Source organism: Mycobacterium sp. 852002-51057_SCH5723018, from assembly GCF_001667035.1.
GTDB lineage: Bacteria > Actinomycetota > Actinomycetes > Mycobacteriales > Mycobacteriaceae > Mycobacterium.
In genome coordinates this window covers 1-48,024 of the sequence record NZ_LZIR01000073.1, presented here as the reverse complement: position 1 = coordinate 48,024, position 48,024 = coordinate 1, and the positions used below count along the sequence as shown (strand labels likewise).

Below are 48,024 nucleotides of genomic sequence, written 5' to 3'. Positions count from 1 at the left end.
GCCAACTCCGCCAACTCCTCGAACAACACCTCAACACGCTCAGCAGGACTCAACACCGCGGCAGACGATGCGATCGAGGACATAACGTCATCATCGCAGCCACCTACGACAAGTTTCGGCCGTCGATCCGTACCGGGCTGGGCCGGCGTGCTAAACGCCCGGAAGCCGCACCACCTGAACGAAGAACTCGTCGATCTGGCGGACCGCGCTCATGAACTGGTCGAGGTCGACCGGCTTGGTGACGTACGCATTGGCGTGCAGTTCGTAGCTGCGCAGGATGTCCTCCTCCGCCGAGGAGGTGGTGAGCACGACGACGGGGATGCGAGCCAGGTCCGAGTCGGACTTGATCTTTTCGAGCAATTGGCGGCCATCGTATTTCGGCAGATTCAGGTCGAGCAGGATGAGATCGGGCCTGGGCGCGCCCTGGTAGGCGCCGCGCTGGTAGAGGAAGTCCAAGCCCTCCTCCCCGTCGTGCGCGACGTGCAGGTTGTTCTTGAGCTTGTTGTGCTCGAACGCTTCCCGGGTGATCAGCTCGTCACCGGGATCGTCTTCGACGAGCAGGATCTCGATCGCTCTACCGGCCGATGTCATTCGTGGCTCCTTCCGAAGTGGCTGGGGTTGCTACCGCAACGGGGATCGGCAACGTGAACTGAAACCGGGTGCCGTCGGTGTAGGTCGTGTCGAGCCAGATGGTGCCGCCGTGCTGCTCGACGATCTTTTTGCACACGGCAAGGCCCATGCCCGTTCCGGAGTACACCTCGCGGCCGTGCAGCCGCTGGAAGATGACGAAGACCTTGTCGGCGAACTCCGCGGCGATGCCAATGCCGTTGTCCGACACACTGAACAGCCATTCGCTGTCCGGGTCGCCCTCGCGCCGTTCGCAGTCGATGACGATGCGGGGCGGGCGATCCTTGTGCCGGAACTTCACCGCGTTGCCGACCAGGTTCTGCCACAGCATCGTCAGCAGCGTGGGATCACCGATGATTTCCGGGAGCGGCCGCTCCGGGCGCACGATCTCGGCGTCCGCTTCCTCGATGGCGGTGGCGAGGTTGGCCAGACCGTCGTCCAGCGCCTTGCCGAGATCGACCTCGGTCTGCAGGGTGCCTAGCCGGCCGACGCGGGAGAAGGTGAGCAGGTCGTTGATCAGCACCTGCATGCGCTTGGCCCCGTCGACCGCGTATCCGATGTATTCGATGCCGCGCCCATCGAGCTTGTCGCCGTATCGCTTCTCCAGCAGCTGGCAGAACGAGGCGACCTTGCGCAGGGGTTCCTGCAGATCGTGCGATGCGACGTAGGCGAACTGCTCGAGTTCGGCGTTCGACCGTCGCAACTCCAGCGCCTGCTCATCCAAAAGCGTTCTGGCCGAATGTGATACGTCGAGCTCTTCGACGAGCCGTTCCCGCATGTTCTCCACGTCGATTGCCATCTTGCGAATGTCTTTGGGCCGCTTGGGCGGCGAGATCCTTTCGCCGAAATTGCCGTTGGTGATCCGCCGGCACGACGCGGCCAACGCGGCCAGCGGGCGGGTGACCGCGTCGCGCATCAAGAGACCCATCGACGCGGCCGTGCAGAAGAACAGCACCACCATCGCGCCCAGCACTCGGTCCCGCCACGCATCGGTGTGTTTGAGATCGTTGGTCCCGTGCGTCCAGGCCGCGTCCAGGTTCGCGTTTTGTGTGTCGAAAAGCGCACGCAGGTGGTCGAATTCGGCTTTGCCGTGTTCCGTGGCGGGCCGGTTGGTGACGTTGCGGCCGGCCGGCGCCACGCTGTCGATCGCGGGCTCGGCATAGTTCGACCGCCACCGGGCGGCGGCGTTCTCGATCGCGTCGAGGTCGGCGATCAGGTCTGCGCGCTGGCCCAGCCGCCTGCGGATGTCATCGGCCGCCGTCCGCTCCTCGTGCTGCCCGTCGTAGTACGGGGTCAGGAACTGCCGATCGGCGGTGATCAGGTAGCCGCGCACTCCCGTTTCCTGGTCCCGCACCGCCGACTGCAGCTGGAAGGCCGCCACGCGCGCCGGCTGGATGTTGTCGGTCAGCCCGCGCGACATTTCGTCGGTGCGGTTCAGCAGCAGGGCCCCGACCACGGCACCGGCGAGCACCATCACGCCCATGGTGGACAGCAGCAGGGCTTGCCATCCGCGCACGGTGAGCTCCGACAGGCGCGGCGGGCGCAACGCCGGCGTCATGCCGTCGTCCGCTCGACGCGCAGCACCGCGATGTCGTCGGTGAGCCCCCCGCGCGGCTCCGCGAGTCGCTGGGCGCCGTCGATCAGCGCGTCGACGAACGCCGGACCCGGCAGGTGCGCGTGCGACCGGGCCAGCGCGAGCAGCCCGTCCTCGCCCAGGCGTCGGGTGCCCTCCCCCGAATATCCCTCGAATAGCCCGTCGGTCAGCAGCAGCAGCCCCTGACCCGCGGACAATTCCAGCTCGTGGCGCGGCCAGTCGTCGGCTCGCAGCCCCAGCGCCGGCCCGGCCGGCGGCTCGACCCACTCCACGCCGCCGCCGTTTTGCAGCAACATCCCGGGATGGCCGGCACGCACGGCGGTGATGCGCGGGCTGTCGGGTTGGATCTCGAGGCTGAGCACCGTCGCGAAGATGCCCGCGCCGGTCCATTCGGAGTGCAGCACCTGTTCAAGCTGCCGCATCAGTTCGACGCCGTGCACGCCGGCGAAAGTGAGGGCGCGAAACGCGATCCGCAGCGCCGCGCCCAGGGCCGCCTCGTGCGGCCCGTGCCCGGCGACGTCGCCGATCAGGACATGGACCACCCGGTCGGGTGTCTGGATGACGTCATAGAAGTCACCGCACAGCAGTGCGTCCTCGCGGCTGGGCCGGTAACGGGCGACGATGTCGACGCCGGGATCGTCGAGCAGCAGCGGCGAGGGCAATAGGCCGCGTTCCAGCAGCGCGTTCTCGCGGGCCCGAAGCCGGCTGGCGTGCAGGTCGGCGGAGATGAGCTCGGCCCGCTTGCGCTCGATCGCATAAAACACTGCGCGCCGCAGCATTTCGGGTTCGACGCGGCCCTTGACCAGATAGTCCTGCGCGCCGGCCGCCACCGCGGACGCCCCAAAGTATTCGTCGTTGAGCCCGGTCAGCACGACGATCGGGACGGCGGCGTCGCGTTTGGCGATGCGGGCCAAGGCGTCCATCCCGTTGGCGTCGGGCAGGTTGAGGTCCAGCAGGACGCAGTCGGGCCGGGCCGAGGCGAGCTCGCGCTCGGCGTGCGCCATCGACTGCGCCCAGATCACCCGGATGTCGGCGACCGCATCGGAGATCAGGTCTTCGACCAGCACCGCGTCGGCGCGGTCGTCCTCGACCAGCAGCAACGACAGCGACCGCCACTGCGCCGCCGGGGTAACTGGAGGACGCACGGGCATCAATTCCCGGTCAGCCGCGGACGCACCCGGGAAGCCATGTTCCTCACAACAGACCCCCTGGCCGCGGTAAGACGCTGTGCACTGCACCGATGGTCGGACCAGATAGCCGGTGCCTTTTTACCGACTTTACGTGTGGCTCTAACCCTGAGGGTTGCCGTCGGAGATCCTATGCGGTGCCACCGAGCTTTCCCAATGGGCCCCGCCGCTGCACGGCACAAACGATCAGCGCAACAGCGCCCGCGACATCACCACGCGCTGAATCTGATTGGTGCCCTCATAAATCTGGGTGATCTTGGCGTCGCGCATCATCCGCTCGACGGGGAAGTCGGTGGTGTAGCCGGCGCCGCCGAACAGCTGCACGGCGTCGGTGGTGACCTCCATCGCCACGTCGGAGGCGAAGCACTTCGACGCCGCCGAGATGAAGCCGAGGTTGGATTCGCCACGCTCGGCGCGCGCGGCCGCCTGGTACACCATCATCCGCGCGGCCTCGACCTTCATCGCCATGTCGGCCAGCATGAACTGCACGGCCTGGAAGCTGCTGATCGACTCGCCGAACTGCTTGCGGTCCTTGGTGTAGGCGATGGCCGCGTCCACCGCGCCCTGGGCGATGCCCACGGCCTGCGCGCCGATGGTGGGGCGAGTGTGGTCCAGCGTCGCCAGCGCGGTCTTGAAGCCGGTGCCCGGCTCGCCGATGATCCGGTCCCCGGGGATGCGGCAGTTCTCGAAGTACAGCTCGGTGGTCGGCGAGCCCTTGATCCCCAGCTTCTTTTCCTTCGGTCCGACGGCGAACCCCTCGTCGTCCTTGTGCACCATGAACGACGAGATGCCGTTGGCGCCCTTGTCCGGGTCGGTCACCGCCATCACCGTGTACCAGCTCGACTTGCCGCCGTTGGTGATCCAGCACTTGGCGCCGTTGAGTATCCAGTCGTCCCCGTCGGCCTTGGCCCGGGTCCGCATGGACGCCGCGTCACTGCCGGCCTCGCGCTCGCTCAGCGCGTAGGACGCCATCGCCGACCCGTCGGCGAGCGACGGCAGCACCTGCTTCTTGAGTTCCTCCGAACCGCGCAGGATCAGGCCCATGGTGCCCAGCTTGTTGACGGCGGGGATCAACGAGGCGGAAGCATCGACGCGTGCCACTTCTTCGATGACGATGCACGCCGCGACCGAGTCCGCGCCCTGCCCGCCGTACTCCTCGGGCACGTGCACGGCGTTGAAGCCCGAGGCGTTCAGCGCCTCGAGCGCCTCCTGCGGGAACCGCGCGTTCTCGTCCACGTCGGCCGCGTACGGGGCGATCTCCTTCTCCGCCAGCGCGCGGATCGCGGCCCGCAGCTCCCGGTGTTCCTCGGGCAGTTGGAACAAATCAAACGACGGGTTTCCGGCCCATCCAGCCATCTTGAGCCTCCTACTGTGCTCTGCCGGTTCACCCGGCTACTGGCCGGTAACTTTACCCCGGCGCTCTTGCAGCGCCGCATCCTTGACCCGCACGCTGTCGGCCAGCTGCTCCTGGAACGCCACGATCCGCGCCCGCAGCGCCGCGTCGGACGAGGCCAGCATGCGCACGGCCAGCAGGCCCGCGTTGCGGGCGCCGCCGATGGAGACCGTAGCCACCGGGACGCCGGCCGGCATCTGCACGATCGACAGCAGGGAATCCAGGCCGTCCAGGCGTCCCAGCGGGACCGGCACCCCGATCACCGGCAGCGGCGTCGCGGAGGCGACCATTCCGGGCAGGTGCGCGGCGCCGCCGGCACCGGCGATGATCACCTCGAGGCCGCGGCCGGCCGCGCCGCGCGCGTAGTCGAACATGATCTGCGGCGTACGGTGCGCCGAAACCACCCGGACCTCGGTCGGTATGTCGAACTCGGCCAGCGCCTCGGCGGCGTCGGCCATCACCGACCAGTCGCTGTCGCTGCCCATGATCACCCCGACGCGAGGGTTGCTATTCATCTGCGCCGCTCCTCATTGCTTCGCCCTGCATCGTCGCCGGCGCGTCATGCGGGTCCCATCCGTCCGTCCACTGCCCGTGCGACAACCAGTGTGCCGCCAGCTCGGCGCGTTCACGCAGTGCCGCCAGCTCGGCCATGTCGGAGCCGACGAAGTTGATGTGGCCGATCTTTCGGCCGGGTCGTTCGGCCTTGCCGTACAGGTGGACGAGCGCGTCCGGCATTCGCCCGAACAGGTGGTGCAGCCTCTCGTCGACGCTCATCGCCGGCTCGTGCCGGGCGCCCAGCACGTTGGCCATCACCGTCACCGGCGCGATGGCGTCGGTGTCGCCGAGCGGATAGTCCAGCACCGCGCGCAGGTGCTGTTCGAACTGGCTGGTGCGCGCCCCGTCCACGGTCCAGTGCCCGGAGTTGTGGGGCCGCATCGCCAGCTCGTTGACGAGGAGGTCGCCGTCGGTCGTCTCGAACAGCTCGACCGCGAGCACGCCGACGACGCCGAGTTCGGCGGCCAACCGCAACGCCAGCCGCTGGGCGGCGGCGGCGACCTTGGCGGACAGCCCGGGCGCGGGCGCGACCACCTGCACGCAGATCCCGTCTTTCTGCACTGTCTCGACCACCGGCCAGGCCGCGCCCTGGCCGAAGGGCGAGCGTGCCACCAGCGCCGATAGCTCGCGGCGCAGGCTCACCTGTTCCTCGGCCATCACCGGCACCCCATCGGCCAGGAAGCTGGCCGCAATCTCGCGGGCGTGCGAAGGGTCACGGGCCATCCGCACCCCGCGACCGTCGTAGCCGCCGCGCACCGCTTTGACGACCACCGGGCCGGCTATGCGCTGCGCGAAGTCGTCGAGCTCGTCGAGGGTTCGGATAGCCGTGTAGCGGGGCACCGGGGCGCCCAGGGCCTCGAGCCGACGGCGCATCACGAGCTTGTCCTGGGCGTGCACCAGCGCCTCCGGAGGGGGCGCCACGTTGACGCCTTCGGCGACCAGCTTCTCCAGCAGCTCGGTCGGGACGTGCTCGTGGTCGAAGGTCAGGACGGTGGCTCCGGCCGCAACCCGGCGTAGGTCTTCGAGATCGGTGTGCGAGCCGATCACCACGTCGGGGCTGACCTGCGCCGCGGATTCGTCGGGGGCGGTGGCCAGCACCCGCAGCGTCTGCCCCAACGCGATCGCGGCCTGATGGGTCATGCGCGCCAGCTGACCGCCGCCAACCATGGCGACTACGGGGGTTCGGGTCTTCGGCACGGCCATCATGGTGTCACGGCGCCAGGCCGCGTGTTGACCGGCCAAGACGCCCAATCGTTATGTACCATTTTGCGCCGTTTTCGCGTGCGTCCGTACACTGACGTGTTGTGTCCTTCGCCGATGCCATGATTGTGCGCCTGCCCCAGGTCATTCAGCCCTATTTGCTGCGCCACCATGAGCTGATCAAATTCGCGATCGTCGGCGGCACCACATTCATCATCGACTCGGCAATTTTCTACACGCTCAAGCTGACGATTCTCGAGCCCAAGCCGGTGACGGCAAAGGTGATCGCGGGCATCGTCGCGGTCATCGCGTCCTACGTCTTGAACCGCGAGTGGAGCTTCCGCGATCGCGGCGGCCGCGAGCGCCATCACGAGGCGCTGCTGTTTTTCGCGTTCAGCGGCGTGGGCGTGCTCCTCTCCATGGCGCCGCTGTGGGTCTCCAGCTACGTCCTGCAGCTGCGCGAGCCGATGGTGTCGCTGACCATGGAAAACATCGCCGACTTCATCTCGGCCTACATCATCGGCAACCTGCTGCAGATGGCATTCCGCTTCTGGGCGTTCCGGCGCTGGGTGTTTCCCGACGAGTTCGCCCGCAACCCCGACAAGGCGCTGGAATCCGCGCTTACCGCCGGCGGCATTGCCGAGGTCTTCGAGGACGCCTACGAGGGCGGCTTGGAAGACGGCAACGTCACGCTGTTGCGCGCCTGGCGCAATCGGGCGAGCAAGGGTGCTCAGCTCGGCAACGCGTCGGGCCCAGCGGAACCGAGGGTGTCGAAAACCTCGTGATACAGCAGCGAGTGCACCTCGCGCAGTCGCGGAATGTTGTAGAACTCCAACGGATCTTGTGACGCCGACTCGATAATCAGCGTCCCGGTGCGAAACATCCGCTCGGACAGCTTGTCCCGGAATTCCACGCTGTTAATCCGCGCCAGCGGGATGTCGATGCCGCTGCGGGTCAGCACCCCATGCCGAAACATCACCCGCCGGCTGGTGACGACGAAATGCGTGGTGAGCCAGTTCAAAAACGGCCACAGCGTTAGCCAGCCGACGATCACCAGCCAGATGCCCCAGATGACGCCGTAGATGATGTTTTTGGCGACCTGCTCCCAGTGCGTGGAATTGAGGTAGCCGGACCCGAAGGCGGCTAGCGCGGTTGCCAGGATGAGCACCACGACGGGCCAGATCAGCCGCTTCCAGTGCGGATGGCGGTGCAGCACCACGTGTTCGCCCGCGGCCAGGGCGTTATCGGGATAGCTCACCTCGCGACCATAGCTCGCGGCGGCCCCGGGCTAGCGCAAATGCACCACGTCACCGGCCGAAATCACGGCGGTTTGTCCCCCGGTCTCCACATAAAGCCGGCCGTGGTCGTCGATGCCACCCGCGGTGCCTACGAGTTCCTTGCCGCCGGGCAGGTAGGCGTGCACCTGCGACCCGATCGTCAGACTGCGTGCCCGGTAGTCGGCGGCCAGCGCCCAGTCGGCCCCCCGCGCGGCCCGCCAGGCCACGATCCGCCTGCCGAGTTCGCGCAGCAGCGCGCGGACCAGCTGGGCGCGGTCAGGCGCGGGCACCCCAAGGTCGAGCAGCGAGGTCGCCCCGGGACCGTCGACCTCCTCAGGGGCCTGAGTCACGTTGAGCCCCAAGCCAATTACCACCACCGGCTTGGCGACCTCGGCGAGGATGCCCGCCAGCTTGCCGCCGCCGGCCAGCACGTCGTTGGGCCACTTGAGGCCCGCCCGAACCCCGGCCCCGTCGAGCAACGGGGCCACCGCGTCGAGCACCGCCACCCCGGTGGCCAGCGGCAGCCAGCCCCACCCGGCCACCGGGACATCGACCACGCTGACACCCACCGACATGGTGATCTGGGCGCGCGGGCTCGCCGACCATCCGCGGCCGTGCCGCCCCCGACCGGCGGTCTGGTGCTCGGCGATCAGTACCGCCCCGGCGACGTCGGTGCCCGATGCGGCCCGCGCCAAGAGGTCGGCGTTGGTGGAGCCGGTTTGCTCGACGACGTCGAGCTGGCGCCAGCCCAGCCCGGTCCCGATCAGGTCGGCGCGCAGCGCGGCCTGATCCAACGGTTGCCGAAGCGACTCGCGGTCCGTCACTCCACCCAGCCTAAACAGCGGGGGCAGGGCTGCCGATACCATCGAGACCCATGACGAGCGTTACCGACCACACCGCCGAGCCCGCCGCCGAGCACACCATCGACATCCACACCACCGCGGGCAAGCTGGCCGAACTGCACAAGCGGCGAGAACAGTCCCTGCATCCGGTCGGCGAGGCCGCCATCGACAAGGTGCACGCCAAGGGCAAGCTGACCGCCCGCGAGCGCATCTACGCCCTGCTCGACGAGGATTCGTTCGTCGAACTCGACGCGCTGGCCAGGCACCGCAGCACCAACTTCGGGCTGGAGAAGAACCGGCCCCTCGGCGACGGCGTGGTCACCGGCTACGGCACCATCGACGGCCGCGACGTGTGCATCTTCAGCCAGGACGTCACCGTGTTCGGAGGCAGCCTCGGCGAGGTCTACGGCGAGAAGATCGTCAAGGTCCAGGAACTGGCGATCAAGACCGGCCGCCCGCTGATCGGCATCAACGACGGCGCGGGTGCGCGCATCCAAGAGGGCGTCGTCTCGCTGGGCCTCTACAGCCGCATCTTCCGCAACAACATCCTGGCCTCCGGCGTGATCCCGCAGATCTCGCTGATCATGGGCGCCGCCGCCGGCGGGCACGTCTACTCCCCCGCCCTGACCGACTTCGTGATCATGGTCGACCAGACCAGCCAGATGTTCATCACCGGGCCCGACGTCATCAAGACCGTCACCGGCGAGGACGTCACCATGGAGGAGCTCGGCGGCGCCCACACCCACATGGCCAAGTCGGGCACGGCGCACTACGTCGCGTCGGGCGAGCAGGACGCCTTCGACTACGTGCGCGAGCTGCTCAGCTACCTGCCGCCCAACAACTTCACCGACGCGCCCCGCTACGCCGAGCCGGTGCCCGAGGGTGCCATCGAGGAAAACCTCACCGCCGAGGACCTCGAGCTGGACACCCTGATCCCCGATTCGCCCAACCAGCCCTACGACATGCACGAGGTGATCACCCGCATCCTCGACGAGGACGAGTTCCTCGAGATCCAGGCCGGGTACGCGCAGAACATCGTCGTCGGGTTCGGTCGCATCGAGGGCCGGCCGGTCGGCATCGTGGCAAACCAGCCGACCCATTTCGCCGGCTGCCTGGACATCGACGCCTCGGAGAAGGCGGCCCGCTTCGTGCGCACCTGCGACTGCTTCAACATCCCGATCGTCATGCTGGTGGACGTCCCGGGTTTCCTGCCGGGCACCGGGCAGGAATACAACGGCATCATCCGGCGCGGGGCCAAGCTGCTGTTCGCCTATGGCGAGGCAACCGTCCCCAAGATCACGGTCATCACCCGCAAGGCCTACGGCGGCGCCTACTGCGTCATGGGTTCCAAGGACATGGGCTGCGACGTCAACCTGGCCTGGCCGACCGCCCAGATCGCGGTGATGGGCGCCTCCGGCGCGGTCGGCTTCGTGTATCGCCAACAGCTGGCCGAGGCAGCCAAGAACGGCGAGGACGTGGACACGCTGCGCCTGCAGCTGCAGCAGGAGTACGAGGACACCCTGGTCAACCCCTACGTAGCGGCCGAGCGTGGCTACGTCGACGCGGTGATCCCGCCCTCGTACACCCGCGGGTACATTGGCACGGCGCTGCGGTTGCTGGAACGCAAGATCTCCCACCTGCCGCCCAAGAAACACGGGAACATTCCGCTGTGAGTCGAACGAGCGGAGCGAACGCAGTGAGCGACGGGAGTGAGACGAACAATTGAGCGCTGTGAGCGACGGGGGTGAGATGACCGAAGAAAAGCCACGGCCGCACGAGCCGCACATTCAGATCCTAAAGGGGCAGCCGACCGACGAGGAGCTGGCCGCGCTGATCGCGGTGCTGGGCAGCGTCGGCGGCGGCGCCGCCGAGCCCGCCCAGCCCGAGCGCACCCGCTGGGGCCTGCCCGTCGACAGGCTGCGCTACGCGATGTCGAACTACCAGCGGATCACCCTGCAGCAAAAGGTGCACATGCAGCAGTGACACGCCTCGTCCTGGGTTCGGCCTCGCCCGGTCGCCTCAAGGTGCTGCGTCAGGCCGGCGTCGATCCGCTGGTCGTGGTGTCCGGCGTCGACGAGGATCTGCTCACCGCGGGCTTGGGGTCTGACGCTTCGCCGGCCGAGGTGGTCTGCGCGCTGGCTGCAGCCAAGGCCGACGAGGTTGCCAGCCGGCTGGATGACGGCGTCGCGGCGGATTGCGTTGTCGTTGGCTGTGATTCGATGCTCTACGTCGACGGCCGGCTCTGCGGCAAGCCCGGATCGCCCGACGCCACCGTGAGCCAGTGGCGCCTGATGGGCGGCCGCTCCGGCCGGCTCTACACCGGCCATTGCCTGCTGCGGCTCAGCGATGGCGATATCAGCCATCGCGAAGTCCAATCGGCTTGTACCACAGTGCATTTCGCCGCACCGGCGGAGGCGGACCTGCGCGCCTACGTCGGCAACGGCGAACCGCTACAGGTGGCGGGCGGGTTCACGCTCGACGGCCTGGGCGGATGGTTCAACGACGGCATCGACGGCGACCCGTCGAACGTGATCGGCGTGAGCCTCCCGCTGCTGCGGTCGCTGCTGGCGCGGGCCGGGCTGTCGGTGGCAGCGTTGTGGGCGGCAAACGCCGGCGGTTGATGCCGCCAGGACCCGCCAGACATAATCCGCTGCGACCCGTCCCGGCGTGTCGTCGCAGACGTTTCTGTGTCGCGGCATAGCAACGGCTTGCCCACTCCGAAGGCCCCGCTTGCGGCCCTGGCGGTAGGCTCGATGGCGTGTCATTACCCCCCGATCCAAGCCCCACCCTGGCGGAATATGCCCACCCCGAACGACTGGTCACCGCCGACTGGCTGTCGGCCAACATGGGCGCTCCCGGCCTGGTGATCGTCGAATCCGACGAGGACGTGTTGCTCTACGACGTCGGCCACATCCCCGGCGCGGTCAAGATCGACTGGCACACCGACCTCAACGACCCGCGCGTCCGCGACTACATCAACGGCGAGCAGTTCGCGGAGTTGATGGACAGCAAGGGAATTGCCCGCGACGACACGGTGGTGATCTACGGCGACAAGAGCAACTGGTGGGCGGCCTACGCGTTGTGGGTCTTCACCTTGTTCGGCCACCCCGATGTGCGCCTGCTCAACGGCGGGCGCGACCTGTGGCTGGCCGAGCGCCGGGAGACCACCCTGGACGTCCCGACCAGGTCGTCGACCGGCTACCCCGTCGTGCAGCGCAACGACGAGCCCATCCGGGCGTTCAAAGACGACGTGCTGGGGATCCTCGGCAGCCAGCCGCTGATCGACGTCCGCTCGCCCGACGAGTACACGGGCAAGCGCACCCACATGCCCGACTACCCCGAGGAAGGGGCGCTGCGGGCCGGCCACATCCCCACCGCCCAGTCGATCCCGTGGGGCAAGGCGGCCGACGAAAGCGGTCGGTTCCGCAGCCGCCAGGAACTCGAAGAGCTCTACGGCTTCCTGCAGCCCGACGACAAGACCGTCGTCTATTGCCGCATCGGCGAGCGGTCCAGCCACACCTGGTTCGTGCTCACGCATTTGCTGGGCAAGCCCGGTGTGCGCAATTACGACGGCTCATGGACCGAGTGGGGAAACACCGTCCGGGTGCCGATCGTCGCGGGCTCGGAACCAGGGCAGGCGCCGGGAGCCGTGCCGGTCTGATGGTCACTCCCGTGGGCCTCCCGGCCCCGTTAGCCGAGGTGTTGTCGGAGTTCGCCGAAGTGCAGGGCCAGGACAAGCTGAAGCTGCTGCTGGAGTTCGCCGACGACCTTCCGGCTCTTCCGCCCGATTTGGAAGAGGCGGCGATGGAGCCGGTGCCCGAGTGCCAGTCGCCGCTGTTCCTACACGTCGACGCCCACGACCCGGACCGGGTCCGGCTGCACTTCAGCGCTCCCGCCGAAGCGCCGACCACCCGGGGTTTCGCGTCGATCCTGGCCGCCGGGCTCGACGAACAGCCCGCCGCCGACATCCTGGCGGTGCCCGAGGATTTCTACACCGATCTGGGTCTGGCCGCTCTGATCAGCCCGCTTCGGTTACGCGGCATGTCGGCGATGCTGGCCCGCATCAAGCGGCGGCTACGCGAGGCGGCGTGATCAGAAACGGATTGGAGACCGGGTATCAGCGCTCACGGCGCGGCGCATAAACTTCCCCGGACAAGACTTGTAAGAAATTCTCTTAGACAAGAGACGTCCAGCCAACAGGAGGCGAAGTGGCTAGTCACGCCAGCTCGAGGATCTCCAAGGTGCTCGTCGCCAATCGCGGTGAGATCGCAGTCCGGGTGATCCGCGCGGCCCGCGATGCGGGCCTGCCCAGCGTGGCGGTGTATGCCGAGCCCGACGCCGACGCGCCCCACGTGCGCCTGGCCGACGAGGCGTTCGCGCTGGGCGGTCAAACGTCCGGGGAGTCCTACCTGGACTTCGGCAAGCTCCTCGACGCAGCGGCGAAGTCCGGCGCCAACGCCATCCACCCCGGCTACGGCTTCCTGTCGGAGAACGCGGACTTCGCTCAGGCAGTCCTCGACGCCGGCCTGATCTGGATCGGGCCCAGCCCGCAGTCGATCCGCGACCTGGGCGACAAGGTCACCGCCCGCCACATCGCCGCCCGCGCCCAGGCCCCGCTGGTACCCGGCACCCCTGACCCGGTCAAGGACGCCGACGAGGTGGTGGCCTTCGCCAAGGAGTACGGCGTGCCGATCGCGATCAAGGCCGCCTTCGGCGGCGGCGGCAAGGGCATGAAGGTGGCCCGCACCATCGAGGAGATCCCCGAGCTGTACGAGTCGGCCGTCCGCGAGGCGGTGTCCGCGTTCGGCCGCGGTGAGTGCTTTGTGGAGCGCTACCTCGACAAGCCCCGCCACGTCGAGGCGCAGGTGATCGCTGACCAGCACGGCAACGTCGTCGTCGCCGGCACCCGGGACTGCTCGCTGCAGCGCCGGTTCCAGAAGCTGGTCGAGGAGGCGCCGGCGCCGTTCCTGACGGACGCGCAGCGCAAGGAGATCCACGAGTCGGCCAAGCGGATTTGCAAGGAGGCCCACTACTACGGCGCCGGAACCGTCGAGTACCTGGTGGGTCAGGACGGCCTGATCTCCTTCCTCGAGGTCAACACCCGCCTGCAGGTCGAGCACCCGGTCACCGAGGAGACCGCCGGCATCGACCTGGTTTTGCAGCAGTTCAAGATCGCCAACGGCGAGCGGCTCGAGCTGACCGAGGACCCGACGCCGCGCGGGCACGCCATCGAATTCCGCATCAACGGCGAGGACGCCGGCCGTAACTTCCTGCCCGCCCCCGGGCCGGTGAGCAAATTCCACCCGCCGGCCGGTCCCGGGGTTCGGTTGGATTCGGGCGTGGAGACCGGTTCGGTGATCGGCGGCCAGTTCGACTCGATGCTGGCCAAGCTGATCGTGTACGGCGCCGACCGCAACGAGGCGCTGGCCCGGGCGCGGCGGGCCCTGGACGAGTTCGAGGTCGAGGGCCTGGCCACGGTGATCCCGTTCCACCGCGCGGTGGTGTCCGACCCGGCGTTCATCGGCGACGAGAACGGCTTCTCGGTACACACCCGCTGGATCGAGACCGAGTGGAACAACACCGTCGAGCCGTTCACCGCCGGCGAGCCCCTCGATGAGGAGGACAACCGGCCCCGTCAGAAGGTGGTCGTCGAGGTCGGTGGCCGCCGCCTGGAGGTGTCGCTGCCGGGCGACCTGGCGCTGGTAGATGGTTCAGCCGGCTACGCCGGCCAAGCCGGGGTGATCCGGAAGAAGCCCAAGCCGCGCAAGCGCGGATCGCACGCGGGAGCGGCGGCCTCCGGTGACGCGGTAACCGCGCCGATGCAGGGCACGGTCGTCAAGGTCGCGGTCGAGGAAGGACAGGAGGTCGCCGCCGGCGACCTGGTGGTGGTCCTCGAGGCGATGAAGATGGAAAACCCGGTCACCGCCCACAAGGACGGCGTCATCACCGGGCTTGCCGTCGAGGCCGGCGCCGCGATCACGCAGGGCACGGTGCTCGCCGAGATCAAGTGACGCGAGGCGGCCGGCCTGACCAGCGTTCCTGGGAATTACTCAAGAGAACGTTGTAGGCCCGGCTGACCGCGGGTAGGGTTCATCACAAGGTTGAGTTCACAGCCGCCCGGATAGCGTCAAGGACGCGGGGGTCGGTGTATTCCCTGCCGTTAGCGGCACTACTGCTGGCGCCATCCACAGCACGATCCTCCTATTGAGGGAGTCACGCATGTCTGTGGCCCAATCTTGGCAACAAAGCCGCACCGCCCAGTTCAGCGCGCGGTGGAGTTCGTTGGGGGCGCTGATCACGGTAAACGGTGAGCTCGACGCCGCCAACGCCGACCAGCTCTCGGCCTACGTGCAACGCAGCCTGATGAACTCCCGGCGCGTGGTCGTCGACCTGCGCGACCTGGACTTCATTGGCACGGCCGGTTTTTCGGCGCTGCTCCGAATCAACGTGATGTGCTCGGGAGCCCAGGTGCAGTGGGCGATGGTGCCCAGCCCGGCGGTGTCGCGGTTGTTGCGCATCTGCGACCCAGACCGCACCCTGCCGGTGACGACGCCGCGCGCGGAGCCGATGCTGAAGCCGACCAGGGCACGAGGCGCCCAGCGACGGCTATTGCAACTGGTCCCGCAGCCGCGCTAGCGACTTGGCCAACAGCCGGGACACGTGCATCTGCGAGATGCCCACCCGCTCGGCGATCTGCGTTTGTGTCATCGATTCAAAAAACCTGAGCACCAACACCATTCGTTCCCGCTCGGGAAGCGCCTCGAGCAAGGGACGCAGCGCCTCGCGGTCCTCGATGCGGTCGAGGCCGGCGTCCACGTCGCCCAGGGTGTCGGCAATGGCGCGCGCGTCGTCGTCGTCGCTGCCGCCCCCGGTGTCGATGGACAACGTGTTGTAGGAGCTGCCCGCCACGAGGCCCTCGACGACCTCGTCGCGTTCCATGCCGAGTTCCGAGGCGAGTTCGGTTGCGGTCGGTGCCCGGCCGAGGCGTTGGGACAGGTCGGCGGTCGCGGTGCCGAGCCGCAAATGCAGCTCCTTGAGGCGCCGCGGCACCTTGACCGACCAGCTGTTGTCGCGGAAGTGGCGGCGGACCTCCCCCATGATCGTGGGCACCGCGAACGAGACGAAGTCCGAGCCGGTCTCGACGTCGAAGCGGACGACCGCATTGACCAAGCCGACCCGCGCTACCTGAACCAGGTCATCGCGCGGTTCGCCCCGGCCCTCGAACCGGCGGGCGATGTGATCGGCCAGCGGCAGGCACCGCTCCACGATCTTGTCCCGCTGGCGCTGGAACTCCGTCGAGTCGGCCGCGACACCGGCCAACTCGCGGAACATGTCCGGAACGTCGGCATACTCGTTCGGCCGCGAGACCGAACTACCGGGGGCTCGCGAGGTCACCGGCTAGCGGCCGCCCGTCGCGCGGTCAGCGTGATGCCGAAAACGCTGCCGGTTTCATTGGGTTCGCGACCGTCGTGGAAGGTCTGAACGTCGTCGGCCAGCGACGTCAGCACATGCCAGCTGAAGCTGCCCGGCGCCACCACATCGTGGGTGTCGCACGCCGCGGAAGCCTCCACCACCAATTCGTCGTCGTGCGGGTCGACCACGACGACGAGCGTCGCGTCCGGCGTAGCCGACCGGATCAACCGGGTGCACACTTCGTCCACCGCGAGCCGCAGGTCCGCGACGGCGTCGAAATCGAGGTCCTCGAAGGTGCCGATGGCGCCGACCAGGGTGCGCAGCATCGCCAGGTTCTCCAGGCGTGCCGCGACATGCAACTCGACGGCGCGGTGGCCGCGTTGACGCTTGTTCGCGCGGAATCCGGCATCGGTCATCTGGTCTCCCGGCAATGTCTGGTTGACAGTACTACTGCGCTGTAGCCCGCCGTCGACCGTCGGTCCCAACGGGTTAGTCATGACCGCCGCCGGGTATGCCGCCCGATATGGACGGCCCTGAGATGACAGACCTGCGCACGCGCCGGCTTCGGCGCATCGCGGTGATCGCCGGGATCACGCTGGCCGTGTTGATCGTTCTCGCAGTAGGCATCTATGTGGGTGTCTTCGTGATCTTGTCCCCCATGATGGGGTAACCACGCTAACGCAACCCTTCCCGCACTCATCATGGTCTAGAGCTGATACCCACTTGACGCGGCGGATAACCCAGCGGAAAAAGTGGTGCGCGGTCAAAGCTGACGATTCTTAACCGTCGCCGGTCAACAGACCTACACTTATCGCCATGAAGCAGGCTCTGCTGCGGGCGGTTGTGCTTCTCGCCTCCTGGGCGGTCGGGCTGCTGGTGGCCGCCTGGGCGGTTCCCGGCGTTTCGGTGACGGCGTTGGGATTCGTCGTCGCCGTGCTGTTGTTCTCGGTCGCGCAGGAGACGGTGTCGATGCCGATCTCGAGGCTGCCTCGCGCGTATGCATCGCCGCTCCTCGGCGGCACCGGCCTGGTGTTGACCCTCGTCGCGTTGAGCCTGGCGTCGGCATTGACTCATGGGCTCACCATCCGCGGCTTCGCGTCCTGGCTCGCCGCGACAATCGTGGTGTGGCTGGTGACCACGGTCGGGGCGATCTCGGTGCCCGAGGCGCTCGTTCGGGACACGGCCCGCTCGGCCTGACCCGCTGGTCAGCGGCAAAGTTCCGCAGTTCCGCGAGCGCCGCCGACTGAGTAGCATTTTGTTATCCCGTCCTCCGGCGGAGGGATGAGGGAGGAACAGGTCATGGGCGACAGGCATCGCGATCCGACGGACCATTTCCGGACCACGCAACCGCACGCCGGTTTCACGATGAAGGACAACCTCTACTGGCCGGGGTTCATCCTGCTGGCCGTCGCGGTGGCCGGGATGATCAGCACCACGGCCGCCGCCGCCTACCGGCACTACGAGTGGCTCACGACGACGGTGCTCGTCGCGGTGCTCGGGACGGTCGCCGGGGCGCTGTGGTTCGTCGTGGAGCATCGCCGAGTGAACCGCATCGACGAGCAGTGGCAGGTCGTGGCGGACGCGGACAGCCCGTCGCGCGCCGGGGCCGTCAGCAAACAGCCGACCCCCTCTTAAACGGTTCGCGTAAACGGTTCGCGGCGGTAGCGCTGCCCGGTCAGAGGGCCAGTACCGGGCCGGCGATCGGGGAAACGCCCAGGCCGAGCGTCACCACCATCAGCGTCAGCAAAAACCACCCCGCGCCGTGCCATCCCCACCAGGTGCCGCGGGCCTTCCAGACGCGGTAGGTGCGAAGGAACGCCCAGATCCCCCCGGCCAGCAAGATCAGGGGACCGCCCAGCGCCAGCATCGTCCGCTGGGGTGCCCCACAGGCCACGGTGTCGACGCCCGTGCCCGGGCAGGTGCTGACCCACAGCGCCGCCAGTATCAGGAAGCCAACCCCCGCCAGGGCGGCTAGGACGGCAAACCGGATGGCGGCGTGCACCTCGCCGTCTTCCTCTCCCAGGCGATCGCCCGGGAACCGCTCACCTGCTTTTTGCATCCTCGTACCTCGTGTCCCGCATCTGGCTGCTTGGTTCATCGTTCGCTGCGTCGCATTAGTTACCGCGCAACGACGGATTTTTTCGACCACCTCGGGTGCTGGCCCAATTGAGAGATCGCATGGGCAGAAATACCCGTGGGCAAACCGCGGTAAACCGCCTTTGACCGGTGGTAACGGCAGTCGGGGCATCCCACTGTAAAAGACGGCATCGTCAATTTCGCCGGGAAAACGGTCCGCGCCGGTCGACTGTGCGCAATGTGGCAGTGGGCTCATTTCACATGAGTACTATTTGTCTCATGCCGACAGCCAGGAGGCGGTTATCCCCGGAGGATCGACGCGCCGAGCTGCTCGCGTTGGGGGCAGAAGTCTTTGGGAAGCGCCCCTACGACGAGGTCCGCATCGACGAAATCGCCGAGCGCGCGGGGGTCTCGCGCGCCCTGATGTACCACTACTTCCCCGACAAGCGGGCGTTTTTCGCCGCGGTGGTCAAGGACGAGGCCGACCGGCTGTACGAGGCCACCAATAACCCCGTGCCGGCCGGCATGACGATGTTCGAGGAGATCCGGGCCGGCGTGCTCGCCTACATGGCCTACCACCAGCAAAACCCCGAGGCCGCGTGGGCCGCCTACGTGGGCCTAGGCCGGTCCGACCCGGTTCTGCTCGGCATCGACGATGAGGCCAAGAACCGTCAGATGGAACACATCATGTCTCGCATCGCCGAGGTCGTGAGTGGGATGCCGGACACCGACGCGCTGGAACCCCGCGTCGAGCGGGACTTGCGGGTGATCATCCACGGCTGGCTGGCCCTGACGTTTGAGATTTGCCGTCAGCGGATCATGGATCCCACCACCGACGCCGACCGGCTCGCGGACGCCTGCGCGCACGCGCTGTTGGACGCCATTTCCCGGGTGCCGGAAATTCCGCCGGAGCTGAACAACGCGATGGCCACCGCGAGGCTGTGAGAACCCGCCGGTTTTTGTCGGTGGGCGTTGGCACGATGGTGCGGTGAGCACTCGCGCCTCTGCCGACCCGTCCCCTGACCCCTTGGGCCGGTTCAGCGCGATCACTCGCGAGTGGTTCGACAGCACGTTCGCCGCGCCGACCACCGCGCAGGCCGACGCCTGGAACGCCATCGCCGAGGGCGCCAACACCCTGGTGATCGCGCCGACCGGATCCGGGAAGACGCTCGCGGCGTTCCTGTGGGCGATCGACCAGCTGGCCACGAGGCCCGCCGCGGCGGAACGACCGGCCGGCACGCGGGTGCTCTACGTGTCACCGCTAAAGGCGCTGGCCGTCGACGTCGAGCGCAACCTGCGCACCCCGCTGGCGGGCCTGGCCAGGGTCGCGCAGCGCCATGGTCTGCCGCCACCGGACATCAGTGTCGGGGTGCGCTCCGGGGACACCCCGCCCGCGGCGCGCCGCCAGCTCATCGCGCGCCCTCCCGACGTGCTGATCACCACCCCCGAGTCGCTGTTCCTGATGCTGACCTCGGCCGCGCGCGAGACCCTGGCCGGGATCCAGACGGTGATCGTCGACGAGATCCACGCCATCGCGGGCGGCAAGCGCGGCGCCCATTTGGCCCTGTCGCTCGAGCGGCTGGATGCGCTGCGTGAGGGGCGGCCCGCGCAGCGCATCGGGTTGTCGGCGACCGTGCGCCCGCCCGAGGAGCTGGCCCGGTTCCTGTCCGGCCAATCCCCCACCGCCATCGTGGCTCCGCCGTCGGCCAAGACCCTCGAGCTGACGGTGCAGGTTCCGGTACCCGACATGGCCAACCTGGCGGCCAACAGCATCTGGCCCGATGTGGAAGCGCGCCTGGTCGACCTGATTGAGTCGCACAGCTCGACCATCGTGTTCGCCAACTCGCGGCGACTGGCCGAACGGCTGACCGCCCGGCTCAACGAAATCCACGCCGAACGGTCGGGCATCGACCTGCCGTCTGAGGGAAACCCGGGGGTGCCCGGCGGGGCGCCGGCCCACCTGCTGGGCAGCGGCCAGACATTCGGCGCGCCGACGGTGCTGGCGCGCGCCCACCACGGGTCGGTCAGCAAGGAGCAGCGCGCGGTCGTCGAAGAGGACCTCAAACGTGGCCTGCTCAAGGCGGTGGTGGCGACGTCGAGCCTGGAGTTGGGCATCGACATGGGCGCGGTCGACCTGGTGATCCAGGTCGAGGCGCCGCCGTCGGTGGCCAGCGGGCTGCAACGCATCGGGCGGGCCGGCCATCAGGTCGGCGAGGTATCGCAGGGCGTGCTGTTCCCCAAGCACCGCACCGACCTGATCGGCTGCGCGGTCACCGTGCAGCGCATGCTCGCCGGCCAGATCGAGACGATGCGGGTGCCGGCCAACCCGCTCGACATTCTGGCGCAGCAGACCGTGGCGGCCGCCGCCCTCGAGCCCCTGGACGCCGACCGGTGGTTCGACACGGTGCGCCGCAGCGCCCCGTTCGCGACGCTGCCGCGCAGCGTGTACGAGGCCACCCTGGACTTTTTGAGCGGCAAGTACCCTTCCACCGAATTCGCCGAGCTGAGACCGCGACTGGTCTACGACCGCGACACGGGCACGCTCACCGCGCGGCCCGGCGCCCAGCGGCTGGCGGTCACCTCCGGCGGCGCCATCCCCGATCGCGGCCTGTTCACCGTCTACCTCGCTTCTTCCGTTGAAGACTCCGAAAAGCCTTCGCGGGTGGGCGAACTCGACGAGGAGATGGTCTACGAGTCGCGACCCGGTGACGTCATCTCGCTGGGCGCCACCAGCTGGCGGATCACCGAGATCACCCACGACCGGGTGCTGGTGATCCCCGCGCCGGGCCAGCCGGCCCGGCTGCCGTTCTGGCGCGGCGACGACGCCGGCCGCCCGGCCGCGCTCGGCGCCGCGCTCGGCGCGTTCACCGGCGAGCTCGCCGGGCTGAACCGCGAGGCATTCGACAAGCGTTGCGCCGGTTTGGGTTTTGACGCCTACGCGACCGACAACCTGTGGGGGCTGCTGGACGAGCAGCGCGTAGCCGCCGGGGTGGTGCCCACCGACGCCACGCTGCTGGTCGAGCGGTTCCGCGACGAACTCGGCGACTGGCGGGTGATCCTGCACTCGCCGTACGGGCTGCGGGTACACGGGCCGCTCGCGCTGGCCGTGGGGCGGCGGCTGCGCGAACGCTACGGCATCGACGAAAAGCCGACCGCCTCCGATGACGGCATCGTGGTGCGCCTGCCCGACACCGTTTCCGAGAGCGGCACAGACGCGCCTCCCGGCGCGGAATTGTTCGTGTTCGACGCCGACGAGATCGAGCCCATCGTCACCGCAGAAGTGGGCGGTTCGGCGCTGTTCGCGTCGCGGTTCCGCGAATGCGCGGCCCGCGCGCTGCTGCTGCCCCGCCGTCACCCGGGGCGCCGTTCGCCGCTGTGGCACCAGCGGCAGCGCGCCGCCCAGCTGCTGGACGTCGCCCGCAAGTACCCCGACTTCCCGGTGGTGCTGGAGACCATCCGCGAATGCCTGCAGGACGTCTACGACGTCCCCGCCCTGGTGGGGCTGATGGCCGGCATCGCCCAGCGCAAGGTGCGGGTGCTCGAGACGGAGACGGCGCGGCCGTCGCCCTTCGCGGCCTCCCTGCTGTTCGGCTACGTCGGCGCGTTCATGTACGAGGGCGACACCCCGCTGGCCGAGCGCCGGGCCGCGGCGCTGTCGCTGGACAGCACCCTGCTGGCCGAGCTGCTGGGCCGGGTCGAGCTGCGCGAGCTGCTCGACCCGGACGTCGTCGCCGCGACGGGCCGCCAGCTGCAGCACCTGTCTGCGGACCGGGCCGCCCGCGACGCCGAGGCCGTCGCCGACCTGCTGCGGCTGCTCGGCCCGTTGACCGAAGAGGAGGTCGCCGCGCGGGCCGGCGGGGCGGAGGTGGGCGGGTGGCTGGAGGGCCTGCGCGCCGCCCGGCGCGCGCTGACGGTGTCGTTCACCGGCCGCAGCTGGTGGGTGGCGGTCGAAGACATCGGCCGGCTGCGCGACGGCGTGGGGGCCGCGGTTCCGCTGGGCGTTCCGGCCGCCTTCACCGAGGCCGTCGCCGACCCCCTCGGCGAGCTGCTGGGCCGCTACGCGCGCACCCACACCGCCTTCACCACCACCGAGGCCGCCGCCCGGTTCGGGCTGGGGCTGCGGGTGACGGCCGACGTGCTGGGCCGGCTGGCGGCCGACGGCAGGCTGGTGCGGGGCGACTTCGTCGCCGCTCCCCCGGTGTCCGGGGCCGGAGGCGAGCAGTGGTGCGACGCCGACGTGCTGCGCATCCTGCGGCGCCGCTCGCTGGCGGCGCTGCGCGCCCAGGTGGAACCGGTGAGCACCGCCGCGTACGGGCGGTTCCTGCCGGCCTGGCACCGGGTGGGCTCACCCGGTTCCCCGGGCCAGTCGGGGCTGGACGGCCTGATGTCCGTGATCGATCAGCTGGCCGGAGCGCGGATGCCGGCCTCGGCCATCGAACCGCTGGTGCTGAGCCCGCGGGTGCGCGACTACGCCCCCGCCATGCTCGACGAGCTGCTCGCGACCGGCGAGGTCACCTGGTCGGGCGGCGGGGCGATCTCGAGCAGCGACGGCTGGATCGCGCTGCACCCCAGCGATTCGGCGCCGCTGACGCTCACCGGTCGCGCCGAGATCGACTTCACCGACGCCCACCGCGCGATCCTGAACACGCTTTCGGGGGGCGGCGCGTACTTCTTCCGCCAGCTCGCCCACGACGCGATCGGCGAGGCCGCCCTGAAAGCCGCGCTGTGGGAACTGGTCTGGGCCGGCTGGGTCACCGGCGATACCTTCGCGCCGATCCGCGCCATGCTCGGCGGCGCGGGCGCGCGCAAGCGTTCCGCCCCCGCGCACCGCTCGCACCGCCCGCCGCGGCTGAGCCGCTACAACCTGGCCCACCCCACCGCGCGCGGCACCGACCCGACGGTGGCCGGGCGATGGTCGGCGCTGCCGGCTCCCGAGCCGGATTCCACCCTGCGCGCCACCTACCAGGCCGAGCTGCTGTTGAACCGCCACGGCGTGCTGACCCGGGGCGCGGTGACGGCCGAGGGCGTGCCGGGCGGGTTCGCCATGCTCTACAAGGTGCTCAGCACCTTCGAGGAGTCCGGCAGATGCCAGCGCGGCTACTTCGTGGAGTCGTTGGGGGGCGCCCAATTCGCCGTCGCGTCCACCGTCGACCGGCTGCGCGGGTTCACCGATGGAATCGACCCGGAACGGCCCCACTACCGGGCGGTCGTCCTGGCCGCCACCGACCCGGCCAACCCCTACGGCGCCGCCCTGCCCTGGCCCGCCCCGAGCGACGACGAGCAAGGCAACGGGGCCCGGCCCGGCCGCAAGGCGGGTGCGCTCGTCGCGCTGGTGGACGGCGAGCTCGCCTGGTTCCTCGAGCGCGGCGGCCGGTCGCTGCTGACATTCACCGACGACCCGGCGGCCGACCACGCCGCGGCCCTGGCGCTGGCCGAGCTGGTCACCGCACGGCGCGTCGAGTCGATCCTGGTGGAACGCATCGACGGCACGCCGACCTTGCAGCCGCGCGCCGGCGGCCCGGGTCCCGTGATCGAGGCGCTATCGGAAGCCGGATTCGCCCGCACGCCACGGGGAATGCGGCTGCGGTGAGCGATGCCCGAGGGTGACACCGTCTGGCACACGGCGGCGACGCTGCGCCAGCACCTGGCCGGGCGCACGCTGACGCGCTGCGATATCCGGGTGCCCCGGTTCGCCACCGTCGACCTCACCGGCCAAAAGGTGGACGAAGTGCTTAGCCGGGGCAAGCACCTGTTCATCCGGGTGGGGCGGGCCAGCATTCACTCGCACCTGAAGATGGACGGCAGCTGGAGGGTCGGCAACCGGCCGGCCCGGGTCGATCACCGCGCGCGAATCATCTTGGAGGCCAACGAGGTCCGCGCGGTCGGGGTGGACCTCGGCGTGCTCGAGGTGCTGGACCGCGACCGCGACTGCGAGGCGGTCGCCCACCTGGGACCCGATCTGCTCGGCCCGGACTGGGACCCCGCGCGCGCCGCGGCCAACCTGACCGCCCGGCCGGACCGGCCGATCGCCGAGGCACTGCTGGATCAGCGGGTGCTGGCCGGCATCGGCAACGTCTATTGCAACGAACTGTGTTTCGTCAGCGGACACCTGCCCACCGCGCCGGTCAGCGCGGTGGGTGACCCGCGTCGGCTGGTCTCTCGGGCCCGGGACATGCTGTGGTCCAATCGATTTCGCTGGAGCCGCTGCACCACCGGCGACACCCGCGCGGGCCGGCAGTTGTGGGTCTACGGGCGAGCCGGGCAGCCTTGCCGGCGCTGCGGCACCCAGATCGCCTACGACGACACCGGTGAGCGCGTGGCGTACTGGTGCCCGTCCTGCCAGCGTTGACCGGTGCTGGCGGGCAATGAAGCACCCCGATGTCGAGATTTGACCGTCCCGCGTTCTCCTGCACACCCGAGGGCCAACGACCCGGCTTGCTTGTAACGCCGGTGAAACTCGACGTCTCTACCTTCGGTTCGACTTGGTCGGCCGAAGGGATTGATGATGACTCAGACCGGCATCTGTGCATCGGCGATTTTAGTGCTCTTAGCGCCGGGCACCGCGGCGGCGCTCGGCTCGGGCGGGGCCGTTGCACGTGCAGACGGCGGGTCTGGCGCGGCCGCGCCGCCGTGTGTTGCTGGACAGGTCGCGGTGGGTGCGAGGGCACAGTCACCGGCGTCAACTCATCGCGCCGTCCGGCTGACCTTCACTCTTGCCGACGGTCGCCCGCCGCGTTCGCTGAGCGGTTATCCGGGTGTCGACTCCGGCGCGGGCGGACCGCTAATCCACGCCGAGCGCACGCTGCGCGGCGCTATGGGCGGGCTGCCGGCCGGGGTCGACGAGCCGCCGACGGTGGTCTTGACACACGACGCCGGGGTGGGTGCGATCGTCGAGGGCCGGGCGGTCGACTCCAACGGCAACCAGTGCCCTACCTATACCGACCTGCGCGTGACCCCTCCGAACATGACCACCACCGCCACGGTAGCCGCCATGATCGACACCTGTTCACTGCAAGTGCATCCGCTCGCCCATTACTGAAATCGAGGGAGTGCACCATGTTTCGGGTCGCGTTACCGGTTGCCGTCGTACTAGTATCGAATTTCGCGATAACCGGCTGCTCCGACGGCTGGTCGGAGCCGGCCGCGCAGCAGAGTTCGGCGGTACCCATCGCGATGCGAGATCCGATGCCCGACAACCCATGCGGTGGAGTGCGGTTCGTGATCGACACCATGCACGCACTGCAGGTCGCATGGCTTCCCGTCGACCGACGCGGAGCTATGCAGCGCATCGCGGACTTCGCAAAGTCGGCGCCACCGGAGATCCGACGTGCGGCCGAGGATGTGAGCGGCGTGTCAGCCAGAGCGATGGAAAAACCTGATGCACGTGCCGAAGTCAGCACCGGCGCGGTCGCCGGTGACTTCGCAGTCCTGGACAACTGGTGCAGCTGGCACTGCCAGCAGTTGCCGAAGTAGGGGCCGGGGCACATGCGGATTACGGAGTGCGGCCGCCTGGCGGTTACGTTGATGGCGTTGCTAATCGGCGCTCTCCTCGCCGCGCCCCCGGTGCACGCCGGCATCGTCGGGTGCTCGCCGGATTGGTCGGAGCCGCAAGCCGAGCTCTACGCGACCGACAACACCGCCATTATCGGCGACGCGGCCGATCCGCGGCTGCAAGACCGATTGCAGCTATTCGAACTCCAAGTCGACGCAACGGTTCTGGGCAATGCCGGCCTACCGGCGGGATCGACGTTGCTCGACGGCGTCTTCTGGTCCTCCGAGCCGCAGCAGGCTACCTATGAGCGGTCTCGGGACTTTCACCTGCAGTGTGTCGGCGAGCTGGAATTGCACGCCATCGCCACCCAAGTCCGTGAGCAGTTCCACCAGGAGTCGGTGTTGGTTTTCGCATATCGACGGCAGGGTGCGCCGGACGCTGATGCAGTCACCGTCGAGGTTCCCGATGTTGACCCGAACCGGTTTCATGACGCGTTGGCCGGTGATCCTCTTGCGAGAGCCCGTCTCGGGGGCGGGTCAGTGACCGAGCAGCACACCCTGATCCTGGTGGCCGACATCGCCGATCTCGGTGTCGCTCGCTCGCTGGCGATCAAGGCTGGGGGCCAGGCTGGGGCCGCCGCCGTGCGCTATGGCCACCGCGAGTTCGTCGACTAGATAAAGGATTTCGATCTCGTTGCATGTTCACCGCTGGGGCACGGGCCCGCGGGTCGTGTTGGTGCACGGCACTTTTGGTGGCCGACCAGTTGCTGGCAATACCCGCCCATCTCGTGGGTTTCTCCTATGGCGGAATCGTCGCCATGCACGCCGCGGCGCGCCAACCCGGGAATGTCATGTCGCTGACGGTGATCGAGCCGCCGGCGACGACCGTCGGCCGCGGGCTACCCGAGGTCGATACCCATGGCGCGCAGCTTCGTGCGCTGCTGAGCGCGGCATCAGCCTGCACATGCATCCGTCGTCTACGGCACGGGGCAGCAGCCACACGTTTCGTCATGTCGGCGCGTCCCGACGTGTCGTCGTGCTGCCCGACTAAGGCATCAATGGATGCGGCGGGCCCGAGCGGCGGAAGATGGGCATTGGGGTATCGCGGTCAGCTTCGAATTGACGTTGTCGCTTGTAGCCAGATACTTTGCGCGATGATCGCAGCACCAGCGGCTCGGCTTGGCGTCAGCACGCTCAGCAAGGAGGTCCCCAGCGATGACGACCGGCCAAGCGCGGATTCGCAATCCCCAGCGAGCACCATTGCGCCGCCTTGTCCTTACGGCCGCGCTGCTTGGCCTGGCCGGCGTGGCCACCCCGACCGCGCGCGCCGACGCGGTCGACAACGCGTTCCTGAGCGCGGTGAAGGCCAAGGGCATCGACTTCGCATCACCGCAGGCCGCGATCGTTGCGGGGCATGAGGTCTGCGACGAGCTTGATCTGGGACGGCAGAAATCCGACATCGCGTCCGAGGTGATGAACAACAGCAAGCTGGACGGCTACCGCGCGGGCTATTTTGTCGGCGCGAGCGTGTCCGCGTACTGCCCGAGGTATCACGCGTCGACCTAGCGTTCAGGTCATGAGATCGCGCCCACCGCCGTCGACAACCGCGGCGTGAACCCGGGCGGAATGGGGACATACCCGTTGTCGGCCAGACCATTCTGGCCGGCGCCGATCGCGCTTTGCAGGAACGCCTTCACGGCCGTACCGACCTGCGGATCGGGGTACTTGGAGCACACGATCTCGTAGGTCGCCAGCACGATCGGGTAGGCGTCGGGCTGGTTGGGCCGGTAGAACGAAATCGTGTCGAGGGCGAGGTCGTTGCCCTGTCTGATGAACCAGGCAGCCGAAATTGTCTTGCCCACGGACTCCGCGCTGATCGCTACCGGGTCCGGGCCGGCCGACGTGATGACCTTGGCCGTGCCCAGGTGTTGCGCCTGGGCGAACGACCACTCGATGTAGGTGATCGACCCTTCGGCGGCCTTGACGGCCGCGGCGGCGCCGTCGTTGCCCTTGGCGCCCTCGCCGACACCGCCGTTGAAGTTCTTTCCGGCGCCCTTCCCCCAGACGCCATTGGACGCGGTGTCGAGGTATCGCTGAAAGTTGTCGGTGGTGCCGGAGTCGTCGCTGCGGAAGATCACGCGAATCGGCTCGGCGGGCAAGGCAGCACCCGGGTTCAGCGCCTGGATCGCGGGATCGTTCCAGGTGGTGATGCCGCCGTTGAAGATCTTGGCCGCGGTGGGACCGTCGAGGCTCAGCGACGTCACACCGTTGACGTTGTAGGCGATGGCGACGGGGCCGAAGACCACCGGCAGGTTCCACACCGGCGAGCCGCACCGCTGCTCGGACCTGGCGTACTCGTCCTTGCTCAGCGGCGAGTCGGAGCCCGCGAAATCGGTTTGGTTGCCGATGAATTCGCTGATACCGGCCCCGGAACCATTCGGCGTGTAATTCACCGACTGCCCCGGGCAGGCTTGTTCGAAGGCGTTGACAAACCGGGTCATCGCGTTTTGCTGGGCCGTGGAGCCACTGGCCTTCAGGGTCGCCTTGCCGCCGCAGCTCACCTTCGGTGACGACGTGCCCGTCGTCGCGCTGGTGCCGGTGGCGTTGTGGTCACCGCCACACGCCGACAACAGCATCGCGGCCGCGGCCAAAAGTCCCAGCGCGGCGCCAAATCGATTAAATTCCAATCGAATTGCTGGACTAGCCGCGGTTCGCCGAACTGCTGTGCTCCACGCGGCCATGAGGCATGGTAACAAGATCGCCCGTCGGTCGCGCGCCGTCGCCAACCGGTGACCCATCGCGCCCGGAAACCGTTGGGGGCCAAGGCGCTAATTGCGGGCGTGCGCCAGGAAAAACTGCGCTATGACCTCCGAGGCGTCCAGCGCCCGGGAGGTGCGCCCGATGATCGCCTGGGGCAGATACTGTTTGCCGCCCGGCCAGGTGTGGCCACCGTCGTCGATCTGGTAGAGCACCACCTCGGTGGACGCCGCGCACACGGCGGAATCGAAGCGTCGAACGACGGTGCCGTCCCCGACGGTGGGCAGCACCTGCGCCGACGGATCGCCTTGGCAGCCATCGGCCGAGCGCCACTTGTCCACCATGGTGGTGACGGAGACGGAGTGGCTGACCCCGCCGCGACCGTGCACGTCGCCGCCCTTGAACGGCACCAGCGGGTCGGCGGTGCCGTGCGTCTCCAGGACGGACACCGGCCGCGACGGGTTGCAGGCCACGCCGGCGCCCAGCGTGCCCGCCACGGGCGCGATCGCGGCGAAGACGTCGGCGCGGTCGCAGGCCAGCCGGTTGGACATGAAGCCGCCGTTGGACATGCCGGTGGCGAAAACATGCCCGGGCGCGATGTTGTAGTCGCTCTGCATTTTTGCCACCAGGGCAACCAGGAATCCGACGTCATCGACGTGGTGGCGGTCCGCGGGCGACGCCCCCCGCCCGTCGGCCCAGCTCTTCTCCAAACCGTCGGGATAGACCACCAGCAGATTGTGGGCATCGGCGACGGTGTCGAAGTCGGTCAGCCCCCGCTGCCCCACCCCGGTGCCGCCGCCGCCGTGCAGGCTGAGCACCAGCCCGACGGGATCACCGGGCGGCACGTGCACCGTGTACGTGCGATCCATGCCGCCGGAACGAAAGGTGCCCGGCAGATCTTGAGCGCTGGCCGCCGACACATGCCGCTCGCCGCAACCGACCATGCAGAGCGCGAGCACGGCGAGCGACAACCAGCGCGCGTACGGCATGGCCGTCAAATTACCGATCCTGCGGCCGGCGGCGGAGCCAGACTCGGTGTTGCGCCGTTCGCAATATCGGCGATCATTGGAAGATGCCAATCCGTAACCCGCTGGCAACGTTCGAGACCGAACCTACACTCATATAACAACGGCTCTTCCGTCCCACAGGGGTATCAGAAATGACGAACATCCGTGCCCGCAAGCGCAGCCCGCGGCTGGCGCTGTTGGCTGCTGGCTTCCTACCGGCCGTGGCCCTGCTCGGCCCGGTCACCCCGGCCCCGACCGCTCACGCCGACGGCACCGACGACGCGTTCATCACGGCGTTGCACAACCATGGCATCGAGCACGAGTCACCCAAGTCGGCGATCGCGGCCGGCCATCTGGTGTGCCACCAACTCGACATGGGCAAGACCCAGGAGCAGATCGCGACCGACGTGATGAACAGCAGCAAGCTGGACGGCGACAACGCCGGGTACTTCGTCGCCCTCGCCGAGCGCGCCTACTGCCCGCAGTACGCGGACGTCCCGTCCTGACGGGGTAAGCCCCTGGCGATCGGCACGCCGAAGAGCGCGGGGATCGCGGGTTTGCGCGATCGCCGCACAGTCAAAGGCTGTAACCTGCAGCAAACGCGCCGTAACGCGCGGTTAGCAATCAACGGCAGTTTTGCTCGGTGGGAGTAGCGGAAATGACTTGCACCCCTACGCGCGCGCCCGGCCTCGCGCTGCTGGTCTGGGCCACCGGCCTGGTGCTGGCCGGGCCGCTCGCCCCCCTGGCCGCGGTAGCCCCCGTCGCCCAGGCGGACGCGACCGACGACGCCTTCCTGTCGGCGCTCAAGGCGAAGGGCATCCGCTTCGGTTCACCCGATAAGGCCTTCGTCGCCGGTCACGAGGTGTGCGACGAGCTGGCCAACGGCAAGACGGCGGTCCAGGTTGCCTCGACCGTGCAGAGCAACAGCGACATGGACGGCTACCACGCCGGTTACTTCGTCGGAGCGGCCATCCGCGCCTACTGCCCGGAGTTCGCGTCTTAACTTGATCGCAATGCCGCGCTCGCAAGGACGTGACTTGGCGGCACGAAAATTCGTGTACCAACGACCGCGGAGAACTATTTAAGTGGTATCGAGAATTTTAGTCGGCGCCGCACTTGCCATCGGGACGGCAATCGCGATCGCGGCACCGGCCGGCGCCGACCCCAGCGTGTTCAATGACCTCAGTTGCAGTTGCCCGCAGACGGTCTCGAACGGCGGGATCTCACTCACCGAGCAATTGCAACGGGGCATCCAGGCGGGTCTCACCGGCGTGGATCCCGTCCAGGCCAACCAGTAACCTCCGGCGTCAGCCCGTACTCTGAGCCCACTCTCAGCCCGCCGACGGCGGGCGTGGCATGACCGTGCCCTTGAGTTCCAGCCCGTATTCGATGTCGTCGTAGTCGCGTCCCTCCTTCGGACGCTTGCGCGCCTTGGTCGGCGGCGGCATCATGAACGGCGGCATCGGGATCGACGGCAAGCCGAATTCCCCTGTAGGCAGCGGGGATACGGCCGACGCGAGTTGGACCGCCGGCGCGGCGCGCAGCATCCCCACCAGCGCCGGCGGCATGGTCAGCTTGCCGATCGAAACCCCCACTCCCACCGCCGCGGTGGGCGCCGATCCGACCGCGCGCGCCGCGTTGGCCAGGTTGGCCGCGATGCCGCTCACCGCCGCCTCACCCTCGGCGAGGCCCTGCCCCACGTCGCTGCCCAGGCTCTGAATGCCCTGCGCCGTCGAGACCTGCGCCAGATAGCTGAGCAGGTTGATCGGAATCCCGCCCGCGATGAACTGGTCGGCGTAGGTGTTGGCCAGCCCGAACCAGCCCTTCTGGGGGTTGAAGCCGCCGGGGGTGGAAAGGAGCGACGTCAAAAAATCTCCCAACGCCGTTTGCGCCGGGGTGGCGGCGGCGGGCGTGGCGCTCGCCTGAGCGGCCGCCGCTGTCGGGCTGACGATCGAGGCCGGCGACGAGAACTGGGGCAGCTGAAGGGCTTGGGCCGTGGCGGCCCGGTAGCGATACATCGCGGCCGAGTTGTTCACCCACATCGCCTCGTACTGGGACTCGGTTTCGGCGATCGGCGCCAGGTTGGTCCCGAGCCAGTTGGTGGCCACCAACTGCGCCAGCCGCGCCCGGTTGGCGCTGACCGCCGCGGGAACGACCACGGTCTGGCGAGTCGATTCGAATGCCGCCGCGGCGGCCTGCGCTGAGGAGGCCACCTGCTGGCACTGCGCCGCGGTGGTGCGCAACCAGGCGAGGTAGGGCTCGACTGCCCCGGCCATCGCGTCCGCCGACGGACCGCTCCAGTCCTCGGCCAGCGACGACAACACCGAGGCGTAGCCGGGAAGCGAGTCCTCCAGCTCGAGGCCCAACTGCTGCCACACATCCGCAGCCTCGACCCATGAGCCGGCACCGGGTCCGGAGTGGATCAGCGCCGAGCTGATTTCGGGGGGCAGGATTCCAAAATCCATGACATCACCCCGGCGGACCCGGGTAGGCTGAACACGGCGTGGTGACTTTTGCGGCGATCCCCAAATGCGTTAAGCGCCGGGACATTTCGCGGTCCCACCGCTTTTCGCCCGGGCCCGCGGCATTCGGCGTACGAGGTCGTTGTGCACCATGGGCGGGCCTCACCCACCCCATGGCGATCGGGGCATCACCGTTCCCTTGAGCTCGGCGCCGACTTGAAGGTCTTCGGGCTTTGGTTGCTTGCGCTTGCGCCAACCGCTGCCCGCGGAGATGGGTGGCGGCATCAGCGGCGGAAGCATCGGGAACCCGGCGTCCGCACCGTCCAGCGGCGACGCCGCCGACGCGAGTTGGACCGGCGTTTGTGAACCGGGCAGTAGGCCCACCACGGCGGGCGGCGCCGTCAGCTTGCCCAGCGACACGCCGACGCCCATCGCTCCCGTGGGCGCCGATCCGACGGCCCGGACTGCGCCGGCAAGATTTGCCGTCGCCCCTCCCAGCGCCGCCTCACCCTCCGATATGCCCTGCCCGACTTCGCCTCCGACGCTCTGTAGCGCCTGCGCGGACGTGCTCTGCGCCAGATAGCTGAGCAGGTTGATCGGGAAGCCGGACGAGATGAACTGGTTCGCGTAGGTGTTGGCCAGGCCGAACCAGCCGACGTTGGGGTCGAAACCGAAGGGGGTGCTGACGAGGTTCGTCAGCAAGTCCCCGATCGCCGTTTGCGCCGGGGTGGCGGCGGCGGCCGACGTGGCGGTGGTTTGGGCGGCCGCGGCCGCCGGACTGGCGATCGAAGGCGGCGACGAGAACTGGGGCAGGTCCAGCGCTTGCGTCGAGGCGGCCTCATAGCGGGACAACGACGCCGAATTGTTAGCCCACATGTTCTGATATTGGGCTTCGTTTTCGGCGATGGCGGCAAGGTTGCTGCCGAGCCGGTCGGTGGCCAGCAACTGCGCCAGCTGGGCCCGGTTCTGGCTGACCACCGAAGGCTGAACGACCGACGACTGCGTCTGGGTGAACGCGACCGCGGCGGCCTCCGCCGATGCGGCCAGCTGCTGACACTGCTGCGCGGTGGTGCGCAGCCAGGCGAGAAAGGGCTCGGCGGCCTGGGTCATCGCCGCGGCGGACGGCCCCTGCCAGGTCTCGGTCAGGGAAGATACGACCGAGGCATAGGTCGGAACGGTCTGCTCCAGCCCGACGCCCAGGTTCTGCCACGCGCCGGACGCCTCGAGCAGTGACCCCGCGCCGGGACCCGAGTGGATCAGCGCCGAGGTGATTTCGGGCGGCAACGCCATGAAGTCCATGACTGTCACACTCACCATGTCGGATACGGCCTAGCAAACTCGCGTTGACCGCACAGCGAATACCCGTCAAACACTGCGGAATACTCGTCAAACATTGCGCATCCCCGCCTCCCGTTGCCGAATCCTTCGCCGACAACGATAGCCCGTCAAGTAACTTCCAATTGGCTTACGGCGCTGAGCGGCGTCGATCGGCGGGAGTTGGTCGATGCTCAGCGCCGGTTCTTGGAGCCGCCTGGATAGAAGCCCATAGCCCAGGTAGGCATGCTGGCCGCGATGCAGGAAATTGGGTCGGTCAACAACGTCAGCCCACCCGCGGCGATCACGGCAAACGCCCCGGGGCCGCAACCGGTTACGGCCCCGGCCGGGGGCTGACGAACTCGCGGCGCAAACCCGTGCGCGGATCGGCGAACTCGATGCGCTGCGCCAGCAACCGCAGCGGCGTCCCGAAGTCGTCGGCCGCTACGTCAATCATGTTGGGGTACAACGGGTCCCCCTCGATCGGTATGCCGAGCGAGGCCATGTGCAGCCGCAGCTGGTGGGTGCGCCCGGTGCGCGGCGTCAGCCGGTACAGGCCATCGGAAATCCGCTCCACCAACGTCACCGCGTTCGGTGCGCCCGGCTCACAGACCGCCTGTAGGTGTCCCCGGCGCTTGACGATGCGGCTGCGGACGACGCGCGGCAGCTTCAGGGCCGGGTCGACGGCCGCGCGCGCCAGGTAGGTCTTGGCGACCAGGCCGCGGGCGAACAGCGTCTGGTAGGCGCCGCGCACCTCGCGCCGGGTGGTGAACAGCAGCACCCCGGCGGTCAACCGGTCGAGCCGGTGCGCCGGGCTCAGGTCGGGTAATCCCAGTTCCCGGCGCAGCCGCACCAGCGCGGTCTGCGCGACGTGGCGCCCCCTCGGCATGGTCGCCAGAAAGTGCGGCTTGTCGACGACGACGATGTCGGCGTCGCGATGGAGCACCCGGATGTCGAAGGGCACCGGCACTTCGTCGGGAAGTTCGCGATAGAGGTAGACGGCCGAGCCGGCGGGCAGCACCGTGGCCTCGTCGACCACCGCGCCGTCGGCGCCGACGACCTCCCCGCCCATGACCTTGGCGCGGGCCGCCGGGCCGAACCGGGCGGTCAGCTCGGCCAGCACCGGTCCGCCGTGCAGCCGCAGGCGGGCCGGGCCCAGTCCGTCGCGGACGGGCAGAGGCGGCGGCCTCAACTGAGCGGCACCGGCTCGAGGAGCTCGGCGCGCGGCTCCGGCGCGCTGGCCCGAAGCTCGTCGGCCGACACGTCATCGGGCTGGGCCTGCGACAGTATTTCCGCCTCCACCCGCGCGCTGTAGTTGGCGACCTCGCGGTCGATGTCCGCGGCCGTCCAACCCAGCGCGGGCGCCACCACGTCCGCGACCTCCCGGACGCAGTCGACACCGCGGTGGGGGTACTCGATGGAGATGCGCGTCCGGCGGGCCAGGATGTCCTCGAGGTGCAGGGCCCCCTCGGCGGTCACCGCGTACCGGGCCTCCACCTTCAAGTAGCCCGGCGCCTCCTTGATCGGGCTGAGCAGGCCCGGCTCGTCGTCGCCCAATGCCAGCACGTCGCCGACCAGCGACCCGTAGCGGTCCAGCAGGTGGCGCACCCGGTACGGGTGCAGGCCCTTCAGCGCGGCGACGTGTTCGGCCTGGTTGACCAGCGCGAAGTACCCGTCGGCGCCGAGCAGGGTGACCTTCTCGGTGATGGACGGCGCCACCCGGGCCGGGACGAACTGAGCCGCGGCGTCGATCGCGTCGGCGGCCATCACCCGGTAGGTGGTGTACTTGCCGCCGGCGATCGCGACCAGCCCGGGCGCGGGGACCGCCACGGCGTGCTCACGCGACAGCTTGGAGGTTTCCTCGCTCTCGCCGGCCAGCAGCGGCCGCAGCCCGGCGTACACGCCGTCGATGTCGGCGTGGGTCAGCGGCGTGGCGAGCACGGTGTTGACGGTGCCAAGGATGTAGTCGATGTCGGCCTTGGTCGCCGCGGGGTGGGCGAGGTCGAGGTTCCAGTCGGTGTCGGTGGTTCCGATGATCCAGTGGCTGCCCCACGGGATGACGAACATCACAGATTTCTCGGTGCGCAGGATGATCGCGACGTCGCTGACGATGCGGTCCCGCGGCACCACCACGTGCACGCCCTTGGACGCGCGCACCTGGAACCGCCCGCGCTGCTTGGACAGCGCCTGGATCTCGTCGGTCCACACCCCGGTCGCGTTGACCACCACGTGGCCGCGGACCTCGGTGATCGCGCCGTCCTCGGAGTCGCGGACCCGCACGCCGGTCACCCGGTCACCCTCGCGCAGCAACGCGACCACCTGGGTGGAGGACCGAACCACCGCGCCGTAATGCGCGGCGGTGCGCGCGACGGTCATGGTGTGCCGGGCGTCATCGACCACGGTGTCGTAGTAGCGGATCCCCCCGATCAGCGAGGTGCGCTTCAGCCCCGGGCTCAACCGCAAGGCACCCGCGCGAGTCAAATGCTTTTGCGCGGGAACGGATTTCGCGCCGCCGAGCCGGTCATAGAGGAAGATGCCGGCGGCGGTATAGGGCCGTTCCCAGACCCGATGGGTCAACGGGAACAGGAACGGCATCGGCCTGACCAGGTGGGGCGCCAGCTTGGTCAGTGACAGCTCGCGCTCGTACAGCGCCTCACGGACCAGGCCGAATTCCAGTTGCTCGAGGTAGCGCAGCCCGCCGTGGAACATCTTCGACGAGCGGCTCGACGTGCCCGACGCGAAGTCGCGCGCCTCGACCAGCGCCACCTTGAGCCCCCGGGTGGCGGCGTCCAACGCGCATCCCGAGCCCACCACGCCGCCGCCGATGACCACCACGTCGAACTGCTCGCTGCCCAGCCGCTCCCAGGCCACCTGTCGCTGCTCCGGTCCCAGCGCGGAAGCCGGCGAGCGTTGCTCGCTAGGTGCGTGGATCGGGTCGCTCACTGCGGAGACTCCTGTCGGTTACTCGTCAGTAGGACGGTGCTGCACCAAGGCTAACCGCTGCCGAGTCCCCGCGCCCCGCGTTGGACGGGCCGGTCAGTCCAGATCGTCGTGGGCCATCAGCCGGCGCGCGGCCTCGGTGATCGAACCGGACAACGACGGGTAAACGGCCAGCGTCTGCGCCAATTCGTTGACGGTGATGCGGTTGGTCACGGCCACGGCGATCGGCAGGATCAGCTCCGAGGCGATCGGCGCCACCACCACGCCGCCGATCACCACGCCGGTGGACTTGCGGCAGAAGACCTTGACGAAACCCTGCCGCAGCCCCGACATCTTGGCCCGCGCGTTGGTGCGCAGCGGCAGCATGATGGTCCGGGCCGGCACGGAACCGTCGTCGATCATCGATTGCGGCACCCCCACCGCGGCGATCTCGGGCCTGGTGAACACCGTCGACGCGACCGTGCGCAGCCGGATCGGGCTGACGCCCTCGCCCAGCGCGTGATACATCGCGATCCGGCCCTGCATGGCGGCGACCGACGCCAGCAGCAGCAGGCCGGTGCAGTCGCCCGCGGCGTAGATGCCCGGCACCGAGGTCCGCGACACCCGGTCCACGGTCAGGTAGTTGCCGGGCCCCAGCTCGATGCCGACGCGTTCCAGGCCCAGGCCGCCGGTGTTGGGCACCGATCCGATCGTCATCAGGGCGTGGCTGCCCTCGACGGCGCGGCCGTCGGTCATGGTGACCAGGACGCCGTCCTCGGTGCGGGTGACCGACTCCGCGCGGGCGTTCTTGACGAGCTGGACGCCGCGTTCGGCGAACGCCTCCTCCAGGACCAGCGCGGCGTCGGCGTCCTCGTAGGGCAGCACCCGGTCCCGGCTGGCCGCCACCGTCACCGGCACGCCGAGCTCGGTGTAGGCGTGGACGAACTCGGCGCCGGTGACGCCCGAGCCGACCACGATCAGGTGCTCGGGCAGCGCCTTGAGGTCGTAGAGCTGGCGCCAGGTCAGGATGCGCTCGCCGTCGGGCGGCGCCGACGGCAGGATCCGCGGGCTGGCGCCGGTGGCGATCAGGACGACGTCGGCCTCGTGCTCGGTGGCAACGGGGCCGTCGGGCCCCGGATCGGAATGGGTCGCCCTGATGCGGTGTGTGGCCAACCCGGGGCTGGGGTCGATCAGCTCGCCGCGACCCGCGACCACGTGCACGCCCATGGCGTGCAGCTGGGCGGCGATGTCGGCCGACTGCTCGGAGGCGAGCCGCTTGACCCGGGCATGGATCCGCGGCAGGGAGATCTTCGCGTCGTCGATGTCGATGTCGAAGCCCAGCCGCGGGGCCCGGCGCAACTCGGTGCGCAACCACGTCGAGGCGATGAACGTCTTGGACGGCACGCAGTCGTCCAGCACCGCCGCGCCGCCGACGCCCTCGGAGTCGATGACGGTGACCTCGGTTGGGTCGGCGCGCTCGGAAGACAACGTGGCGGCGACGAGCGCGGCTTCGTAACCGGCCGGCCCTCCGCCGAGGATCACGATGCGGGTCACCACACGCCCTAACCTAACTTGGGTCTGGCTGGCGCCGCAGTGCGGCGTGAGGTGCAAACCCTGCGAAACGCTCGGGTGAATACCGCGTGAGCGGGTGCCGTTTAAGCTTTCCCCGTGCCGATCTACGCCGCATACGGGTCGAACATGCATCCCGAGCAGATGCTGCAGCGCGCACCGCACTCGCCGATGGCCGGAACGGGCTGGCTGCACGGGTGGCGGTTGACGTTCGGCGGCGAGGACATCGGCTGGGAAGGGGCCCTGGCCACCATCGTCGAGGACCCGGACTCGAAGGTGTTCGTCGTCCTCTACGACATGACACCGGCCGACGAGAAGAACCTCGACCGCTGGGAGGGTTCCGAGTTCGGCGTCCACAAGAAGATCCGCTGCCGCGTGGAGCGCCTATCCTCCGACACCACCACCGATCCCGTGCTGGCGTGGCTGTATGTGCTGGACGCCTGGGAGGGCGGCTTGCCGTCGGCGCGGTACCTGGGCGTGATGGCCGACGCCGCCGAGATTGCCGGCGCGCCAGAGGATTACGTGCACGATCTGCGGACCCGCCCGGCCCGCAACATCGGCCCGGGGACCAGCGCCTAGGCCGTCTTGCCGCGAGCGTGCGTGTCTGTACGGCGACACGCCGTTGCGGCCGGCATTCTGCGCACCTTCACGCTGCCCGTCGTAGCTGCGTCTCGAGCCGGCGGACGAGTTCGCCGGGCCGATATCTGACATCTTCGGCAACAATGGGAACTATCGACCACCCCAGCGCTTGAAGTGCAGCAGAGCGTCGGCGGTCCCGTAGAAACGCTTCCGGGCCGGCATGCCAGTCGACACCGTCGTACTCGGCCGCGACGCGTGCTTCCGGCCAGGCGAAGTCGAGCCTCCAGGTGCGCCCCTGCAGGTCCACGACCTCGTACTGCAGGATCGGAGGCGGTAACCCGCCGTCGATCATGACCAGGCGGGCCTCGCTCTCCATCGGCGACTCGGCCAGCGCGGAGGCCCGGCCCGCCCCAGGCCAGGCACAATTCACCCTTCGCGAGCGTGCGCAGAATGCCAGCGGGAACCGGCGTGTCGCGCACAAACACGCACGGTCGCGCGTAGAGGGGGCTAGAACAAGGCCGCTTGCTCGACGATGTTGACCATCACGCGCAGCCCGATATCCAGGGCCCGCTCGTCGAGGTCGAAGTTCGGCTGGTGCAGGTCCAGCTGTGGCCCCTCCCCCGGCCAGACGCCCAGCCGCGCCATCGCGCCGGGAATCTCCTCGAGGTACCAGGAGAAATCCTCGCCACCACCCGACTGCCGGGTGTCGGCCAGCGCGTCGGGGCCGACGGCCTCGATGGCGTGGGTGAGGATGCGCGTCGAGATGTCCTCGTTGACCACCGGCGGTACCCCGCGCCGATATTGCAGCGTGTGTTCGATCGCCAGCGGCGACAGCAGCGCGGACACGGTCTCGCGGATGACCTCCTCGAGCGCGATCCACGTCTGGCGGCTCGCGGTGCGCACGGTGCCGGCCAGCACGCCGGTTTGCGGAATCGCGTTGGGGGCCACGCCGGCGTTGACCGCGCCCCACACCAACACCGTGCCGTTGCGCGGGTCCATGCGGCGCGACAGCACCCCCGGCAGCCCGGTGATCAGGGTGCCCAGGCCGTAGACCAGGTCGGCGGTCAGGTGCGGACGGGAGGTGTGCCCGCCCGGCGAATACAGCGTGATCTCCAGCTGGTCGGCGGCCGAGGTGATCGGGCCTTGCCGGACCGCGATCTTGCCGACCTCCAGCCGGGGATCGCAGTGCAGGGCGAAGATCCTCGACACCCCGCTCAGCGCCCCGGCGGCGATGGCGTCGATCGCCCCGCCGGGCATCAGCTCCTCGGCCGCCTGGAAGATCAGCCGCACCCCGACCGGCAGCTCCGGCACGGTGGCCAGCGCCAGCGCCGTGCCCAGCAGGATCGCGGTGTGGGCGTCGTGCCCGCAGGCGTGCGCGACGTTGGGCATGGTGGAGGCGTACGGGGCGCCGGTTCGCTCGGCCATGGGCAGCGCGTCCATGTCGGCCCGCAGCGCGATCCGCGGCTCGTGTTCGGGACCCATGTCGCAGACCAGCCCGGTTCCGCCGGGCAGCACCTTGGGGTTCAGGCCCGCGTCGGCCAACCGTTCGGCGACGAACTGGGTGGTGGCGTACTCCTGGCGGCCCAGCTCCGGGTAGCGGTGGATGTGCCTGCGCCACTCGACCAGATCGTCGTGGTGCGCGGCCAGCCACGACTCGGCGCTGTCGACGAGGCTCATGGGCGTGCCTCGCTGTGCCGGCGCTGCTGGGCGGCCACCACGCGGTCGCGTTGGCCGGGATCCTGCGCCAGCTGAACGACCGTGCGCGCCAACATGATTGCCCCGTCGACGACGGCGCGGTCGGCGCTGGGGCCGGCGGCGGCAGCGGCGAAGGCCCGCTGGTGCACGGTGGCACCGCCGGCGTCGACCGCGATCACCGGGTGAATCCCCGGCAGCACCTTCGTCACGTTGCCCATGTCGGTGCTGCCCATCGGAAGCCGCGTCTCGTATTCGGGCGCCAGCGGCTCGCGCCCGAGCCGGCGCATCTCGCCCCGGCAAATGTCGGCCAGCCAGGGGTCGGGGTGGAGTTCCGCGTACGGCGGCGCCGGCTGGTCGATTTCGTATTCGCAGCCGGTGGCCAACGCGCCCGCGGCAAAGCACGCGAACATCCTGCCCTCCAGCTCTCGCAGCGAATCCGAGTCGAGCGCCCGGATCGCATACTGCAACGCCGCGTGGCCGGGGATGACGTTGACGGCCTGCCCGCCGTTGGTGACGATGCCGTGTGTCATTTGCCCCGGCGCCAGTTGCTGCCGCAGCAACCCGATCGCCACCTGCGCGACGGTCACCGCGTCGGCGGCGTTGAGGCCCAGGTAGGGGGCGACGGCGGCGTGCGATTCCTTGCCGCGGTAGTTCACCACCACTTCCGACAATGCCAGCGAGCGCGCCCCGGCGATGTCGGCCGGCCCGGGATGCACCATCACCGCCATCGCGACGTCGTCGAACGCGCCGGCCTCCAGCAGCAGCGCCTTGCCCCCGCCGGCCTCCTCGGCGGGGGTTCCCAGCAGCGCGACGGTCAGCCCCAGCTCGTCGGCCACATCGGCGAGCGCCAGCGCGGTGCCCACAGCCGACGCGGCGATGATGTTGTGGCCGCAGGCGTGCCCGATCTCGGGCAGCGCGTCGTACTCGGCGCAGATCCCGACTACCAGCGGCCCGCTGCCGAAGTCGGCGCGGAACGCGGTGTCCAGGCCACCGGCCCGCGCGGTGACCTCGAATCCGCGCTCGGCCACCAGCGCCTGCGCCTTGGCGCAGCTGCGATGCTCCGCGAATGCCAGCTCGGGCTCGGCATGGATGGCATGGGACAACTCGACCAGGTCGGCGCCACGTCGCCGCACGACTTCCTCCACGTTGTCCAATGCGGTCGCTGCGGGCATTCTCGCAGTATCTCACCGCGCGGATTCGCCCATGCCACCCCAAGGGGCTGCGTCGGGATCGGCTGGAGAGTTGCGCAACATCCCGGCGACTTTCCGCCCCTAGCAGTCGTTAAGCTCGCGGAGTGTGAGCGAACCCGACGACCTCGCGCGGCAGGCGGCGCGGGCCATCGCCGAGCGCACCGGGGTCGACGCGCACGACGTCGTCATCGTCCTCGGGTCGGGGTGGTCGCCCGCGGTGGCGGCCCTGGGCTCCCCGACCGTCACGCTGCCCCAGGCCGAACTGCCCGGCTTCGCCCCGCCGACCGCCGTCGGGCACACCGGTGAGCTGTTGTCGATACGCATCGGCGAGCACCGGGTGCTGGTGCTGGTCGGCCGCGTGCACGCCTACGAGGGGCACGACCTGTGCCACGTGGTGCACCCGGTACGCGCGGCGTGCGCGGCCGGTGTGCGCACCGTCGTGCTGACCAACGCGGCGGGCGGGCTGCGGCCGGATATGACGGTCGGCCAGCCGGTGCTGATCAGCGACCACCTCAACCTCACCGCGCGGTCGCCGTTGGTCGGCGCGCAGTTCGTCGACCTGACCGACGCCTACTCGCCGCGGCTGCGCGAGCTCGCGCGCCAATCCGACCCGGAGCTCGCCGAAGGCGTCTACGCCGGCCTGCCCGGACCGCACTACGAGACGCCCGCGGAGGTCCGGATGCTGCGGATGCTGGGCGCAGACCTGGTGGGCATGTCGACGGTGCACGAGACGATCGCGGCCCGCGCGGCCGGCGCCGAGGTGCTGGGCGTTTCGCTGGTGACGAACCTGGCGGCCGGGATCACGGGACATCCGTTGAGCCACGCCGAGGTGCTCGCCGCGGGGGGCGCGTCGGCGGGCCGGATGGGTGCCCTGCTGGCCGGAATCATCGCCCGGCTCTAGCGACGTGACGCCCGAGGAGTGGATCGCCCACGATCCCGACGCCGACACGGCCGCCGAGCTCGCCGCGTGCAGTCCCGACGAGCTGGCGGCGCGGTTCGCCCGCCCTCTTACGTTCGGCACCGCGGGGCTGCGCGGCCCGGTGCGCGGCGGCCCGGACGCGATGAACGTCGCGGTGGTGTCGCGCGCGACGTGGGCGGTGGCCCGGGTGCTGCGGGACCGTGGCCTGGCCGGTTCGCGGGTGATCGTGGGGCGCGACGCCCGGCACGGCTCGGCCGTATTCGCCACCGTGGCCGCCGAAGTGCTTGCGGCCGAAGGGTTTTCGGTGCTGCTGCTGCCCGGCGCGATGCCCACACCGGTGGTGGCGTTCGCGGTGCGCCACACCGGCGCGGCCGCCGGCATACAGATCACGGCCTCCCACAACCCGCCCGCCGACAACGGCTACAAGGTCTATCTCGACGGCGGCATCCAGATCGTCTCCCCTACCGACCGCCACATCGAGGCCGCGATGGCCGAGGCACCGCCGGCCGACGAGATCGCTCGCAAGCCCGTCGCACCCGCCGACACGGATCTGGTCGAGCGCTATATCGGGCGCGCCGCGGCGGTGCGCCGCTCCGCGGGGTCGGTGCGGGTGGTGCTGACACCGCTGCACGGGGTGGGCGGCGCGGTCGCCGTCGACGTGCTGCAACAGGCCGGCTTCCGCGAAGTGCACACCGTCGGGGCCCAGTTCGCGCCCGACCCCGACTTCCCCACCGTGCCGTTCCCGAACCCCGAGGAGCCCGGCGCCGCCGACGCATTGCTGGTGCTTGCCGCGGACGTCTCGGCCGATGTCGCGATCGCCCTGGACCCCGACGCGGACCGATGCGCGGTCGGCATACCCACCACGTCGGGATGGCGGATGCTGTCCGGCGACGAAACCGGTTGGCTGCTCGGCGATTACATCCTGTCCCGGGAGCCGTCGCCCGAAACCGCCGTGGTGGCCAGCACGGTGGTGTCGTCGCGGATGCTGGCCGCGATCGCCGCGCGCTACGGCGCGACCCACGTGGAGACCCGCACCGGCTTCAAGTGGCTGGCGCGCGCGGACTCGGAGGTGCCCGGCGGCACGCTGGTGTACGCCTACGAGGAAGCGATCGGGCACTGCGTGGACCCCGACGCCGTGCGCGACAAGGACGGCATCAGTGCCGCGGTGCTGATGTGTGACCTTGTCGCGACGCTCAAGGCGCAGGATCGATCGGTGCCCGACGCGCTGGACGACCTCGCCCGGCGCCACGGCGTGCACGACGTCGCGGCGGTGTCGCGCCGCGTCGCCGACGCCGGCGAGGCCGCCGAACTGATGCGCCGGCTGCGGGCCGACCCGCCGAGTCGGCTGGCCGGATTCGACACCACCGTCACCGACATCGGCGACGCGCTGATCTTCAGCGCCGGCGACGGCCGGGCGTCGGCGCGGGTGGTGGTGCGGCCCTCCGGGACGGAGCCGAAGTTGAAGTGCTACTTGGAGATTCGTTGCGCGCCGACCGGGGATTTGCGCGATGCCCGGGAACGGGCCGGCGCGCTGCGCGACGAGTTGCTCGCCGAAGTGCGCGGCTGGTGAGCAGGTCCAGGTCTGATTGCCCGGTTTCTCCTCGCGCCACTGCGCGGCGCGCATCGTCACCGGGCCAGCGCGGCCAGCTAACGCGGCCCGAACTGACGGTCACCGGCATCGCCGAGACCCGGCACGATGTAGGCGATCTCGTTGAGCCCGTCGTCGATGGCGACGGTGAAAAGTCGCGCGTCGGGTGCCGTTTTCTCAAGTGCGGCAATGCCTTCCGGTGCGGCAACCGCACACAACGCGGTGATGTCGCGGGCGCCGCGGCGGTGCAGCAGGTCGATGGTGTGCGTCATCGACCCGCCAGTGGCCAGCATGGGATCCAGAATCATCACCGGCTGGTCGCTCAGGTCGTCGGGCAGCGACTCGAGATATCCGGCGGGCCGGTGGGTTTCCTCGTCGCGGGCAACGCCGACGAATCCCACTTGGGCCTGCGGCAACAGCGAAAGCGCCTGGTCCACCATGCCCAGCCCGGCGCGCAGCACCGGCACCAGCAGGGGCGGGTGGGCGATCCGCACCCCGAGCGTCTCGGTCAGCGGCGTGCGGATCGCGAAGGTCTCGCGGGCGGCGTTGCGGATCGCCTCGTACACCAGCATCGCGGTCACGTCACGCAACGCCGCGCGAAAGCCGGCGTTGTCGGTGCGCTCGTCGCGCATCGTCGTTAGCCGGGCCAGCGCCAGCGGGTGATCAACGACGCGCACCTCCACGGGGTTTGACCCTATATAACAATCGGGACTTCATTTGGTTAATGTCGCGCTGACACGCTCGCGTCGGCGCCGCCGCCGTGCCGATCCGCCCATATGCTGCCCGCGTGCGGCGTCGAAGAGGGTTGCTAGACAGGGCATATCGAGGTCTCCGGCTGATCGGGGCGGCCGCGCTGGCGGGGCTGGTCGCCACCCCCCTGGCGCCCCGGGTGGAGCTGGCCGCGGCCGCGCTACCCCGGCCCGCGCACGTCGTGATCGTGATCGAAGAGAACCGGTCCGAGGGCCACATCATCGGCAACAAGTCGACGCCCTTCATCAACGCGCTGGCCGCGGGCGGCGCAAACATGGCCCAGTCGTTCGCCGAGACGCATCCCAGCGAACCGAATTACCTGGCCCTGTTCGCCGGCAGCACGCTGGGGGTCACCAAGGACGCCTGCCCGGTCGACGGTGGCGCCACCCCGAACCTGGCCTCCGAATTGCTGGCCGCCGGCTACACGTTCGCCGGCTACGCCGAGGGCCTGCCCGCGGTCGGCTCGCCGGTCTGCAGCGCGGGCAAGTACGCGCGCAAGCACGTGCCCTGGGCCAACTTCACCAACGTCCCGCCGGCCAACTCGCTGCCGTTCTCGGCTTTCCCGATGGGCAACTACGCCAGCCTGCCCACGGTGTCGTTCGTCATCCCCAACAACGACGACAACATGCACGACGGCTCGATCGCGCAGGGCGACGCCTGGCTGAGCCGCGAGTTGTCGGGGTACGCCAACTGGGCGGTCGCCAACGACAGCCTGCTCATCGTGACCTGGGACGAGGACGACGGCGGCCCGCGCAACCAGATCCCGACGGTGATCTACGGCGGGCACGTGCAGCCCGGGACCTACAACGAGCAGATCAACCACTACAGCGTGCTTTCCACGCTGGAGCAGATGTACGGGCTACCGAAGACGGGCTACGCGGCCGGTGCCGCGCCGATCGCCACCATCTGGGCCGCCTGACGGGTTGGCCGGGCCGGGCGCCTTCCCCGCCCGTCGCTATTGTGTGCCGCATGGCTGCTGACCTCGTGCCCATCCGCCTGAGCCTGTCCGCCGGTGACCGCTACACCGTGTGGGCACCCCGCTGGCGTGATGCCGGCGACGAATGGGAGGCGTTCCTGGGCAAGGACGAGGACCTGTACGCGTTCGAGGCCGTGGCGGACCTGGTCGCGTTCGTGCGGTCCGATGCCGACAACGACCTCGTCGACCACCCGGGGTGGAAGGACCTCACCTCGGCGCACGCGCACCGATTCGAACCCGCCGAGGACAGGCAGTTCGACCTGGTGGCGGTCGAGGAGCTGGTGGCCGAGAAGCCGACCGAGGAATCGGTGGCCGCGCTGGCCGGTGCGCTGGCGATCGTGTCGTCCGTTGGATCGGTGTGCGAGCTGGCGGCGGTGTCGAAGTTCTTCAACGGCAACCCGAACCTGGGCACGGTCGCCGGCGGCATCGACCACTTCACCGGCAAGGCGGGCCAGAAGCGCTGGAACGCGATCGCCGAGGTGATCGGCCGAAGCTGGGACGACGTGCTCAGCGCGATCGAAGACATCATCAGCACCCCGGAGGTCGACGAAAAGCTGTCGGCCACGGCCGCCGAGGAGCTCGACGGGGAGCCCGAAGAGGACGAGCAACCGGCCGACGAGGACGCCGTCGAGGAATCCTCGGAGGAATCCGAAGAGGACGAAACCGAGGACGCCGAGGACGCTGACGCCGCCGAAGGCTCCGAAGAAGAGGAGGTGGACCCCGCCCCCGACGACATGGTCGTGCTGGGCGGCGACGAGGACTTCTGGCTTCAGGTGGGCATCGACCCGATTCGGATCATGACGAGTTCGGGCACGTTCTACACGCTGCGCTGCTACCTGGACGATCGCCCAATCTTCCTGGGCCGCAACGGGCGGATCAGCGTGTTCAGTTCGGAGCGGGCGCTGGCGCGCTACCTGGCCGACGAGCACGACCACGACTTGGCCGATTTGAGCACCTACGACGACATCCGCACCGCGGCCACCGACGGCTCCCTGTCGGTCGAGGTCACCGACGACAACATCTACGTGCTCAGCGGGCTGGCCGACGACTTCGCCGACGGGCCCGACGCGGTGGATCGCGACCAACTCGACCTGGCCGTCGAGCTGCTCCGCGACATCGGGGACTACTCCGAGGAGAGCACCGTCGACAAGGCGCTCGACACGGGACGGCCGCTGGGCAAGCTGGTGGCCTACGCGCTGGAGCCCGACTCGATCGCCAAGCCCACGCCCCCGTACGCCGCGGCGGTCCGGGAGTGGGAAAGGTTGGAGCAGTTCGTCGACGGGCGGCTCCGGCGCGAGTAGCCGCCGCGCGTTTGACGGTCTTTCAAGACTCCTCTTTACTGGCGGGCAGCATCAAGGGCTGGACGGGAAGGTGAGGTCTGTGTCGCTTCCCGGCATCGGCCCGCTCCCCCTGTACGGCTTCCAGCGCCCGGGCTTGCTGTTGTTCGGCCTGATCCCGGTGGCCCTGCTCGCGGTCTACGTCCTGGTGCAGGCCCGGCGCCGGCGCCGCCTGCACCGCTACACCGACTCGGTGGTGCCGCAGTCGTTGTGGCGGCATGTCCCGATCGCGGTCTCGCTGCTGTCGCTGATCCTGTTGACCATCGCCCTGGCCACCCCGACGCACGACATGCGCATCCCGCGCAACCGGGCCTGCGTGGTGCTGGTCATCGACATGTCGAACTCCATGCGGGCCACCGATGTCGAGCCCAACCGGCTCAAAGCGGCCGAGCAGGCGGCCAGCCAGTTCGCCAGCCAGCTGACGCCCGGCATCAACCTCGGGCTGGTCGGGTTCGCCGGGACGCCCTACCTGCTGGTGCCACCGACGCCGCAGCACCAGGCGACGCTGGAAGCGCTCAAGAAACTGGAGTTCGGCGACGGCACGGCCACCGGTGAGGCCATCTTCACCGCCCTGCACGCGGTCAGCGCCACGGCCGTCGCCGGGGGCGACACCCCGCCGCCCGCCCGCATAGTGCTTTTGTCCGACGGCGGCGAAAACGTGCCGCTCGACCCCAACGCGCCGCAGGGCGCGTTCACCGCTGCCCGGGCCGCCAAGGCCGAGGAGGTGCAGATCTCGACGATCTCCTTCGGCACGCCCTACGGCACCGTCGAGTACGAGGGCGCCACCATTCCGGTGCCCGTCGACGACCAGACGCTGCAGGAAATCACCAAGATCACCGACGGCCAGGCGTTTCACGCTGACAGCCTGGAGTCGCTCGAGGGCGTCTATTCCACGCTGCAGCGCCAGATCGGCTACGAGACCGTGAAGGGCGACGCCAGCCTCGCCTGGATGCTGCTGGGCGCGGTGCTGCTGGCCGGCGCCGTCCTGGCCGGTGAGTTCCTGAACCGCAGGCTGCCCGCCTGAGCGTTCAGGTCGGCAGGCGCCGGTTGATCAGCAGGGCCAGCGCCGCGGCGATCAGGGCGGCGACGACGCCCAGGCGCAGCCAGCCGGCGCTGCCGGGACCGGGCACCGTGCGATACCCGATGTCGTTCTCTATGGCGTTGTAGCTCTTGTTGAGCTCGCTGAGGTTCGTGGCGGTGTAGGACTGCCCGCCCGACAGCCGCGCGATCGTCTTCATCTGGTCCGTCGAGACGGGGACGGCGACCCGCTGCCCGTTCATCTCGATCTCGCCGCCCTTGGTGCCGAA

Annotated in this window: 49 protein-coding genes and 3 pseudogenes; 27 read left to right on the top strand and 25 right to left on the bottom strand. The window is 69.2% G+C overall.

The window, feature by feature from the left end; all coding sequences use genetic code 11:
- The 7 genes and pseudogenes from A5764_RS29405 to A5764_RS14995 form a co-directional block, all read right to left on the bottom strand.
- The coding region (locus tag A5764_RS29405) for a hypothetical protein (protein ID WP_231989699.1) at positions 1 to 83 on the bottom strand (83 nt) is incomplete at its 3' end.
- 67 nt (positions 84 to 150) lie between these two features.
- The gene (locus A5764_RS15020) at positions 151 to 591 is read right to left on the bottom strand and encodes a response regulator (RefSeq protein WP_067114301.1); all 441 of its coding nucleotides are present in this window, start codon (positions 589 to 591) and stop codon (positions 151 to 153) included.
- On the bottom strand, positions 575 to 2,185 hold the full coding sequence (locus A5764_RS15015; RefSeq protein ID WP_067114300.1) for a CHASE3 domain-containing protein: 1,611 nt from the start codon (positions 2,183 to 2,185) through the stop codon (positions 575 to 577). Before A5764_RS15015 ends, A5764_RS15020 begins: the two co-directional genes overlap by 17 nt.
- Positions 2,182 to 3,372, bottom strand: coding sequence for a PP2C family protein-serine/threonine phosphatase (locus A5764_RS15010; protein ID WP_067114299.1), 1,191 nt, complete (start codon positions 3,370 to 3,372; stop codon positions 2,182 to 2,184). The genes A5764_RS15015 and A5764_RS15010 overlap by 4 nt, the downstream gene beginning before the upstream one ends.
- Before the next feature lie 222 nt (positions 3,373 to 3,594).
- Positions 3,595 to 4,764, bottom strand: a complete 1,170-nt coding sequence (locus A5764_RS15005) for an acyl-CoA dehydrogenase (RefSeq protein ID WP_067114298.1) — start codon at positions 4,762 to 4,764, stop codon at positions 3,595 to 3,597.
- A gap of 36 nt (positions 4,765 to 4,800) precedes the next feature.
- Positions 4,801 to 5,316, bottom strand: coding sequence for a 5-(carboxyamino)imidazole ribonucleotide mutase (gene purE / locus A5764_RS15000; protein ID WP_067114297.1), 516 nt, complete (start codon positions 5,314 to 5,316; stop codon positions 4,801 to 4,803).
- Positions 5,313 to 6,562, bottom strand: a pseudogene (locus tag A5764_RS14995) (5-(carboxyamino)imidazole ribonucleotide synthase). Before A5764_RS14995 ends, purE begins: the two are co-directional and overlap by 4 nt.
- A 98-nt stretch (positions 6,563 to 6,660) precedes the next feature.
- Here A5764_RS14995 and A5764_RS14990 point away from each other — a divergent pair.
- A complete protein-coding gene (locus tag A5764_RS14990; RefSeq protein ID WP_067114296.1) occupies positions 6,661 to 7,341 on the top strand; it encodes a GtrA family protein in 681 nt (226 codons plus the stop codon).
- Here the strand turns inward: A5764_RS14990 and A5764_RS14985 are convergent.
- Positions 7,287 to 7,814 (bottom strand): PH domain-containing protein, encoded by a 528-nt coding sequence (locus A5764_RS14985; protein ID WP_067114295.1) that lies wholly within the window; start codon positions 7,812 to 7,814, stop codon positions 7,287 to 7,289. The genes A5764_RS14990 and A5764_RS14985 overlap by 55 nt on opposite strands.
- A 30-nt stretch (positions 7,815 to 7,844) precedes the next feature.
- A complete protein-coding gene (locus tag A5764_RS14980) occupies positions 7,845 to 8,657 on the bottom strand; it encodes a biotin--[acetyl-CoA-carboxylase] ligase (protein WP_067114294.1) in 813 nt (270 codons plus the stop codon).
- A 50-nt stretch (positions 8,658 to 8,707) separates the two neighbouring features.
- On the opposite strand from A5764_RS14980, the gene A5764_RS14975 reads away from it, so the two are divergent.
- The 7 genes from A5764_RS14975 (at position 8,708) to A5764_RS14945 (ending at position 15,311) form a co-directional block, all read left to right on the top strand.
- Entirely contained in the window at positions 8,708 to 10,348 is a 1,641-nt protein-coding gene (locus A5764_RS14975; protein WP_067114293.1) for an acyl-CoA carboxylase subunit beta, read from the top strand.
- Between the two features lie 76 nt (positions 10,349 to 10,424).
- Entirely contained in the window at positions 10,425 to 10,658 is a 234-nt protein-coding gene (locus tag A5764_RS14970; protein ID WP_067114305.1) for an acyl-CoA carboxylase subunit epsilon, read from the top strand.
- Positions 10,655 to 11,296, top strand: coding sequence for a nucleoside triphosphate pyrophosphatase (locus tag A5764_RS14965; protein ID WP_067114292.1), 642 nt, complete (start codon positions 10,655 to 10,657; stop codon positions 11,294 to 11,296). Before A5764_RS14970 ends, A5764_RS14965 begins: the two co-directional genes overlap by 4 nt.
- Before the next feature lie 137 nt (positions 11,297 to 11,433).
- Positions 11,434 to 12,336 (top strand): sulfurtransferase, encoded by a 903-nt coding sequence (locus A5764_RS14960; protein WP_067114291.1) that lies wholly within the window; start codon positions 11,434 to 11,436, stop codon positions 12,334 to 12,336.
- A complete protein-coding gene (locus tag A5764_RS14955) occupies positions 12,336 to 12,767 on the top strand; it encodes a SufE family protein (RefSeq protein WP_156664692.1) in 432 nt (143 codons plus the stop codon). The genes A5764_RS14960 and A5764_RS14955 overlap by 1 nt, the downstream gene beginning before the upstream one ends.
- 116 nt (positions 12,768 to 12,883) lie before the next feature.
- On the top strand, positions 12,884 to 14,686 hold the full coding sequence (locus A5764_RS14950; protein WP_067114290.1) for an acetyl/propionyl/methylcrotonyl-CoA carboxylase subunit alpha: 1,803 nt from the start codon (positions 12,884 to 12,886) through the stop codon (positions 14,684 to 14,686).
- A 208-nt stretch (positions 14,687 to 14,894) separates the two neighbouring features.
- The gene (locus A5764_RS14945) at positions 14,895 to 15,311 is read left to right on the top strand and encodes an STAS domain-containing protein (protein WP_067114289.1); all 417 of its coding nucleotides are present in this window, start codon (positions 14,895 to 14,897) and stop codon (positions 15,309 to 15,311) included.
- Here the strand turns inward: A5764_RS14945 and A5764_RS14940 are convergent.
- Together A5764_RS14940 and A5764_RS14935 are read right to left on the bottom strand one after the other, a co-directional pair.
- A complete protein-coding gene (locus A5764_RS14940; protein ID WP_067114288.1) occupies positions 15,282 to 16,070 on the bottom strand; it encodes an RNA polymerase sigma factor SigF in 789 nt (262 codons plus the stop codon). The two genes, A5764_RS14945 and A5764_RS14940, sit on opposite strands and share 30 nt — an antisense overlap.
- Positions 16,067 to 16,504 (bottom strand): ATP-binding protein, encoded by a 438-nt coding sequence (locus A5764_RS14935; RefSeq protein ID WP_067114287.1) that lies wholly within the window; start codon positions 16,502 to 16,504, stop codon positions 16,067 to 16,069. Before A5764_RS14935 ends, A5764_RS14940 begins: the two co-directional genes overlap by 4 nt.
- Positions 16,505 to 16,626: 122 nt before the next feature.
- On the opposite strand from A5764_RS14935, the gene A5764_RS29695 reads away from it, so the two are divergent.
- From A5764_RS29695 to usfY, 3 genes are all read left to right on the top strand, one after another.
- Positions 16,627 to 16,758 carry a hypothetical protein gene (locus tag A5764_RS29695; RefSeq protein ID WP_255361086.1) on the top strand — a complete coding sequence of 44 codons (132 nt, stop codon included), beginning with the start codon at positions 16,627 to 16,629 and terminating at the stop codon, positions 16,756 to 16,758.
- A gap of 146 nt (positions 16,759 to 16,904) precedes the next feature.
- Positions 16,905 to 17,285, top strand: coding sequence for a phage holin family protein (locus A5764_RS14930; protein ID WP_067114286.1), 381 nt, complete (start codon positions 16,905 to 16,907; stop codon positions 17,283 to 17,285).
- Positions 17,286 to 17,387: 102 nt separating this feature from the next.
- On the top strand, positions 17,388 to 17,723 hold the full coding sequence (usfY, locus tag A5764_RS14925) for a protein UsfY (RefSeq protein WP_067114303.1): 336 nt from the start codon (positions 17,388 to 17,390) through the stop codon (positions 17,721 to 17,723).
- Positions 17,724 to 17,763: 40 nt separating this feature from the next.
- On the opposite strand, the gene A5764_RS14920 is transcribed toward usfY, so the two are convergent.
- Entirely contained in the window at positions 17,764 to 18,147 is a 384-nt protein-coding gene (locus tag A5764_RS14920) for a hypothetical protein (protein WP_067114285.1), read from the bottom strand.
- Between the two features lie 296 nt (positions 18,148 to 18,443).
- On the opposite strand from A5764_RS14920, the gene A5764_RS14915 reads away from it, so the two are divergent.
- The 7 genes from A5764_RS14915 (at position 18,444) to A5764_RS14885 (ending at position 27,221) form a co-directional block, all read left to right on the top strand.
- The gene (locus A5764_RS14915; RefSeq protein WP_067114284.1) at positions 18,444 to 19,109 is read left to right on the top strand and encodes a TetR/AcrR family transcriptional regulator; all 666 of its coding nucleotides are present in this window, start codon (positions 18,444 to 18,446) and stop codon (positions 19,107 to 19,109) included.
- A gap of 43 nt (positions 19,110 to 19,152) precedes the next feature.
- Positions 19,153 to 23,754, top strand: a complete 4,602-nt coding sequence (locus tag A5764_RS14910; RefSeq protein ID WP_067114283.1) for an ATP-dependent helicase — start codon at positions 19,153 to 19,155, stop codon at positions 23,752 to 23,754.
- 3 nt (positions 23,755 to 23,757) lie between these two features.
- Entirely contained in the window at positions 23,758 to 24,513 is a 756-nt protein-coding gene (gene nei2 / locus A5764_RS14905; protein WP_067114282.1) for an endonuclease VIII Nei2, read from the top strand.
- Positions 24,514 to 24,669: 156 nt separating this feature from the next.
- The gene (locus A5764_RS14900; protein WP_082951709.1) at positions 24,670 to 25,203 is read left to right on the top strand and encodes a DUF4232 domain-containing protein; all 534 of its coding nucleotides are present in this window, start codon (positions 24,670 to 24,672) and stop codon (positions 25,201 to 25,203) included.
- A gap of 179 nt (positions 25,204 to 25,382) precedes the next feature.
- Positions 25,383 to 25,637 (top strand): hypothetical protein, encoded by a 255-nt coding sequence (locus A5764_RS28365; RefSeq protein WP_156664690.1) that lies wholly within the window; start codon positions 25,383 to 25,385, stop codon positions 25,635 to 25,637.
- A 51-nt stretch (positions 25,638 to 25,688) separates the two neighbouring features.
- Positions 25,689 to 26,330 (top strand): hypothetical protein, encoded by a 642-nt coding sequence (locus tag A5764_RS14890; protein WP_197501442.1) that lies wholly within the window; start codon positions 25,689 to 25,691, stop codon positions 26,328 to 26,330.
- Positions 26,331 to 26,870: 540 nt separating this feature from the next.
- Positions 26,871 to 27,221: a DUF732 domain-containing protein gene (locus A5764_RS14885; RefSeq protein WP_067114279.1), complete on the top strand. Its 351-nt coding sequence runs from the start codon at positions 26,871 to 26,873 to the stop codon at positions 27,219 to 27,221.
- Positions 27,222 to 27,229: 8 nt separating this feature from the next.
- Here A5764_RS14885 and pstS read toward each other — a convergent pair whose 3' ends face one another.
- Complete coding sequence (pstS, locus tag A5764_RS14880) at positions 27,230 to 28,342, bottom strand: phosphate ABC transporter substrate-binding protein PstS (RefSeq protein WP_067114278.1); 1,113 nt, start codon at positions 28,340 to 28,342, stop codon at positions 27,230 to 27,232.
- Between the two features lie 141 nt (positions 28,343 to 28,483).
- Positions 28,484 to 29,401, bottom strand: coding sequence for a PHB depolymerase family esterase (locus tag A5764_RS14875; protein WP_067114277.1), 918 nt, complete (start codon positions 29,399 to 29,401; stop codon positions 28,484 to 28,486).
- 170 nt (positions 29,402 to 29,571) lie between these two features.
- Here A5764_RS14875 and A5764_RS14870 point away from each other — a divergent pair, with 170 nt between their 5' ends.
- The 3 genes from A5764_RS14870 to A5764_RS14860 all read left to right on the top strand — a co-directional run bounded on the left by A5764_RS14870 (position 29,572) and on the right by A5764_RS14860 (position 30,717).
- Positions 29,572 to 29,925: a DUF732 domain-containing protein gene (locus A5764_RS14870; protein WP_067114276.1), complete on the top strand. Its 354-nt coding sequence runs from the start codon at positions 29,572 to 29,574 to the stop codon at positions 29,923 to 29,925.
- Positions 29,926 to 30,077: 152 nt separating this feature from the next.
- Positions 30,078 to 30,422 carry a DUF732 domain-containing protein gene (locus A5764_RS14865; protein WP_067114275.1) on the top strand — a complete coding sequence of 115 codons (345 nt, stop codon included), beginning with the start codon at positions 30,078 to 30,080 and terminating at the stop codon, positions 30,420 to 30,422.
- Between the two features lie 82 nt (positions 30,423 to 30,504).
- Positions 30,505 to 30,717 (top strand): hypothetical protein, encoded by a 213-nt coding sequence (locus A5764_RS14860; RefSeq protein WP_067114274.1) that lies wholly within the window; start codon positions 30,505 to 30,507, stop codon positions 30,715 to 30,717.
- 33 nt (positions 30,718 to 30,750) lie between these two features.
- Here A5764_RS14860 and A5764_RS14855 read toward each other — a convergent pair whose 3' ends face one another.
- The 6 genes and pseudogenes from A5764_RS14855 to A5764_RS14835 all read right to left on the bottom strand — a co-directional run bounded on the left by A5764_RS14855 (position 30,751) and on the right by A5764_RS14835 (position 37,671).
- Entirely contained in the window at positions 30,751 to 31,884 is a 1,134-nt protein-coding gene (locus tag A5764_RS14855; RefSeq protein ID WP_067114273.1) for a PPE family protein, read from the bottom strand.
- A gap of 159 nt (positions 31,885 to 32,043) precedes the next feature.
- Entirely contained in the window at positions 32,044 to 33,180 is a 1,137-nt protein-coding gene (locus tag A5764_RS14850) for a PPE family protein (RefSeq protein ID WP_067114272.1), read from the bottom strand.
- Positions 33,181 to 33,360: 180 nt separating this feature from the next.
- Positions 33,361 to 33,503 (bottom strand): annotated as a pseudogene (locus A5764_RS29400) (MBL fold metallo-hydrolase); the annotation flags it as partial.
- Positions 33,504 to 33,529: 26 nt separating this feature from the next.
- Positions 33,530 to 34,387: a pseudouridine synthase gene (locus A5764_RS14845; RefSeq protein ID WP_067114271.1), complete on the bottom strand. Its 858-nt coding sequence runs from the start codon at positions 34,385 to 34,387 to the stop codon at positions 33,530 to 33,532.
- Entirely contained in the window at positions 34,384 to 36,138 is a 1,755-nt protein-coding gene (locus A5764_RS14840) for a glycerol-3-phosphate dehydrogenase/oxidase (protein ID WP_067114270.1), read from the bottom strand. Before A5764_RS14840 ends, A5764_RS14845 begins: the two co-directional genes overlap by 4 nt.
- Before the next feature lie 93 nt (positions 36,139 to 36,231).
- Entirely contained in the window at positions 36,232 to 37,671 is a 1,440-nt protein-coding gene (locus tag A5764_RS14835; RefSeq protein WP_067114269.1) for an NAD(P)H-quinone dehydrogenase, read from the bottom strand.
- Between the two features lie 111 nt (positions 37,672 to 37,782).
- On the opposite strand from A5764_RS14835, the gene A5764_RS14830 reads away from it, so the two are divergent.
- Entirely contained in the window at positions 37,783 to 38,262 is a 480-nt protein-coding gene (locus A5764_RS14830; RefSeq protein WP_067114268.1) for a gamma-glutamylcyclotransferase, read from the top strand.
- A 67-nt stretch (positions 38,263 to 38,329) separates the two neighbouring features.
- On the opposite strand, the gene A5764_RS14825 is transcribed toward A5764_RS14830, so the two are convergent.
- The 3 genes from A5764_RS14825 to A5764_RS14815 all read right to left on the bottom strand — a co-directional run bounded on the left by A5764_RS14825 (position 38,330) and on the right by A5764_RS14815 (position 41,129).
- Positions 38,330 to 38,692 carry an endonuclease domain-containing protein gene (locus tag A5764_RS14825; RefSeq protein ID WP_369807325.1) on the bottom strand — a complete coding sequence of 121 codons (363 nt, stop codon included), beginning with the start codon at positions 38,690 to 38,692 and terminating at the stop codon, positions 38,330 to 38,332.
- Positions 38,693 to 38,769: 77 nt separating this feature from the next.
- Entirely contained in the window at positions 38,770 to 39,939 is a 1,170-nt protein-coding gene (locus tag A5764_RS14820; RefSeq protein ID WP_067114267.1) for a M20 family metallopeptidase, read from the bottom strand.
- Positions 39,936 to 41,129, bottom strand: coding sequence for a M20 family metallopeptidase (locus A5764_RS14815; protein WP_067114266.1), 1,194 nt, complete (start codon positions 41,127 to 41,129; stop codon positions 39,936 to 39,938). The genes A5764_RS14820 and A5764_RS14815 overlap by 4 nt, the downstream gene beginning before the upstream one ends.
- Positions 41,130 to 41,253: 124 nt before the next feature.
- On the opposite strand from A5764_RS14815, the gene A5764_RS14810 reads away from it, so the two are divergent.
- Positions 41,254 to 42,048, top strand: a complete 795-nt coding sequence (locus tag A5764_RS14810; protein ID WP_067114265.1) for a purine-nucleoside phosphorylase — start codon at positions 41,254 to 41,256, stop codon at positions 42,046 to 42,048.
- A 4-nt stretch (positions 42,049 to 42,052) separates the two neighbouring features.
- Entirely contained in the window at positions 42,053 to 43,636 is a 1,584-nt protein-coding gene (locus A5764_RS14805; RefSeq protein WP_067114264.1) for a phospho-sugar mutase, read from the top strand.
- Between the two features lie 77 nt (positions 43,637 to 43,713).
- Here the strand turns inward: A5764_RS14805 and upp are convergent, their stop codons facing one another.
- A complete protein-coding gene (upp, locus tag A5764_RS14800; protein ID WP_067114263.1) occupies positions 43,714 to 44,337 on the bottom strand; it encodes a uracil phosphoribosyltransferase in 624 nt (207 codons plus the stop codon).
- 152 nt (positions 44,338 to 44,489) lie between these two features.
- Between upp and A5764_RS14795 the strand changes: the two genes are divergently transcribed.
- The 3 genes from A5764_RS14795 to A5764_RS14785 all read left to right on the top strand — a co-directional run bounded on the left by A5764_RS14795 (position 44,490) and on the right by A5764_RS14785 (position 47,741).
- A complete protein-coding gene (locus A5764_RS14795) occupies positions 44,490 to 45,323 on the top strand; it encodes an alkaline phosphatase family protein (protein ID WP_369807326.1) in 834 nt (277 codons plus the stop codon).
- 50 nt (positions 45,324 to 45,373) lie between these two features.
- Positions 45,374 to 46,681, top strand: coding sequence for a primosomal protein (locus A5764_RS14790; RefSeq protein ID WP_067114261.1), 1,308 nt, complete (start codon positions 45,374 to 45,376; stop codon positions 46,679 to 46,681).
- Between the two features lie 79 nt (positions 46,682 to 46,760).
- Complete coding sequence (locus tag A5764_RS14785; RefSeq protein ID WP_067114260.1) at positions 46,761 to 47,741, top strand: VWA domain-containing protein; 981 nt, start codon at positions 46,761 to 46,763, stop codon at positions 47,739 to 47,741.
- A 4-nt stretch (positions 47,742 to 47,745) separates the two neighbouring features.
- On the opposite strand, the pseudogene A5764_RS14780 reads toward A5764_RS14785, so the two are convergent.
- Positions 47,746 to 48,024: pseudogene (locus tag A5764_RS14780) on the bottom strand (hypothetical protein); the annotation flags it as partial.

Coding starts and splice junctions, on each gene's coding strand:
- A5764_RS14890 (WP_197501442.1), top strand. CDS start 25,689: ATGGCGTTGCTAATCGGCGCTCTCCTCGCCGCGCCCCCGGTGCACGCC.
- A5764_RS14930 (WP_067114286.1), top strand. CDS start 16,905: ATGAAGCAGGCTCTGCTGCGGGCGGTTGTGCTTCTCGCCTCCTGGGCG.
- A5764_RS14815 (WP_067114266.1), bottom strand. CDS start 41,129: ATGCCCGCAGCGACCGCATTGGACAACGTGGAGGAAGTCGTGCGGCGA.
- A5764_RS15010 (WP_067114299.1), bottom strand. CDS start 3,372: ATGCCCGTGCGTCCTCCAGTTACCCCGGCGGCGCAGTGGCGGTCGCTG.
- A5764_RS15015 (WP_067114300.1), bottom strand. CDS start 2,185: ATGACGCCGGCGTTGCGCCCGCCGCGCCTGTCGGAGCTCACCGTGCGC.
- A5764_RS14885 (WP_067114279.1), top strand. CDS start 26,871: ATGACGACCGGCCAAGCGCGGATTCGCAATCCCCAGCGAGCACCATTG.
- A5764_RS14975 (WP_067114293.1), top strand. CDS start 8,708: ATGACGAGCGTTACCGACCACACCGCCGAGCCCGCCGCCGAGCACACC.
- A5764_RS14970 (WP_067114305.1), top strand. CDS start 10,425: ATGACCGAAGAAAAGCCACGGCCGCACGAGCCGCACATTCAGATCCTA.
- A5764_RS29695 (WP_255361086.1), top strand. CDS start 16,627: ATGACAGACCTGCGCACGCGCCGGCTTCGGCGCATCGCGGTGATCGCC.
- A5764_RS15005 (WP_067114298.1), bottom strand. CDS start 4,764: ATGGCTGGATGGGCCGGAAACCCGTCGTTTGATTTGTTCCAACTGCCC.
- A5764_RS14945 (WP_067114289.1), top strand. CDS start 14,895: ATGTCTGTGGCCCAATCTTGGCAACAAAGCCGCACCGCCCAGTTCAGC.
- A5764_RS14870 (WP_067114276.1), top strand. CDS start 29,572: ATGACGAACATCCGTGCCCGCAAGCGCAGCCCGCGGCTGGCGCTGTTG.
- A5764_RS14915 (WP_067114284.1), top strand. CDS start 18,444: ATGCCGACAGCCAGGAGGCGGTTATCCCCGGAGGATCGACGCGCCGAG.
- A5764_RS14850 (WP_067114272.1), bottom strand. CDS start 33,180: ATGGACTTCATGGCGTTGCCGCCCGAAATCACCTCGGCGCTGATCCAC.
- A5764_RS14955 (WP_156664692.1), top strand. CDS start 12,336: ATGGTCACTCCCGTGGGCCTCCCGGCCCCGTTAGCCGAGGTGTTGTCG.
- A5764_RS14900 (WP_082951709.1), top strand. CDS start 24,670: ATGACTCAGACCGGCATCTGTGCATCGGCGATTTTAGTGCTCTTAGCG.
- A5764_RS14865 (WP_067114275.1), top strand. CDS start 30,078: ATGACTTGCACCCCTACGCGCGCGCCCGGCCTCGCGCTGCTGGTCTGG.
- A5764_RS14920 (WP_067114285.1), bottom strand. CDS start 18,147: ATGCAAAAAGCAGGTGAGCGGTTCCCGGGCGATCGCCTGGGAGAGGAA.
- purE (WP_067114297.1), bottom strand. CDS start 5,316: ATGAATAGCAACCCTCGCGTCGGGGTGATCATGGGCAGCGACAGCGAC.
- A5764_RS14935 (WP_067114287.1), bottom strand. CDS start 16,504: ATGACCGATGCCGGATTCCGCGCGAACAAGCGTCAACGCGGCCACCGC.
- nei2 (WP_067114282.1), top strand. CDS start 23,758: ATGCCCGAGGGTGACACCGTCTGGCACACGGCGGCGACGCTGCGCCAG.
- A5764_RS14820 (WP_067114267.1), bottom strand. CDS start 39,939: ATGAGCCTCGTCGACAGCGCCGAGTCGTGGCTGGCCGCGCACCACGAC.
- A5764_RS14790 (WP_067114261.1), top strand. CDS start 45,374: ATGGCTGCTGACCTCGTGCCCATCCGCCTGAGCCTGTCCGCCGGTGAC.
- A5764_RS15020 (WP_067114301.1), bottom strand. CDS start 591: ATGACATCGGCCGGTAGAGCGATCGAGATCCTGCTCGTCGAAGACGAT.
- usfY (WP_067114303.1), top strand. CDS start 17,388: ATGGGCGACAGGCATCGCGATCCGACGGACCATTTCCGGACCACGCAA.
- A5764_RS14855 (WP_067114273.1), bottom strand. CDS start 31,884: ATGGATTTTGGAATCCTGCCCCCCGAAATCAGCTCGGCGCTGATCCAC.
- A5764_RS14875 (WP_067114277.1), bottom strand. CDS start 29,401: ATGCCGTACGCGCGCTGGTTGTCGCTCGCCGTGCTCGCGCTCTGCATG.